Raw genomic sequence first — 43916 nt, 5'->3', positions numbered from 1 at the left:
ATAAAACTGCTGGAGGCTCTTTTAGGTCAAGGACGGGCGCAGCCCGGCGATAGCGAATCCTTGACCTAAAAGAAGCCGGAAGCAGTAAAATTTAAAGATTAGTGGTGATAATTTAACCTGATTCTAGCCAGAGGGAATTTTACACAAAAATTTGGACTTGATCTTTAATTTATAATAATAAAGAAAGAAACCCTATATGAAAACTAAACTACTTCATTTTTTGTCTTCTTTGATGATTTTGGCTTCAACTTCTCAAATAATATATTAAAATTCACAAACTAAATTTACCAACTTTATCTTTACACCTATTTTCCATCAACGATAACCAGATTAAGGTTAGATGGCTCAATCCAGTTAATAAACTGAAATCCCAATCTTGACTTCACAAGGAGAAATCGTCTTATTGGCTTTAACTCACCCCATAACATCATACCTATTACATAGAGTTTCTTCTATTAGTGACATACTTGCATACCAGCTATTTGTCAAAACATCAAATTGTTTAATTTTTGATAGAATATAAAATTGATTAAACTGTGCTTCATTCATTCCATAATTTACATCTTGCAAAAAGCAACTAATTTGTTATTATGATTTACAATGGTGGTTTGTATAGTTACTACCCCCTGTGATGAATTTATGATAAATCAATTTATCACAGCTTTAGTAACTGTGCTATATTTATGGTAACCTTACCAATTTTACTTGTTTTTTGCAGAATAAGAGTTAAATAATTGTTCTCTACATTATTTTTAACATTATTCCAAATATAGGAATACAATCTAGACACTTCATAGATTCTATAACTAATTTTATTCAATTACGCCAAAATTAGAACTCTTTAAACTAAACAAAACTGAAAATTATTTTGCACATTAATGCTGCCAAATATATAATACTATTAATGGCTATAATCATTCTTTCCCTGCTACTTAATTTTAACAGTCCAATCATTATTGACCATTGCACAAACCTGACAGCTATCTCTCCTCTCCATAAAAACTCACTTAAAACCAATGTTGTCCAACTCTTTGTCCAACTTTCCTGGTTTGTATGCTATGTTGGAAATGCCGCATAATGTGGTTTATACTATACGAGATGATGTGCTGCCTACTTATCCACAACCACCTAGTTTCATCTCTCCTACAGCCCAGGCTTCTCATATAAATTTTAAAAAGCTTCACCGACTTCAGCCAAAATTTCCATGTTCAATTACTGCCACTGTTGTTTAACCAATTGGCTAATCATATTTTACTATACCAAACGGTTAATGTCAATAATATTTTTATAATTTAGGTAAGTTTTTTTATGTTCTAAAGCAAAGCGGATTATAATATTTGGTTAAGAAAGGGGTAAAGCGGATGGACATATTCATAAAAAGGCTTCAGGAACTGCTGGATGAAAAGGATATGACGCAAAGGGAATTAGCAGAACGAATAGGGGTAACTGAGGTTACTATATCCAGGTATATAAATGGTGAACGGAAACCCAGAATCGATATAATAGGAAAAATTGCCGAGGTTTTTGGCGTATCCATAGATTATCTTCTTGGGTACTCCAATATTCGTAATCCCTACAACAACGTTAAATCAAATGACCAACAAAATAAAAACAACGAAGATGATGAACTTATGAGCGAAGAAGACCTGTATGTAATAGAACAGTTTAAGGAATTTTTAAAGCAACAGAGAAGGATGAAGAGGAAAAAAGATTAATGAAGTAACTGCCAAGGTGGTGGCTTTGTGAGAAATTTGGTGGGTGGCTCACACACCCACTACTGACCCTTTGCCAAATGGTAGACTCGCCAGCTACTTTGAGGCATCTACACTTGCCTTCACCCGCAATTAATCGCCATGTTGCAGAATATGAGGTCTTCTTGCCTATTTTTGATAAAACCGTTTGAAAGTTGACATATCAAACAAGGCGCTTATATTCCTCATAATCATAAAAAATGCGGAGCCTTACTCTTACATGGCTCCTCTCAGCTATCAGCCATCATCAATTCAACAAGCATCCATCCCTACTCCTTTATCAACTCAGGATTTCGCACAAAGGGATCAGCCAGCGACATATGCCCAAATTCATTGGTTACCTTGCCGTCCACCAAAAATTGAATCTGCCTGACGTTGTCGGTATTAACAGGGTCAGTGAGAGAGTTTACGATGGCGTAAAGGGCCATAATCTCACCTGTGCTTCCCAGTCCAGATGGATTGAACTTTGAGGGCAAATTTACAAAGGCTGTTTGCCCGCTTACATACGCCTTAATATCCCCTACTGAAATATTGGAGGGGATGACCGCCATATGTCCTTCTTGAGAAGGGCCCTCAATTAGCTCATTCAATATCTCATTTACTATATCTTTGGAATCTCTGTTTATAATCCTATACTCTGGGACCAAGTTCATAGCATCTTTATCGCTGAAATATACCTTGATCCTTTTACCCAGCTGAAATGGCAAGCTATCCTTGTCAAACCTCCTGTTTAAACCCATGGACACCACTGGGGTATTCACGTATTCGCCATTTTCATTCTGGTAATATATCCTTATCCAGTCTACACCAGGTAAATCTGTTAAACTATAAACCAGTGAGCCCACCATCAAGGTTTCGGAATTAGCCTCCTTGTTAAAGGACAATTTAAACTCTTTTGAAAAGTACAGTTCAACTCCCTTTGATGAATCTGCATCCTCGACAAACTTAACATCCATAAGCTGCGTCCCACTGGGTATAGTAGGATACAATCCTTCGTTTTCGCTGACCGGCCCTTTTATCAATTCGCCCACAATCGCTTCAACGTATTTCCCTTGGCTGACGGGAACATCCCTTATTTCTGGAACCAAAAACCTCCTCTCATGATCCTGAAAATATATCTCCCTCTTGATATACTTGACATCCCCCTGTGAAGTGAGCTCCAGCTCTCGTGATCTAATTTGTTCCACCTCATTTGGATATTTTGTCAAAAGCCCTAAAATCTGTCCATCGTCCTTCCCATTATGGGTCAGTTCCCGCCCTTCCACATATATCTTCACATACTTCGCTTCCTGAGACTCCAATATTGTGTTTACCAGTGCAGCCCTAGCAATAGCGATGTCCTCGCTTTCTAAAAATTCCTTTGACAGATACACGCCCACCACATTTCCGTAGCGTTCCACTTTCTGTAGCTTTACCTTAGGAGATATGACATGTTTCAGCCCTTTAACCTTTGGCCCCTGTAAAAATTGGCTTATGACCACATTCAAAATCTGGTCTGTTTTCTGAAGGTTAATAGTTCGCTTCTCGGGTTCCAACTTGTTGGTATCGGGGTTATAAAAGTACAACACGACATCAACAGAATAGACATCACTATCTTTCAATATAGAATATAGATTTTCATCCTGCTCAATATCCCCTAAACTTCTAAAAAAATCGTTCTTAGTCGTCTTTCCTCTACTTTGCTGTGTTTCCATCTTTTCATCCACCTGACTTTTTGGCATTGCACTACAGGAGGCAAATACCACGGCTAGAACTGCAAACACAACTGCTACAGCAACTGCCCGAATAAACCTATACATCATACGATCCCTCCTTTGTCGTCAGCCTGTTGACCATCCTCCATTGACCACCAAATGCATCACCATCCTCACCTGCTGTTTATTTACAACAAACACCTGCCAGACCTTTTGCTTTAATCCTTACCTCCTGTTAAAGATCAAATTAAAATTATTGCTAACTTGATGTTAACCTCACTTTCAGCACCCCACAAATCCAAAAGCACAGTTACTCAACATTGGTAAAAAAGCCCGGCAGCCTCAACTTCCAAATCCCTTGTTCATTTACCACCCTCAACACATCGCTGTCGCGGCTTTCCTTTTTTCCGTTGGCATACTTGATTGCATATGTTACCGTAACAAAAGCCTCCCCATCAGGTTTAATCTCCTCGCTCATTATAAAATTGTTGCTATCAAACTCCAAACCTGCAACATAAGCTGAATATACCTTTTGTATCTCATCTATAGGCGGGCGCTCTCTCCCATCGGCATTCTTTCGCGCCAGGAAAGCATCAATTCTTTCCCAATCCGGCTCTCCTACAAGAGAATTAAACACCTGCCTTACCGCTTCAGAGGGGCTTAAGATAAAATTCTTGTTACGCGTAAGCGCCATAACGGGAGTGTCCTTATCAACACTTGCCGTCTGCGAGGCTATGAGCTCAGCCCCCATCTCCTCATACGTGAGTGCCCGGTTGTTGACCAGTATCTTCACCCTGTTGACGCCATCCAATTCGGTAAGCGAGTTTACAATCGAATAGATGCAAAGCATCTTCATCTGAGCCAATACATTTTCCTTTTGGTTCTCCGGTACGTTATCCTTGCGCACCGCAGCAAGGTCAATATCGCCCCTGAACTCTTCGCTTAAGTTTACAAAGACGGTATCGCCGTTGCGTGTAACATCCAACACCTTGACATTGGGGGGCATTACAGCAACCCGTTCAAACGTAGGCCCTTTGAGCAGCTCGGATACTACAACGTACTCAATCGACTGGCTCCCTTTTTGCACCGCCCTTTTTTCAGGCACCAGATAGTCGGCCAAGTAATGTTTAAAGTATAAAGTCACATTGACCTCGCTGATCTGAGGCTCAGGGTTTATATACTTCTGCTGCTGTTTGTCCCCTAAATCGTTTCTCCTGTTAAAAAATATTATTCTGTCAAAAATGGTATTACACCCTGCTAAGATAATAGTTATAGCTAAAATAAATGCCAATATTGATAAACGCTTTAAACTGCGCATTCCCATATCCCTTCTTCACCTTCACTGCTTTTTTATTATAACAAACTATTTTTACAAAAAATTTAAATAACTCTAACAAAACAACAATTATCATTGTTTGTTTTCTTTAATTGGCAGTTCCACATAAAAAGTGCTGCCCTTCCCCTCCTCGCTCACCACACGTATGTTTCCTCCATGCTGCAACACGATCTTCTGTGCTATAGATAAGCCCAAGCCTGTGCCGCCCGTAGTCCTTGACCTTGCCTTATCCACCCTGAAAAATCTATCAAAAATATGCGGCAGGTCCTTGGCTGGTATTCCTATGCCGGTATCGCTTACCTTTACCACCGCATTTTCAACGCCTTTGTAAACCTCGACAGTCACTCTGCCCCCTTCTGGGGTGTATTTAATAGCATTATCGACTATGTTGCTTACCACCTGCCGCAACTTCACCGCATCACCAGATACTATCAATCGGTCGTCATAAAAAGTCTCCAGCCTTATATTTTTCTTCTGTGCCAAAATTTGTAAACCTTTCAAGGTGCTATGCACCAGCTCTACCAGATCCACCGGCTCTTGTTTTAACTCTTCAGCTTCAGTATCTATTTTCACCAGCGTCAACAGATCGTTTATAATTGCATTCAGTCTATCGATTTCAGAATTTATATCTTCCAGAAATTCTCGATAAATAGACGGGTCATCGACATCCATATGAATGAGCGACTCGGTTAATACCTTAATGGCGCTTAAAGGCGTCTTAAGCTCATGAGAGGCATTTGAAACGAATTCATTACGAGCTCTATCCAGGTTTTCAAGCTTTTCGCTCATGATATTGAATGCCTCGCCCAGTTGCCTGAGTTCTTTGCTTCCCCGTACCTTTACGCGTTGATCCAAATGCCCCTGGCTCATCTTCCTGATGACATCTGTCAATTCTTTGATGGGTTGTGTGATAAATCCGGATATCATATAGCTGGCCATTATGATAACAGCGCTGGTAATAAGCAAATATGTGCTCACCCTGGTTTTTACTTGGGCCAACATCTGCTCAATCCTGGACAGCGAAGTGGATATGATGACCATCCCAATGATGCCGTGTTTCTCATGCTGAATGGGAGCATAGGTATACAGCACCAGCTTGGCATCACGCGAACCCTCGGGCCTTATATACAATTCCTTTGGCTCTACCCTCTCTCCTGCAAGCACGGCCTTAACTTCGGGGAAAACTTGGCTTAAATCCTGCTTTAAAAGGCTGTCAGGCCCATGCACTATGTTATAGGAATCGTAGTCCACCACCCCGTTTTTATTCAATATAAGTATTCGAGTGGCTTCAAGCTCTTTGTTGAAAATCTCCTCTCCCAGGGCCTGAAGGTCATATACTATGCTGGCAAGAATATCGGGATCGCCGCTGGCATAGTCATAAGAAACAGCCTGAGCAACCCAGTTAGCGTACAACCGAAAGGCATTCTTCTTGCTGTCAATCATGTATTTTCCTATAATATCCAAAACCGATATGCCGATAAAGGTGAACCCGACCAGAATTATAATCAAGTACGTGAGCACGATTTGCCATCGAAGGCTTAAAAAAAAAGTCCTATTTGTCAGCAAAATAGTATCCCACTCCCCATTTTGTGAATATAAACTCGGGCTGGCTGGGATTCTTCTCGATCTTTTCTCGCAGCCTGCGTATGTGAACGTCTACCGTCCTTACATCACCAAGGTATTCATACTTCCAAATGAGCTCCAGCAGGTTTTCACGGGTGTATACCTTACCCGGATTGGTGGCAAAGAGCTTAAGCAGGTCAAATTCCTTTGCAGTCAAGTTGACCTCCTTACCGTCTATGGTCACGCTGCGGTTTGCCAAATTGATGGTCATGTTTTTCACTTTGATAATCTGTTGTTCATTTTTAGTGTCGTTTGTTCTCCTGAAAATGGCTTTAATCCTGGCCTTCAATTCTAGGATATTAAACGGCTTGGTTATATAATCATCGGCACCGTACTCCAGGCCCAGGATCTTATCCATATCCTCACCCTTGGCTGTCAGCATTATGACGGGCACCGACGATTTCTCCCTTATCCTCTGCAACACCGTCAACCCATCGAGCTTAGGCAGCATTACATCTAGGATAACAAGGTCGTATTGATTTTCATTGAACATCTTCATGGCTTCCTCGCCGTCATATGCGGCGTCAATCTGATAGCCATCCCGTTCCAAACTGAACTTAAGCCCTTTTACGATAGCAGGCTCATCATCCACCACCAACAGCTTCTTCGGCATAGGTTCTGTCCCTTCCTTTCAAAACCTAGATACACAGATTTTATTGTATCACATGCCAAATGTAAAATCAATTTTGCTAAGCGCAAGAAGCCTGGTACAGGCGGTAAAGGCTCAATAGCGAAAACCAAGTATTAGTTGACTGTAATTAAATCCTTGAGCTGTTCGAAAGTTTTATCACCGATCCCTGATACGTTTTTGATCTCTTCTACGGATTTAAATGGTCCATTCTGCTCCCGATATTCTATAATCCTCTTTGCCTTGCTGGGGCCAATACCCGGCAGGGTATCCAACGTAGCCTCGTCTGCGGTATTGATGTTTACCTTTTGCTGCCCCTGCTCCGATGTAGTGCCTGAAACGGCAGGATTTTGTTCCAACAACTCTTCTCCTATTTTAGGAATTTTATACATGCCTTCGTCCTGCACCCTGAGGGCCAGGTTTACCTTTTCTAGGTCAGCCTCTTCTGTAGCCCCGCCTGCCAGCTCAAGCACATCTATCAGCCGGCTGCCCTCCTCCACTTCTATAACCCCTGGATACCTTACCGCACCCACGATGTACACTTTTATCTTTTTGAGGGATCGCTTGTCCTCACCAGAATCATACTGAGCGGGTACACCTTCCCTAGAAACAGCTTCATCTGAAACATCTTCGCTTGCGCTTCGAGAACTGGTCTGCAGCACCAGCTCTTGCCCCTTACGCACAGCTGTAGTTTCACTATCGCTGGCAAATGCATTCCTAAAAATGTATCCCGCGGCCAGCAAAACCAGAACAGTAACCACCACAAGCAAAATCTTCTTTTGATTGACATCGAGGTTAAGCATGGCATCCACCCCCCGTTAATCAACTCCAAACCTATATAGGCCTGTACGCTCTACTTTGAGAATATTTTACCACATTTTTGCAACCAATTCACTATTCTTCAACTTTTTCTGTACAAACATGCTGATAATCTGTTATACTAAAAAGGCAAAACACTACTGCTAGGTAAGGGGTTTTGATGATGAAACGGTTTTTGGCTTTGATAGTGGTATTATTTGTGCTATCATTCCATATTCAATCATCAGCCGCCATGCTCAATCCCGAGAACTCCCAAAACCAAGATGAAAGCGCTGATTTCATAGAAAAGGTAGAGCCTTCATCCACCCCAACATTAGAACTCGAAGCCGAAGGCGCTGTACTCATCGAACAGGAAACCGGAAAGGTGCTTTATGAGAAAGAACAAGGATGAAAAGCTGTATCCCGCAAGCACAACGAAGATTTTAACAGCTTTGCTGGCAATAGAAAATGGAAACTTGGATGAAATAGTCACAGTAGGCAACGAGGCCAACCTGGCTCCAAGAGACAGCAGCCTGGCTTGCATTGACGTAGGTGAAAAGATAACCCTGAAAGACCTGCTGGTAGGGCTGCTGGTGTCTTCTGGCAACGATGCCGCACTCACCATAGGCGCCCATATAGGGCGTATTGTATCCGGCGACCCTGACATGCCATACAACCAAGCCTTGGATAAATTTTACGAACTCATGAACAGCAGAGCTGCAGAGCTGGGGGCAACAAACTCCCACTTTGTCAATCCTCACGGCTATCATAACAAAGACCACTACACCACCGCATACGACCTAGCTTTAATCGCCAGAGAGGCCATGAAACACGAAGTCTTCAGGGAAATCGTACAAATTACCTATAGAGAATACCCCGACTGGAACGAAGTCGATAAGAATGACCCTACCAAAAAGGCCATTCGTTATTGGGTCAATAAAAATAAATTGCTGGATAAAGACAGCAAAGAATATTACTACCCATACGCCACCGGCATTAAAACTGGGTATACTTCCCATTCAGGCCACTGTTTGGTATCCTCTGCCACAAAAGATGGCATGAATCTCATCGCTGTTGTGCTGAAAAGCACCAGAAACGGTCAATGGATCGACTCAAAAAAGCTGCTTGAATACGGATTTGAGCACTACACCATGTATGAACCCCTCAAGCAGGGCCAGGTTGTCGCCACCACCCAGATAAGCAACCACGCCCCTGAGGATTCGGGGATGCTAAACATCGTGGCAGCTCAGGGATTCCGCGATGTCGTAGCAAAAGAAGATGTGGCCAAGATACAGCAAAACATTGAATGGTACTATACCGATGAAAACAACCAACTACACCTGGAAGCTCCGGTTTACAAAGGGCAGGTGGTGGGCAAGCTCACTTACAGCCTTAATGGTAAAGTAATAGCGCAAAGCGAACTGATTGCCGAACGGGGTATCGAAAGGAAAAAGGCTATAATCGATATGATAACCCCCGATTCCGAAGGCAGGAGAGTCGACAACACCAACAAAGGGCGTCACTATTCATGGATAGCAACAGTTCTTCTCCTCTTTGCATTCATCAATGTGTTATTTTACATCTTAAGACGCAAAAGGCGGAGAAGATATATTTTGCGGCGATATCGGTGAAATTTCCTTAAAATTCAGGAAAAATATTAACAGGCGTTTCATAAAAACAGGGGATATTCTCTCAGAATATCCCCGTTTTTTATCTTACATCTATTCCAGCCCACCTTTAGCTATTTAAGTACTTTTTATTGTTCAAGGTACGGATTTCCTCCTTCAATGCATCCGTCCTTTCGACCGGGAATGCACATATACATCCACAGATATGCATTTGCACTTTCCCGCAGGCGTTAGTCAAAAATATCTTGTCCCTATCCTTATTGGGCCATCCTCCAAAACCTTCACTACCGCTCCATCTGTCACTTTACCACAATATTGACCAGCTTCTTTGGCACCACAATGACCTTTACAACGCTCTTGCCCTTGATAAGGTTCCGTATCTTGCTGAGGTTAAGTGCCATATCCTGAACCTCCTGTTGGGAAGCCTCCGCCGGCACCATCATGCGATCTCTGACCTTTCCATTGACCTGGACCACCATTTCAACCTCTTCCTGTACCAGAGCCTGCAGGTCATAAACAGGCCACGGCTGCGCGTGTATGCTCCCCTCATGGCCGGTGACCTCCCACAGCTCTTCGGCAATATGTGGTGCAAAGGGTGCCAGCAACAGCAGCAGATGGGTGATGGCTTCGCCTAGCACAGCCATGTTCTGCTCAGCTTCATCCACCTTTTCCTTGTACTGGTGTATGGCATTCACCATCTCCATGATGGCGCTTATGGCCGTATTGAAATTGAACCTTTCTTCTATATCAACCGTTACACGTTTTATGGTGTTGTGGACAACATATCGAAGCTTCTTATCCTGCTCAGAGAGATTAGCGGGTTTCTCACCTCTGACATAGTGCTTGCAGGCATCTTTGCACTCATTCACCAATCTCCATACCCTGTTGAGGAATCTGTAGCAGCCCTCAACCCCCTGATCGCTCCATTCAAGGTCCTTCTCGGGCGGTGCAGCAAACAGTATAAACAGCCTTGCGGTATCAGCTCCGTACTTGGCGACGATATCCTCGGGGCTTACCACATTGCCCTTGGATTTTGACATCTTGGAGCCGTCCTTGAGCACCATCCCCTGCGTGAGCAGATTTGTAAAAGGCTCATCCACGGGACACAACCCCATATCGTACAGCACCTTGGTGAAGAACCTGGCATACAGCAGGTGAAGTATGGCATGCTCCACTCCACCTACGTACTGGTCCACTGGCATCCAGTACTCCGCATTTTCGCGGCTGAAAGGAGCTTCGGTATTCTTGGGGTCAGTGAACCTCAAGAAATAGAACGAAGAGCATACAAATGTATCCATGGTATCAGTCTCGCGCCTGGCCGGGCCACCGCACTGTGGACAAGTGGTATTGACAAACGATTTGCTCTCGGCCAGCACCGATTGCCCCTTCCCAGTAAAGGTTACATCGGTGGGCAGTATCACTGGTAGCTGTTCCTCGGGCACCGGTACAATACCGCACTTATCGCAGTATACAATCGGAATAGGTGCTCCCCAGTAACGCTGACGCGAGATGAGCCAATCCCTCAACCTGTAACTTACACGCCTCTTGCCTATCCCCTTCTCTTCCATGTATTCGATGATCCTTTGCATCGCTTCCTGGTTGGACAGTCCATTAAATGGCCCAGAATTTATCATTATACCCTGCCCTTCAAAGGCCTCTTTTAAATTGTGCACATCTACGCTATCGTCTTCAGGCTTGATAACAGGAACTATGGGCAGCCCGTATTTGGTCGCAAAATCGAAGTCTCGTTGGTCATGAGCTGGAACGCCCATCACGGCACCCGTCCCATAATCCAGCAATACGTAGTTTGCTATATACAGCGGCACTCTCTGGCCGTTCACTGGGTTGATGGCATATCGTCCAATAAATACGCCTTCCTTTTCGGTTTCCTCCGACGTGCGCGTGATTTCATTCATGTACTGCATCTTATCTATAAAAGCCCGCACATCGCCCTCATGCTCAGTGCCCTCGACCAGCTTGAGTACCAGCGGGTGCTCCGGCGCCAACACCATATAGGTCACGCCATAGATGGTATCAGGCCGCGTGGTAAACACGGTGATGGTCTCGTCGCTGCCTTCCACCTTGAAATTCACCATGGCGCCCTCGCTGCGGCCAATCCAGTTCTGCTGCATCACCTTAACCTTCTCCGGCCAACCGGTCAACCGATCAATGTCCCTGAGCAAACGTTCAGCATAGTCGGTGATCTTGAAAAACCACTGTTCCAGGTCCTTTTTACCCACCAGCGTGCCACAGCGCTCGCAGTGTCCGTTGACCACCTGTTCATTGGCCAGCACGGTGCTGCAAGAGGGACACCAGTTCACAAAAGCTCGCTTTTTATAGGCCAACCCTCGTTTGAAGAATTGCAAGAACATCCACTGGGTCCATCTATAGTAGCTGGGATGGCAGGTAGCCACCTCCCGTTCCCAGTCATAGCTTATTCCCAGCCCTTTAAGCTGCTCCCGCATGTTGTTTATGTTGTCCCACGTCCATGTGCTGGGATGAATTTGGTGAGCGATGGCTGCGTTTTCAGCCGGCAGACCAAAAGCATCCCACCCCATCGGGTGCAGCACGTTATATCCCTGCATGGTCTTGTACCGCGCTATAACGTCACCAATGGAATAATTCCGCACATGCCCCATGTGCAGCTTGCCTGATGGATACGGGAACATCTCCAGCATATAAAACTTCTTTTTGTTAGGGTCCTCTACTCTACGGAAAGCCTTGTCCTTTTCCCATCTCTCCTGCCACTTTTTCTCGATCTCACTGAATCTGTATTCCATAACGGTTTTCCCTCCATATTAAAGTGACCTCCTCCCACCTCTGAAGGAAGTAGGCTTCCTCTTTCACCGAGGGAGGCTTACACGAATGCATGAATACTTCCCTGCATCCATGTAACAATCTCCTTATCCAGAGGCTTAACTTCAAACCGGTCCAGCCCTATAACATTAAGAACCGCCTTTCATCCCATCCTTGAAAGGGTGGGCTTTCCCGGCGGTTGATCGTAAAAACTCCCATCCCCTAGGGGCGAGAGCTTTAGTTTTGACCATGAACCGATAGGGACAAGCTGTCAGCCCATAACCTTTCTAGATTATAAAAAGCCCTGTCTTCACGGTGGAAAAGATGCACGATTACATCACCATAATCTAAAACAACCCATCTGCCATGCCTATATCCTTCCTGGCGGCGTACGTCAACGCCCTGCTGTCGCAAGCTCTTCAGCAGCTCATCACACAGAGCCCTAACCTGTATCTCGGTGTTGCCGCTGGCTATCACAAAATAATCAGCAATAATGGTCAAATGGCTGATATCGAGTACCACTACGTCTATTGCCTTCTTTGCATCTAAAATCCTTGCAATCTGCAAAGCCAGTTCCTTCGAGTTGTTTTGCAAATCCTTCCCTCCATCTGCATTTTCTTTACTTTATTATATCCATTATACACAATTTGTCAACATAAGGAGGATCAGCCCTCAATTTTTTGTTCCTTAAACCTTTTCAGCATATCATTCCACGCCTCAACCGTCCTGGGATGGAGAAAGCGGTCAGTGTCCAGTACATACTTGATGGTTCGGCGCAAAGCCATAAGCACAGCTTTGTCAAGGTCCTCCATGGCCGCACGCCGCAGCTCTTCCACCTCTGGGAAATCCCTGTTGGGTTCTATGTAATCGGCCAGGTATATTATCTTATCAAGCAAGGCCATATCGCTTTTTCCTGTGGTGTGGCATTCAATTGCACTCAATATCTCGGTGTCATCGATCCCGAATGTCTGCCTGGCCACCACTGCCCCGACAGGGCCATGCAACAAAGCCTCGGTCTGGAACTCTTTCGGGCCAAGCTCTATTCCAGCCTCAACCGCCCTGTTTATCATCTCCTCCCTTGGCAGGCCTTTGGCGCAATCATGAAGCAACCCTGCAACTCTCGCCTTCTCCACGTCGGCCCCATACCTTTGAGCCAGCATAACCGCGCAATCCCTCACACCCAGAGAATGGACATACCTCTCCTCATCCATCAAAGTCCTGAGCTTCTCACACATCTCGCTTTCCTGCATCATTTCGGCCATCATATTGCAAACCTCCTGCTGCTAAAATTGCATATACAAATGATTTTTATAGATATACTCTTCCACCACTGGTGGGACGAGATAGCGTATGGACTTCCCCTGTTTTATTCTATCCCTGATATCGGTGGATGATATATCCAGCAACGGCCCCTGCACAGTATATATGGATGCTCCGATGCTCTCTCGCAAAAGCCGTGCTTCCCTTTCAACCACATCATACCCGGGCCTGCTGTACACCACAAAATGACAATACTTCACTACCAGTGATGCCTCCCGCCAGCCCTTGATTTCGGGCAGAGTGTCGCTGCCTATTATAAAGAAAAACTCCACGTTTTCGGGATATATACTCCTAAGTTGCCTTAAGGTGTCTACAGTATACGTAAACCCTTCTCTTTTCACCTCTATATCGCTTATTTCAAAATAAGGGTTATCCATTATGGCCATCCTAACCATCTCATATCTATAGACAGCCGGAGTAACAGCATAATCCCTCTTGTGCGGTGGAATCCCCGTGGGTATAAAGAGCACCTTATCCAGGTTGCACTCCTGCCTGGCCACCTCTGCGATTATGAGGTGGCCTATATGTATCGGATCAAAAGTGCCCCCTGCTATCCCCAGCCTTACAGGCCGTATGCCCTCATCATTGATTGTCATGCCCTCACTGCCCATCATATCCGGCACACCAATCCCGTCCTTCTCAAAATTTTTAAAATAAAGATATCGAACACTTTTTTAACCCGAAAAAAGCCACCACGGCCAATTTACCAAAATAAAGAGCACCGCTCTTCAGCAGCCGATAAACCGATATTTATTATAGCACAAATCGCTTAAAATGACGAATAAACCGACACCGTTCAGGGAAAAATTTCCTAATAGGGAGGTTTTGTGCTATGGACTTTTTGAAAAGGCTTTATGCCAAAATCGGCGAATGGAACTATTACCTTGAAGAAGAAGGTAAACCTACATCCATCATAAGCTGGCTGGTCGATGGTATAATGCTGGCTACAGCTGCACTAGTCATATCATATCTGTGGTTTGTCTATAAGACCAAAATCCCCTGGCTATCCGTCATCTTTGCCCTTGTGGTGGCAGTGATCATCAGCATCGGGCACTTCAAGTTGAGGGCAAAGCAGCTTGAAAGAAAGCGACAAGCAAAGCTAAACAGCGCAGCGGCTACATACAGAAAGAAGGAACTGTTGAATCTTACGCCCGAACAGTTCAAATGGCGCCTTGCAAAGGCCCTGCTCCACAGCGGAAAATTTGAAGACATCAAAATAGGCAAAAGGTTTTTGAAAGCCACATACAAGGGTAGGCAGGCACTCATAGGTTTTTATCACACACCTTACAGCCAGCAGGTACCTCCATTTGAGGTGTACAAATTCTTGAAAGTCCTGAAACACTGCGGATACACAACCGGCTTTTATTTCACCTCGTCCAGCTTCAGCGATACGTGCCGCACCATCTTGCAAGACCATGAAGACGTTGAGGTACACCTGATTGACGGCGATGGACTGCTTAAAATAATGGAAAAGGAAGGCACCTTCAATGACCAGGATGCCATAAACCTCTATGTTAAAAGCGAGATTGAAAAGTCAAGGCTGAGGAGGAAGCAGGCCAGGAAAAATCTCCTCACCCCCGCAAAGGCCAGAACCTACATCCTTTATGGTCTGCTATTCCTTGTGTCATCCTTCATCTTTCACACCTATTTCATATATTACCTTATATTATCGGTATCCTTCGTACTGCTGGGTATTTTAGTGTATACCGCTAATCCAAAAGCCAAAGAGGCCAAACCCCGCGACGAAGTTTTAAATGACTAGTTTACATGGGCTGACAACGCACATGGATCGATAGCGTACAAGTTCCAACAGTGCCACATGGCCTGATGGTTTACGGGTCTCAACAGCGCACATAGCTTAACAGAAAATTGCAACGCTAACAAGAGCATAACGATCAAAAACAAAAGGGCAAGCCTCATAAGGCATTGCCCTTTTTAGCTTTCAATTTATAACCCTTACACTTCCAGCTCTTTGCGGTTTTTTCTTCTGTGCAGCTCGTATTTCGGGTCGCCTTTTTTCCAACCGCTCCGGGTTTTTTCAATGACCGTGGTTTTGGAAGTGTCAATGACAAATTCCCCTTTGGCAGCACAATAGTACATAGGCTGACCCATCTTGCAGTTCTGGCACTGAATGCACTCCATAGCTGCTTTCCTTGACCCCCTACTCAATGATTTAATGATGATGCATCACTCAATGAACTCAAACTCCACATCATTGATACGCACCGTATCGCCATTTTGAATACCTTTCTCCTTTAAGGCATCAATGATCCCTCTCCTTCTAAGCGCCCTTTGAAAATACTGCAGGGAGTCGTAATTATCCAGGTTTACGCTAGCCATCAGCCGATCCACAGCCGGGCCTGATACCACGTATACATCTCCATCACGAGTAATCTCAAAGGGCTCCTGCTCTAGTGTATTATCATAAGTTTCTGCTACTTCCTCCTCAAAGGACTCAACAGGGGGAAGCTTCTCCAGCATCCTGAGAATCTCCCAAACCAGTTCTTTGAACCCCTGGTTTTGAGTAGCAGAAACCGGAAACACCTTAATCCCTTTAGGCTCCAATTCCTCTTTCAAGCGCTTTACGTTGTGCTCTGCCCCCGGCAGGTCGCACTTGTTGGCTGCTACTATTTGAGGGCGCTGCGCCAGCTCAGCGCTATAAGCATGTAACTCCTGGTTGATGATATAGAAATCCTGTACAGGGTCTCGGCCCTCTATCCCCGATGCGTCCACCACGTGAACCAGCATCCGGGTACGCTCTATATGGCGTAGAAAATCATGTCCCAGGCCTAAACCCTTATGTGCTCCTTCTATCAAACCAGGAATATCGGCCAATATAAAGGAATGCTCTCTATCAACCTCCACCACCCCCAGGTTGGGAGTCAGAGTGGTAAAAGGATAATTGGCTATCTTGGGACGAGCAGACGTGAGCACAGAGAGTATGGTGGACTTGCCTACATTGGGGAAACCGATCAACCCAACATCGGCAATTGACTTCAACTCCAATACGACCCACCGTTCTTCTCCCTTTTCGCCCGGCTGAGCAAATCTGGGGGTCTGACGCGTAGAAGTGGCAAAACGTGCATTCCCTTTGCCACCACGGCCTCCCCGTGCCAGAACCTTTCGCTGGCCAGGGTGCGTCAAATCTGCCAAAACCTTACCCGTCTCGAAGTCCCTTATAACAGTACCGGGCGGCACCCTAATGATGAGGTCCTCACCGTCTCTGCCTTTCATATTACTAGGTCCGCCGTTATGCCCTGACTCAGCCCTGTAATGCTTCTTGTATCTAAAATCCATCAAGGTGCGCATACCTGGATCCACAACAAAGATGATATCACCACCGTCTCCCCCGTCGCCCCCGTCAGGGCCGCCACGGGGAACGTACTTTTCGCGCCTAAAAGAGACAGCTCCGTTGCCTCCGTCGCCACCTTTTATGAATATCTTTGCTACATCTACAAACATCGCATCACCTGTACTTTGATTATGTGTCAATATTATATAATAAAAAATCGATGGTTTTCAACAGAATCCTTTGCCAAATTCAGCGTCATGGCTCATAAGGCACCCAGCGATGGTGCAGCATCGATATAACGCTCAAATCCACAACTTGTGATACATTTAAAATCTCCTTGCACCTTATTATTCCGAAAAATCTCAAAAAAATTAAAAGAAGAATGCATGAGCACCTCAGCAGGGACGAATGACTCCACAGGCCAAGCGCCTGCCCGCGTTGCCTGCTGGTTGAGAACGATAGTCATCAGGATTCTCGTGAATGATAACTGAGTGCCCCACCACATCCCAAACCTTGAATTTATCCGTAAAAAAGGTCATTCGGGCATAGCCGTTATTTGAAAACAATACCGGGAAATCCCCTACATGGTTGCCGTGAGGCTGCTGCGTGGGATTCCAGTGCCCTCCCGCCTGCTGGAACGGGTCCTGAGGATCGCCCACATCGCAGTTGCCAAACTCGTGTATATGAAAACCATGTGGCCCAATGGGTTGTCCTCCAGGAGGCGCCGGCTGATACGGCGGAAGCCCCATTACCTCAACATAAACCTCTGTGCCACCCGGCACATCGGTAAACACCACTATGCCTCTGAGCTGAGGGGCCAGTGGCCCTCCTTTTATCTCGGCAATGGCCATAAAAGGCCGATGCACTGAATACATTCCAGATTCCTCCCGTCCATCCGTTTTATCTGAATACGATGCATATTCATCTAAGCCTTGAAAGAGTATTCTAGGTTAACTTTTTGTCTTATCCAAAATTTTGCTACAATTTGATGCCTTAACACCGGCTATTGAACACCTCATCTGAATACTTTCATCTTGTGCCCTGTATTATTAATATATTCACAAACAGCACATCCGGCTATTTCCTGGCCAAAAAAATAAAAGGCCTGTTTTGCAACAGGCCTTCTATCGTGCCATCCCCTTTACTGTCGTACAGCAGCTATTTCAGCCACCTGTTCCACAGGATATACGCTCACCCTCTTCTTGTCCTTGCCAAGCCTTTCAAACTTTACAATACCGTCAATCTTGGCAAAAAGGGTATCATCCTTTCCCAATCCTACATTCAAGCCTGGATGTATCTTGGTACCTCTCTGACGCACCAGGATGTTACCCGCCAGCACGAACTGGCCGTCAGCTCTTTTTACACCCAGGCGCTTTGACTCGCTGTCACGTCCGTTACGGGAGCTACCTACTCCCTTTTTGTGTGCAAAAAGCTGAAGATTCATCCTGAACATCTACCTCAACCTCCTTTCTTCAACTTTAATGTATGTTCCGTATCCCTCCTGTATGCTTCTCAAACCGCACAGCATAGTTTCTAAAACTATATTCGCTTTTTCCCGAAGGTCAAATGGAAGCCCTTCAGGAACGCTGCACCGGGCTTCTCCCGGCCTTTGGTCATATACTACCTCAATCCCCACCACATCCGTCAAGCCCAGAATGGCCGTCTGGACAATCGCAGACACCGCGGCGCACACTATATCCTTTCCCGCCTCGGCATATCCCGAATGACCGGACACCTCAAAACCTATTATATCGCCCGATGGAGCTCTGTTTACCACCGCATGAATCATAGGCCAACCTGCTATTACCAGCGGGTTTATCCAATAATCTTGGTAATGCGGATCTGGGTGTAGGGTTGACGATGACCGTATTTCCTGCGGTAATTCTTCTTGGGCTTGTACTTGTACACGATAATCTTTTTGCCTTTCCCGTGCTTCAAAACCTCGGCCTCAACCCTTGCCCCTTCCAACAGAGGAGTTCCCACTTTCAGGTTATTGCCATCGTCGCTTATGGCCAGCACCTCGCTGATTTCAATAGTGGATCCTTCCTGCGCATCCAGCTTTTCAACGTTCAAAATATCCCCTTCATGCACCCTGTACTGCTTTCCGCCTGTTCTAATAATAGCGTACATTCTGTACACCTCCTCCAACCAGACTCGCCGAATGGTGGTATCCCCCATGGGAATTTTAAAACCACATTCGAGCGGCTTATGCACTCGCTAATTGTAACATATAACACGTCCTGTTGTCAATTTGGTATTAAAAATTCGCACAATTACAGGATTTTTCCGGCCATCAAACTTATGCGTGCAGTTCATTGTAGGTTTTATCCTCCACCGGATAAAGCCACACCACTTCTTTTTCTAGCTGCTTGTAAAAGCCCCTCTGTTCCACCTGCAATTTAACAAATTCTTTGCTAGTATAGACCAACAAATCCACCGGCACCGGTATATTCAGAACATCCCATTCGCTTGGCCTCTCGTAAAACGGCTTATCCGACTCCTTTACTATGACAATCAAATCAAGGTCACTTCCAACACCCCAATCTCCCCGTGCATAAGACCCAAAATATCCTATCCTCACTATATCTGACCTTATCTTTAATACTTTTTTTACCCACTTATCCAGTGAACTAACTACTTCGCTTAAATCAGGCCATTTTAGAACGGACGAATTCAACGATCTCACAGGCATACTTTATAGCCTCCTCGCTCTGTAAAGGGCCATAATGCTCAAAAGGTGCCCCTTCAGGATGACTGTCAGGATATCTGGCAGGTATGTAAAAATTATCAAGCACCTTTGCCATATTAATGAGCCTATCTTCAACTCTAACCACTTCCGGCAAGTCATATATGAGCCTGGCAACAACATGCCCCCAGGCCTCCTGCCCCAGATAAAGATGAAGAGCTTTCACGGCTTTCTCCGCCGCTTGCTGGGATACAAAACAGGCCCATTCATGATGCCCACTATCTCTGCACTTTTTTGCAAGTTCCAGGTCCTTTACAGCCTGGTTTAACCAGTCAAAGGCGCGGTTTGACATAGACAAGCTACTTCCTTTCTTAAAACATATCTAAAATCTAGAATAATAATATCAAATTTCAGATGCTCTGTAAACTTGCAAAAAAGCATTGCCTAAACTGTATTCTGTTTAAAAATTATTTCCCATTAAAAATTATTTCCCAAAATGCGCATGCACCAGATTCAAAATTGGGGCTTGCATTTTTGGAGAATTTGTAGTATTATTTATAGTGCTCGAAACGGTTATCTGGGTGTGGCGCAGCTTGGTAGCGCGCTTGAATGGGGTTCAAGAGGTCGGAGGTTCAAATCCTCTCACCCAGACCAAGCGAAAACCGCTCAGCCGTAAGGGTTGAGCGGTTTTTTCATGGTCGAAAAGACACCCCAAAAAGTCGCTAAAAATGGCATAAATTTTCCAATGCAACAAGCACAACACTAACACATCACTTCATGTTCACGACGCAACATTCGGGTAAGTGTACACCTTATCCAGATAGTTTTTCAGCACCACCTTTTCATCATCCATCGAGATGACGTACTCAGGATTTATGGGGATTTTGCCTCCACCGCCGGGAGCGTCTATGACGTAAGTTGGAACAGCATAGCCGGATATATATCCCCTGAGGTTTTTGATTATATTGATTCCGGTCTCAACCGGCGTTCTGAAATGGCCTATTCCCAGCGCCACGTCGCACTGGTACAGATAATAAGGCCGTACCCTGGCCTTGACCAGTTTCAACAACAGCTCCCTCATGGTTTCAACGTCATCGTTTATACCTTTTAATAGAACCGTTTGATTGCCCAGGGGTATTCCAGCATCCACTATCCTCTCACAGGCAACTATAGACTGATGGGTGAGCTCAATCGGATGGTTGAAGTGCGTATTTATCCAGATGGGATGGTATTTCTTCAGCATGTTCAAAAGCTCACTTGTAATCCTCATGGGCAACACCACAGGGGTTCGCGTGCCTATCCGGATGATTTCGACATGCGGAATATCCCTCAGCATGGAGATTATGCGCTCCAAAAACTCATCGGGCAGTATAAAGGGATCTCCTCCAGACAGCAACACATCCCGTATATTCCGGTTATCCTTTATATATTCTATCGCCCGACTGACGGCCTCGTTGTCTATGGAGAAATCCTCCTCGCCAACAAAGCGCCGTCTCGTGCAGTGCCTACAATACATGGAACACTTATGGGTCAATATAAACAGCACCCTGTCGGGATACCGGTGCACGATGTTGGGAACCGGAGAATCCGCATCCTCCCCGAGAGGATCGGCCAGCTCATCGGGCCGAAACATCAACTCGTTGGCAGATGGAACTGCCTGGGCCCGGATAGGGCACCTTGGATTCTCTGGGTCCATCAATGTGGCATAATAAGGAGTGATTGCCATCCTGTATTTATTGAGGCACATCTCTATCTCCTTTTGTTCCTCATCCGACAGGGGTATAACCTTCGCCAACTGCTCTACCGTAGTAATCCTGTTTTTGACCTGCCACCTCCAGTCGTACCACTGGTCAGGCTCCACGTCCTCCCATAATTCTATCGAATGATAATCTCTCACAACACCATCTTCTTTCCTTGTAAATTTTTAAAATCAAAAACGCCCTAAAAGCGCTCGTTCACAAAATGATTTTCACATGACAGGAGCCATACCATACCGCTTCAGGGCGCTATTTAATATCATCTTTATCACTGTATTATATTCCACACCGCAAAATTCCGCTATCATGGGATAATCGCTATATCCGGGGGCTAAACCGGGAAGAGGATTAATCTCGATAAAATAAAACCTGTTGTCCTTTGACATGCGAAAATCCATGCGAGCAAAATCCCTGCACTGCAATACCCGGTAAATCTTACCGGCAATATCCATTAGCTTCTTTTGCAGCTCAGGGCTCAAATCAGGCGGGCATACATATTCAACATATTTTTTATAATCCTTTTTCACCTCAAAGCTGTATATATTTTTACCATCTCGATCCTCTTTGTATACTATTTCCATTGGACTGAAAACCCTGGTCTCATGACCATTGCCTATAACGCCCACCGTAAATTCTCTGCCAGGGATAAACTCTTCAATCAGCATGGGCTGACCGTACAGTCGGAAGTTTCTCTCAAGCAAAGATTTGAGCTGTTCCATATTGTCCACTACGGCCATACTGGATATTCCCTTACTGGAACCCTCGGCATTGGGCTTGACGATGAGCGGGAACCTCAAATCACGCCTTATCCTTTCGCCTTCATGGGATATGAGCTGATGCTTGGGTGTTAAAATTCTAAAAGAAGTGAGCAGCCTTTTGGTGAGTGCCTTATCAAGCGCTATGCACAGTGTGGTTTCGTCAGATCCAGTAAAGGGTATTCCCAGGAAACTGAGAATGGCAGGAATGTGTGCCTCCCTTCCCCGTCCTCCCAATCCTTCGGCAATGTTAAACACGATGTCCACATGGACCTGCCTGAGCTTATCCAAAAAACTGTGGTCGGCCTCCATAAGTTCCACCCGGCAGCCAATCGACTCCAGGGCATTTTTGATGGCCATTACCGTATCTATGCTATCGTATTCGGCTTCAATATCCTCCACGATGCCCTTAATTCCTTTTTTCAGATTAAAGGCCAGGCCAACCCTGTATGATGAGGCTTCGCTTTCCAATTCAATCACTTCCCCCTTACCCTACACATTTATATAGCGCCCTCTGGAGCGCAAACAAATTTATTTTATCTAATTATAAGCATACTGAAACCTAAATAAAATCCTCAAAAAAGATTGTCTATTACTATTTGGGGAAGTGTTGAAGGCTTTCATCTTTTTATCTCACTGTGTTATTGCATATTGAATTATTTTAAATGTTTACTCATTTCCACACATTTGCCATTTAAAACCATTTCAATGCAAAAAATTTGCTCCTCTCAAGAACCTTCTTTCAGCACATTTCATACAATGTTAATGTTAAAAGATAAAACCAACAATTTCTGGAGGTGAACAAGGTGTACAGCTATAACGGCGCAAATCATCATGAAGACTACAACTACTACAATGATTACTATAACGACTACTATAATGACTACTACCCCAGTTACGGCAACCACGGCAGATATGACTACATGGATAATGAACACTGTGGCTGCTGGGATCCCTATAGTCCGGAAATGGACCCTTACTGCTACCCTGTCTCGCCGGGCCTTATAAGAAGCCTGGAAGAATACATCAAAGACGAGCTTACAGACAGCAGGTATTATGAACTGCTGGCACAAAAAGCGCCCACCCAGAGAGCAAAGGATCTACTTATGGAATTCAGCAAAGACGAAAAGATGCATGCCCAAGACTTCATGAACGCCTATTTTATGCTGACCGGAAGAAGGTATCAACCTCCAAAGATTGAAGACCCTAAAGTCCCTGACGATTTCATGGAGGCATTGCAGCAGAGGATACTGGCCGAAACCAACGATTACAAAAAATACGGAGAACAGTACCTCAAAGCCCATACTGCCTATCTCCGCGACCTGTTCTTCATGACCAGGACATCAGAGGCACGGCACGCCATGAGAATCCCCTACCTGATGCACGAACACCACAGGCAGACCATGAGATAAAAAGTTTTATTAATTACAAAGTACAAAGGCAATTCAATCTCTATCTTAACACGGATAGAGATGAATTGCCTTTGCGTATACAAAAATATTTTCGGGCATTAAGCCGTCATTTCCAACCACTCAATATGAGTCAAATGTAATTTCACGTTCGACTTCCCAGTAAAACAGCTAAATTACAGGGCTTCCAGTACCTCCTGCTCGGTAACCGTGAGCACTTTTGAGAGGTCAAGGAGTATGACCAGGCCGCTGTCCAATCTAGCCACGCCAGTTATATAATCCTTGTTTATCCTGGTCATCTCAGGGGGGGCGCTTATCCTGGAAGAGTCAACCCTTAAAACCTCTGTGACCTCATCCACTATAAAGGCCACCTTCTTTTTGCCCACCTCTGCCACGATAAACCGTGCCTCACGGCCGTAATCGGATTGCCCCAGCCTGAACCTCTTCTTAAGGTCCAGCACAGGCACAACCTCCTGGCGGTAGTCGATTACGCCCTCAATGAAGTCGGGATTGTTTGGGACTTTCGTTGGCTTCACCGGCAAAATGATCTCCTGTATGTTGTGTATTTGTGCGCCATACATCTCATTTCCCAACCTGAACACCACAAACTGCATCTCATCCATACAGCATCCCCCTTTTCCTTTTCTGTCAACCCTTCTTACCAAAATCGCTTTCTTCGTGATATTTTCTACACTTTCGACACATTTTCCTGCTTTTTAATGCTAAAAATTGTTCATCTTTTTATGCTCCTTTCCCCACACAGTTCAGTCGTACGTCATTTGCCGTGCGTTATTGGCTATTTAATAAGTTATTAGCTCCTTCCCGTATTCGTTAGCCCATTTTAGCTCCAACGTAAATATAAAAAACATCTCGATGAACACTGTACATCGAGTACATTACACATTTGAGCGACCACTATATAGATTCGAGCACTATACATTAATGATCGAAACAAGTACTATACATTATAATGACACCATATATCACAACCAATACTATCTAAGCAGGTAAAAAAATAAACAGGGGATGGTCAGCAGCTTCAAGAGGCATTGGCTAGCAAATAGGCGTTTATAAACTGGTCAAGCTCTCCGTCCATGACCGCCTGAATGTTGCCGGTCTCGACCCCTGTACGGTGGTCCTTTACCAGGTTATACGGGTGAAATACATACGACCTTATCTGGCTCCCCCACTCTATCTTCTTCACCTCACCCTTAAGCTGCCTGAGCTTTTCCTCGTGTTCCCTTTCCTTAAGCTCGAGCAGCCGGGCTTTCAGCATCTTCATGGCTGTCTCGCGGTTTTGAATCTGCGAACGCTCGTTCTGGCACTGCACCACGATCCCCGTTGGAAGATGGGTTATGCGCACCGCCGACTCGGTCTTATTGACGTGCTGGCCACCTGCACCGCTGGCCCTGTAAGTGTCTATGCGCAGGTCCTCGGGACGAATCTCTATCTCAGTGTCATCTTCAAGTTCCGGCATTACATCCACCGATGCAAAGGAGGTATGCCGTCGTCCCGAAGCGTCAAAGGGCGAAATCCTCACCAGGCGGTGCACTCCCCTCTCGCACCTTAAATAGCCGTACGCATTGGGGCCAATAACGTGGAAAGTGACGCTCTTTATACCGGCCTCTTCTCCCGGCAGCATATCCAGAACCTTGACCTCGTATCCCTTGTCCTCGCACCACCGGGTGTACATGCGGAACAGCATAGCCACCCAGTCCATGGCCTCAGTGCCGCCCGCTCCGGCGTGAAGGGATACGATGGCGTTGTTTCGGTCATAAGGCCCGTTAAGCAGCGTCTCCATGTTAAAAGCGTTGACTTCTTTGTCTAACTGGCGGAGACTGCTGCTCACCTCATCGGTCACCGAATAGTCCTGTTCCTCCAGCGCCAGCTCTATGAGGACCTCCAGGTCCTCGATTTTGGACCAGAGCTTTTTGTACCTTTCAACCTTATTCTTTAAAGCCTTTATCTCGCGATTTACTTTTTGAGAGCGCTCCAGATCGTTCCAAAACTCAGGGTCATTCATGGACTGCTCCAGCTCTTTTATCCTGTGCTCGCAGCCCGATATGTCAAAGTGAATCACCTATTCTAGCGAGTGTATCCTTTATCGATTTCAGCTCAAATCGTGCGTTTTCAAGTTCAACCACTCTATCATCCCCTTTCTCAAAGATTTTTTACTTGGCTGTGATGCGCTTAAACGGCCCGGCCACAGCACTTTTTGTATTTCTTCCCGCTTCCGCAGGGACAAGGATCGTTCCGCCCTATCTTCTCGCCTCTCACCACCGGCTTTCTTACAACCTCACCGTGAGTGGCAGTGACCGGTTCGGCCACCTTCTCCCGTTTGGGCACGTTATCCTTGATTCTGAGGCGATACAGCAGCGATATCGTCTCCTCCTGGATGCTGCGTATCATCTCCTCAAACATCTCATACCCTTCTATCTGGTATTCAATCACGGGGTCTCTATGGCCATAAGCGCGAAGCCCTATGCCCTGCCGGAGCTGTTCCATGTTGTCTATGTGGTCCATCCACTTCTTATCCACCACGCGCAGCAGTATTACCCTCTCGGCCTCGCGCATGTTCTCAGGGCCGTTTTCCTCTTCCAGCTTGCGATAGGTGGCCTCTGCCACCTCCATAATTTTGGCCTTCAGCGATTCGCGGGTCAACCCGGGAATCTCGCTGTCCTGGATGACTATCGAACCCTTGGGCAGGAACAGCTCCTCAAGATACTCGATAAGGCCGCGGATGTTCCATTCCTCTGGGTGATCAACCCCTCCGGTATACATAGATATGGCGTTTTCCACCACAGTTGCAACCATCTCCATGATGGCATCCCTGAGGTTTTCGCCCTCCAGGACCCTGCGCCTCTGGCTGTAGATGACCTCGCGCTGGACGTTCATGACGTTGTCATACTGCAGAACGTGCTTACGGATATCGAAGTTCCGCGCTTCCACCCTCTTCTGCGCCTGCTCGATCTGTTTGGACAAAAGGCCATATTCTATGGGCTGGTCTTCATCGATCTTGAGGGCCTGCACTATGGACTTTATCTTGTCGGAGCCGAACAGGCGCATCAGGTCATCTTCTAGGGATATATAAAACCGCGAGGACCCGGGATCACCTTGCCGCCCAGCGCGGCCCCGGAGCTGGTTGTCAATGCGCCGGCTCTCGTGGCGTTCGGTACCGATTACGTGAAGGCCACCTAAGGCAACCACCTTTTCCCTCTCTTTATCGGTTTCAACTTTAAATTTGTCATACAGTTCCCTGTAAACCTTTCGGGCCTCCAGCACCTCAGGATCGTCCACCTCTTCAAAGCCGGTTGCGCAGCTTATAAGCTCCTCGGAATACCCCATCTTGCGCATTTCCTTTTTGGCCATGAATTCGGGGTTGCCGCCCAGCAGTATGTCGGTACCCCGGCCGGCCATGTTTGTGGCAATGGTAACAGCTTTGTACTTGCCAGCCTGGGCTATTATCTCGGCCTCTTTCTCGTGATATTTGGCGTTCAGCACCTGGTGAGGAATACCGCGCCGCTTGAGCATCTCGCTGAGCATCTCGGAAGTTTCGATGGATACCGTACCCACAAGCACCGGCTGGCCAACGGCATAGCGCTGGGCTATCTCCTCCACCACTGCCCGGAACTTGGCCTCCTTCGTCAGATAAATCACGTCGTTGTAGTCCTTTCGAATCATGGGCTTATTGGTGGGGATGACCACCACGTCCAGGCCGTAGATGGTCTTGAATTCCTCTTCCTCGGTCTTGGCCGTACCTGTCATGCCGGCCAGCTTTTTGTACATGCGGAAATAGTTCTGGAATGTGATGGTGGCCAGCGTCTTGCTCTCCCGCTCCACCTTCACCCCTTCTTTGACTTCTATAGCCTGGTGCAGCCCATCGCTGTACCGCCTGCCCATCATGAGCCTGCCGGTAAACTCATCCACTATTATGACCTGGCCGTCCTTGACCACATAGTCCCTGTCCCGCTTCATGAGCGCATGGGCTTTAAGCGCCTGCTTTATGTGATGGGACAACGTGATGTTCTCGGGATCCGCCAGGTTTTCCACCCCAAAAAACTTTTCAGCCTTTGCAACGCCCTCTTCCGTCAGGTGCACCGTGTGGGCCTTTTCGTCCACCTCATAGTCCACATCCTTTTTAAGCTGCAGCACAAAGCGGTTGGCGTGATAATAGAGGTCGGTGGATTTTTCGGCCGGTCCCGAAATGATAAGGGGAGTCCGCGCCTCGTCTATCAGTATCGAGTCCACCTCGTCGATTATAGCATAGTTGAGCTCCCGCTGGACCATGTCCTCCTTGTATATGACCATGTTATCCCGCAGGTAGTCAAACCCGAACTCGTTGTTTGTGCCGTAAGTAATATCGGCCGCATAGCTCTTCCGGCGCTGCTCAGGCGATAAGCCGTGCACTATAAGCCCCACCGACAGCCCTAGGAAACGATATATTTTGCCCATCCACTCGCTGTCGCGCCGGGCCAGATAATCGTTGACTGTGACGATGTGCACCCCCTTGCCGGTCAGGGCGTTTAAATATGCCGGCAGAGTAGCCACCAGGGTTTTGCCCTCGCCGGTCTTCATCTCGGCGATCCTGCCCTGATGGAGCACTATGCCGCCCAGCAGCTGAACCCTGAAATGCCTCATGCCCAGCACCCGCCTGGCTGCCTCGCGCACCACCGCAAAGGCCTCAGGCAGCAGGTCATCCAGGGTCTGGCCATCGGCCAGCCTTCTTTTAAACTCCTGCGTCTTCTCCCTCAGCTGGCTGTCGGATAGCGCCTGCACAGCAGGTTCAAGAGCCTCTATCCTGTCAACTATCTTCTCAAGCCTTTTTATCTCCCTCTCGTTGCTATCCCCCAGCAATTTCTTCAAAAACGAAACCATATGCCATCAACACCTCGATACGCGCTACATTCAAGGAGCGCAATCATTTACATGAGTTTATAACCATTTAATTTTAACATTTATTTAAACAATATTCAAGGATTTCACGGAATGCGCTAGAAAAGTTTGCAAACCGCCCCATTTGTGATGTCTTCTTGAAGACAGTAACAATAAATAAAATCCGGCTTTAAGGCTAAAACTGTATAACATTAAAAGGGAGCTTATCGCTCCCTTTTTTCTACATGTATTCGGGTTCAATTAACCCGTAGTTGCCATCCTTGCGCTTGTAAAGCACGTTGACCTGTTCGGTGTAGGCATTGGTAAATACAAAGAAGCTATGCCCCAAAAGCTCCATCTGCAGAATAGCCTCATCCACCGTCATGGGCTTTAGCGGGAATCTCTTGGTCTTCACCACTCTGGGCTGTTCTTCCTCGGGCTCTATCTGCTGGCCAAAAGCAGAAGCATCGTATTTGAACGCCCCGTTTTTCAGCTTCCTCTCCAGCTTGGTCCTGTGCTTGTGGATCTGCCTTTCAAGCTTATCCAGCACCTTGTCAATGGATGCGTACATGTCATCGGTGGCTTCCTCAGCTCGGATGACCAGACCGTTGAACGGTATGGTGACTTCAACGATGTGGCGATAGTTTTGAACCGACATGGTCACCTGCGCCTCGGTATCAGCCGGAAAATACTTCTCCAGCTTCCCCACCTTTTTATTGACCTGCTCCCTTAAAGCGTCGGTGATGGCCACATTCTTACCGGTTAACTTAATTACCATAAAAGGCCAGCTCCTTTCCCAATTACTTTTTCTAATTATCTTATTCGAGGAAAGATGAAGAATTCCTCTTTTGCCCTTCTACTAAATTTTTACCCCTTGTCCAACCACGCCAAACACCTTTTAAAGGCATGTCGCATTTTGTTGAATAATGTTATAATTTATACTATTTCGTACTGTTTTGTCACTTTTTTCACCAGCAGTAGAGAACGTGTCACAATATAGGGAAAGGAGGTGCAAAAATGGATGAACAATGGCTAATCAGGCAAATTGAAGAGAAGCGGGAGGCCTTGAAGAAGCTGCTCCACTCCAAAGATTTTAATTTAAATGACCACGAGGTAATAAAGCTCAGCCAGGAGCTGGACGAGCTGATACTCCAATACACTCAGTATAAGACCCGGGAATGACATCGTAACATCACGATTTTATTTCAAGAAACCTTATGCCGGACATCTTCTCAACTTCCTCTTGAGAAACAACCCAGTGTTCTAGCGCCTTCCACTTATTATCGTAAAACTTAAACCTTACAGCCGTGTAAATGGTTCGTCCTCCCCCTTCATGGCGTGCATACATAATGGCCGTATCGCCATCGTTGTCATACGCCTGCTCGCTTATGGCAACCGAATATTTTTCGCCTTTTACGAAACCTGCCTCCTTCAAATCCTCATCCGGTATGGGTCTAAATCCCACATCCACCAAGCCTGCATCAAGCAGCATCTGCCGGTAGGTAGCCATATCTATGTCGCCCTCTATGCGCTGGGTGAATATGTCAATGGTGCGCTCCATCACCAGCGGCAGCTGATACCCCAGGGTGAACCGGTATAGCGATAACAAGAACACCGCGATGATCACGCACGCAATTATAGTCAAAGCCAGTCGAACATATGCGCTCTTTACCTGTTTATCCTTCCATCTGCGCCATATGGCTTTGGCATTCAACACCACAATGGGTGCAAAGATCAGCATGCTGATTAACCAAAAAACTATTCTGGCAGACCTCAATTCACTTCCTCCTTTATAAAACTTTGCTCAAGAAGGCACGGGTTCTCTCCTTTTTGGGATTGCCAAACAGCTCTTCCGGCGTGCCCTCTTCCAAAATGACTCCCTCATCCATAAATAGGATCCTGTCCCCTACTTCTCTCGCAAAGCCCATCTCATGGGTTACCACCACCATGGTCATGCCTTCCATGGCCAGTTGCTTCATCACAGCCAGCACCTCGCCCACCATCTCGGGGTCCAACGCCGATGTGGGCTCATCAAACAGCATAACCTCGGGGTCCATGGCCAAAGCCCGCGCGATGGCCACCCTCTGCTTTTGACCTCCCGAAAGCTGGCTGGGATAGACGTTGTCCTTGTCGGACAGACCCACCTTTCTGAGCAGCTCAATGGCCTTGCGCCTTGCCTCCTCCTCGGGCATCTTCTTTACCTTCACAGGCGCCAGCATGATGTTCTCCAGCACCGTCATATGAGGAAACAAGTTGAACTGCTGGAACACCATGCCCACCTTCTGGCGCAGCTTGTTGATATCCTTCTTGTGCTCCATGAGCGAAATGCCATCGATGTATATCTCACCTTTGGTTGGCTCCTCCAGCAGGTTCAGGCAGCGCAGAAAGGTGCTCTTGCCCGAACCGCTGGCCCCTATAACGCAAACCACTTCTCCCTTTCGAATTTCGGTGTTTATGCCCTTCAGCACCTCCAGGTCGCCAAAGGACTTGTGCAGGTCAACCACTTTAATCACTTTGCCTGAGCCTCCTCTCCAGCCTGCCCATAAAGGCCGTCAGCATCGAAGTAATGTAAAGGTATATGAGCGCCACCAGTATAAAGGGGGTATACGGGTCAAAGGTCCGCCCGCGTACGATGGTCCCGGCCCGTGTCAAGTCATCCAGGGCGATATACCCTGCAACTGCCGTCTCCTTAAGCAGCACAATAAATTCACTAACCAGAGCGGGTAAAATATTCTTTATAGCCTGGGGCACTATGACGTAGCGCATGGCCTGAGAATACGACAGTCCCAGGGACCTGGCGGCTTCCATCTGCCCCTTGTCAACGGCCTGTATCCCGGCACGTATGAGCTCGGTCACGTATGCCCCGCTGTTTATGCCGAAGGCCAGCGACGCCACCAGCAATTTGGGAAGCTGACTGCTCCCTAGTATAGCATAGTATATCACAATTAGCTGGACTACTGAAGGGGTGCCCCGGATAACATCGGTATAGACCGTGGCAATTCTGTTCAATATTTTATTGTTTGTCAGCTTGGCTATAGCCATCAAAAGACCTATTATAACGCCTATTATTGCAGCAAAGACAGTAAGCTGTATGGACACCTTAAGCCCGTTTACAAATAACATGTATCGGTCTTCCCTGATCAGATTAAAGTATATTGCATCAGATAAAACCCTGTATACGCCCTCCAACACAATATTCTCTCCCTCTCCTTAAAAAATTTTATTTATAAACCAAAAAACAAGCTAGCACCGGCCTCATTCCAATGCTAGCTTATGCCTAAAACCTTAACTTTCATTGTTCTCCAAGGGAATACTTCTTCACAAGCTCCTCTATCTCCCCGTTTTTCTTCATCTCGGCAAGCACCTCGTTGATTACCTTCTGAAGCTCGGTATCTCCTTTGCGCACAGCCAAAGCATACTCCTCTTCCTCCGAAGGTTTCTCCTCAAGTATCTTTACCTCCGGATTCTTCTCCGCCAGCATCCGAGCCGGCAGGTCATCAATGATTACAGCATCGATGTTGCCGTTCTCAAGGTCCATCACGGCTTCCATTCCGTTATTGTAGCGCTTGACCTCGGCTCCCTCAATTTTAGAGGCAACCAAATCGCCGGTAGTTGCATTTTGCACGCCAATCTTCTTGCCCTTCAAATCTTCAGGCCCTTTGATCTCTTGATTATCCTTCATCACGATTATGACCTGTACGGCCGTGAAATAGGTATCGGTAAACAGTACCTGTTCTGCCCTATCGGGATCGACCGTATAACCAGCGGCTATGAAGTCTATCTTCCCCGATACCAAAGCCGGCAGTAAAGCGTCAAACTCCATGTCTTCGACTACCAGCTCTACGCCCAGCTTATCAGCAATCCTCTTTGCGATTTCAGCATCGATGCCGATAACCTCATCTCCCTGCCTCATCTCAAAAGGCGGAAAAGCAGCATTGGTGCCCCATATAATCTTCTTGGTCTCCTTTATGCGCTTCATGGTATCGATTTTTGTACTGCAACCCATGAATGAAAGCACCACTACCAGGGCAAGTATATAAATAAGTACGCGCTTCATTATAACATCTCCTCCAATCTCTTTCTCTACTGCAATATATATTGCCTCGTTAATTATAAACGAATATTTAATAAAGATCAATGCATATTTATGTGCCAAAAAATACCTCAAATTTTGACATATTATGCCATGTGTATGTTATGCATTTTCACACTTCCTGTGGATATGTGAATAAAACGCCTGTGGATAATGTGGATAACCCTGTGCATAACTGCGTTTTTAGCACTTTTTTCTGTGGATAAAGGCTGGATATCCATTTATTTACATGTATTCGAAACGCAATTTTCGACAAGCGCAAGGCAAACAAAAAAGCTCTGGATTGGCATCACCAGAGCTCTCGTTGACCAGCTAATTTTTATCTGTGATTTCGATAGCAATTACTGCAGTAAACCGGTCTATCATTTCTCGGAACGAATGGAACCTTGGTGGGCGCACCACAATCGGCACACACTGCATCGTACAGCTCTCTCCTCCCGTTCCCTCCGTTCCTCCTGCTGGCCTTTCTGGCATCACGGCAGGCCTTGCAGCGAACAGGCTCATTCTGAAATCCCTTTTCAGCGTAAAACTCCTGCTCTCCTGCGGTGAAAACAAACTCCGCACCACAATCTTTGCACACTAAAACTTTGTCCTGATACATGGAAATAATCCCTCACTTTGATAATATTTTTATGCTCGCCATCTGAGCCCCGGCCTTCCACCCTCATCCACCCAAGATGCCACTCCTTTAACTATGATCAAAGCAGGGGGTAGAGGGACAAGTGACCCAGGCTCCTTTGTGCACCGATATGAATTTCCGTAGGGATTATTTCCACCGGGAAATCTATGGACCACACAAAACAAAAAGACGCCTTTTTCACTGTCAGGCTCTACAGCCTGCCATGTCATAGCCTGCATCCTATCCATCGGCGCCACTTCAAACCGCAGGAGGCAACCTATGGATAACCGCAGCTGTCACGGACTCGGGTCAAATCCAGGGACCAAATATTGAGCATTTATGTATATTATATACCTTATCGGCAAAAAAAGCAACTACAAATTTTTATTTGTTCGCCTGCCTCACTAACTCAATAACCCCTGCCCTGTATAGCACTCTCAACAAAATCGTTATGACCACGGAATACAGCGGAATGTTAAGCATTTGCCTGCTTGCGGCCTTGGTCATGGTCAGCCACAGAGGATGCCCAAACAGTATATTCCTGAAATAGGGGACCATTATAACCGAGGTTATCGTTTGCCCCAAGAATATAGACACCAGTATCTTCCAAAAAGAGGGCCTTTCAAAGTCAACCTTCAGCAGCCTGACCATGATGCCGGGGATGACGCCGGTTAAAGCCGAGGTCAATGTAAAATGCGGCATAAACGGCCCGCTGCTGCTGGGCCGGGCTATAAAACTGAGCACATCGCCTATGGCGCCTATCACGCCCCCTGCAACGGGGCCCAGCACTATACCGCCAAAAATGATCGGAAACCCGCCAAAGCTTATCACTCCCGGAATGGTAAGGACACTTGACAAAACTACGTTTAGCGCTATCAATAAACCCGATATAGTGATCGTCCTTATGCTGAAATCACTCAACCTACTCATGATAAGTCTCCTTTCCCTAACACTTGCTACATCAGAAATAAGAAGTTAAAGCAAGAATTTTAAAAAGTTACCACAAGAAGCAACACAATACACGGCAATACACTATCGCAATATGTTGCAACAATACACCCTGGATGACTGTGTGCAGATTGAAGAGCCACCATGCTTTTATGCTTCAACCTCTACCACACCGCCCATTTTACCATTCCATTTTCCATAAATTATACTCTCTTCTATACCTTTTGACTACCCTGAGTTTAAAATTTATTGATCCGGCATGTATATATCCTAAATATCACTTCTTAAACACTCCATATAAAATTTATGGAGTGCATGGAATTTACTATGGACAAAATCAAAAAGCGGCGCTCTTTCCACGCCGCTTACCAACCAAAAACTGTAAAAACCTCATCTTTATCAAACTTTTCTCACTATTATTTGCCAATTATACCTTTGATTAGAAAATGCTGGACGAAAGACAAAAACCTACACCCACCCAGGCCCCTAAACATACATATCTAATCCTGCTCACCGCACAGGACAATTTATCTTCTCTACTGCGGAAATATGGAAACCATCGCACTGCACTATCAGTCAGCGGTGGTACAAGCTACTTTCTTTGGTCAATGAACACACCATCTGCCTGCGGCACTCGCTGCTTGTATGCGTTGTAGCCTCTCTTACCCCTGTTTATACTGCTTATGCTGGCCTTGACATTCCGCATGACCTCACGGAGCCTGTTCTGGTTCTCGGTCTCAAGATTGTAAATGGCCTCCACCGTATCCTTTATTTCGCTCACGCTTGCACGCAGTCCGGCATACAGGTCATACCCTTCAGGATTATCGTTCTTGAAACCGTCAGAGCGCACCTCTTCCTTTATCTCCTCAAAGATGCTGCTGAACTCCTCATCCAAAGCCTTTATGGCGTCAATATGCTCCTGCTTGTCTTCTATGTATTCCAGCAGCTGATCCACCTGCTCGGCCGATAAAACCTCTGACTGCTTTTGGGTGAGCTCCAAAATCCGCTGCATATGATGCTTTTTGGCCTCAGCAATCTCAAGCAGCTTCTCTAGCTTTTCATTGACCTTTTGGTTGATTTCAAGCTTATTGCCTTCCATCATATTCAACTTATCGCCTACTCCTTCTTGTATATCTGCTTTCGCGTAATCTTTACGGCCTCGGCCCAGGTATCACGAAGCTCGGTCACAAACCCCAGTACCTCTTCCAGTGCGGCCACATCCTTCCTGGTGTTAGCCTCCACAAGGCGCCTGTGCAGGTAATCATAAAGAGCCATCAAATTGTGCGACACCTCGTACTTCATATCCAGGGTGGTCATAAACTCAAGGATGATATCCTGCGCCCTTATTATAGCCTTGTGCGCCCCCTCCAGGTCCTTGCCGTTTATGCACTCTATCGCCTGCTTGATGAACCGTATGCAGCCGTTGTAAAGCATGACCAGAAGCTCTCCCGGGCTTGCCGTCATGACGCTCTGCTGCTGGTACTGCTGATACGGGTTGTTAAGTGCCATACAGTGTTCCCCCTTTAAAACCTATAATCAGGCCCTAAATATTCGGTTTCCATTTTACTCAAGCGCCACTTTCTGCCCTGCTTCTTTTGTGAATTTTTGAAATACCCCCATAAATCTCAAACCAGCATCCGATAATATCTGTTTTGCTACTCTTTCCCCAAACATGCACTAAAATTTAAAACCATCACTTTCAAGTAAACCACTAACTTCAAACCGTTTTTTCCGGCTTTTCCCTATAACACAAACTCTTCAGCTTTACCGCTCTCAGCCTGCACTTCATTAAATGCCGCCTGAATTGACCATACCAATTGTCACCACTTCAGGATCCAAGATAACATTGAACACTATCAACATTGGAGTACAACACTAATACTGATTCATCCCCATCTGCTGCATGAGCCACATGCTCTGCATGTTCATCCTCTGAATGGCCTTCTCAAGGGCGGTAAACTGCGCCCAGTACCTGTTCTCTTGCCTTATCATGGCCTCCACAGCGGCGTCAATCCTCTTATCCAGCCTCCTTAATTCCGCATCCATCATATTTTGAAACTCGGTTATATCCCCAACGATACCGGCTTTTTCAAGCAATATTCCCTTCCTGCCGTATTTATCCCTGGTGGTACGGATGTTATCCATGAGTACATCCGAAATTCTATACATAAGCCCCGACTCGTTGTACCTCTGTATCCGCGAATCTGAATCCAGATTGGGCGAATAATCGATGCTGGATTTCTTTATGAAAAGCTGCATCACCTGTTCGGGGTTATTCCTCAAGGCCTCTTTCAGCTTGTTCTCGTCAATATGGAGCTTGCCCCTCTCGAAATACGAGCCGGTGGTGATGCCAATTGACGAGAGGTTTATACCCACACCTTCAACGGCATCGACCAAAGCCCTGCGCATGTTGTACACTATGTTCTGAAGTATTGAGTCGCCTCTTAACAGGCCGCTCTTTGCTTTCTGCTCCCAAAGCTCTATCTCCTTCTCGCTCATCTCCTTCTTCTGCGCATCGGTCAGCGGCGGATAATCGCGGAATCGCTCTTCATTGAGTTTACCGTTTATCTTGTCTATCAGCTCGTTGTACTTGTCAACGAAATTTTTTATGGCGTTGTACGCCCTGTCTACATCCTGCGTAACAGTGATGGTGATGGGTGCCATACCATCAGGTGTGGTATTTTTCAGCGTATAGGTAACGCCGTCGATGGTGAAGGTGTTGGTAGCGCTTACCCAGTCTATAGTACCGGTACCGCCCACTTTTTGGAAAGTTACTACGGCATCGGTGCCGTCTATCTTTTCCTTTTCTGCACCATCGGCCAGCAAACCTATATCACGCAGGAAAGTGCCTGTGACATCGGTCATGTTTTGGTAAAGACTGATAGTAGCTGCCCCAGTAGCCTTGGTTTGAAGTATAAACCTCTTCTCTATGCTGGAGTAAAACAGGTTAACCCCAGCTTTGCTGTTTGTATTTATGATGTTCATGAGCTGGCGCATGGAGGTCTTGGTAGGGTCTATAACTACGGTATCGCCAGATAGCTCTTCCCCCTCGGATGGAGTTCCTATCAAAAATGTGACTCCATTGATGGAAAACTCTGCTCGACCATCTGCCGCAACCAGGCCAAGCTGCTCCAGCGTGCTGTCCAAAGTTTTGCCATCGGGAAATGCCCATGTTGTCCCCTTTATGATGGTAGGGGTAGCCAGTCTCTGGATTTTGGTAATGGCATAGCTACCCTCCATAGCGCTGGCATTTGCAGTTGCCGTCACATAGGCTTCAGCGCTGGAAGTTACATTGAATGTCTTGTATGTATTGGATGAGAGCATGTATGTATCAGTTTTCAGCATATTGAAAAACTCGTCCTGGAAAGCCCGAAGAAGGTTGGTTATCTCCCTGTAGGCCTCCTTGCGCCACTCAACCAGCTGTCTCTCCTGCTTTAGCCTGTCCACTTTCATCTGCTCAATCCGCATCAAGTCCTGGATGATGGAATCAACATCAAGACCGCTAGCCAATCCTCCTATGCGAAGCATACCGGGACTGTATGTGCTGTAGGTAGAATCCACAGGCATCCTTTCACCCCCAAATCTTCCATGTATCCCTTCTACACCTTTTTACTATCTTCTCGTTGGCAATGACGTCATTACCTTTTATATCCTCTCGTCCACTATTACGCCCGTAACTTTTACACTCTTTCGTCCACTATAATCCCGGCCAGCTCCCACAGCTTGGCGATAAGATCGAGTATCTTCTCGGGAGGAATCTCACGTATCACCTCATTGGTCTCGGTATCTATAACCTTTATCATTATGGTGTTGGTTTGCTCATGGATGGAATATTCAAAGCGCCGGTTTGTACCCTCAAGGGCCTTGTTGGCCCGTTTGACAGCTTGCATGATATCGTCCTGTAATATATTTCCATTCAATGAAGAGTCAACCTTCTGTCTATTCAAATCGCCGGATTCTTTAAAGCCTATACTCTTAGACTCGGGTTGAACCTTCGGTGCCGGTTTTACAGTTGTAATCGTAGATACGCCTTCCACGCGCATTTGTATTCCCCTTTCCCTTCAATATCTTCTGTAGATATTATCGGATAAGAAAGGAGAAAACTTTAGAAATATACTTTTTTTCTTAAATTTATTTCATCAGACCCAAATTACGTTTTATCTGGGTGGTTGAAATTTCCGGAGTTCTAGGTAAGTAAATTACTTTACAATATTTCTTTAAATAATCAAATTTACCTTTCCAGTCATCTCCCATTACCAAAATATCTATTTTAAGTTCCTTTATGTCCTTTACCTTTTGTTCCCAACTTTCTTCAGGTATTACCAAATCGACATATCTAATTGCTTCAATCAATTTTTCCTTTCTTCATAAGTGAAATAACATTCTTTACCTTTAATTCTATTAAACTCGTCAGTAGACAATCCTACAATTAAATAATCCCCATCTCTTTAGCTCGTTTCAACAAATTAATATGCCCGTAATGCAATAAATCAAACGTGCCGTATGTTATTACTCTTATCATTAGCCCTACCTCCCAGCTTGCTTGTACATTTACACGTTTTCATAAAAATTAAACATAATTTGGTTGATTTTTACACCAATATCAGGATATTTGTGACATTACTTCATCAATAACTTTCCATGTGCGATGTATAGAATTAGTATCGATATATTTAAAAAATACCGGCCGCAGCCTCTCTCTATGTTCTCTAAAATAATTACGGTCAGATAAGCATTTAAGTATTTCCTCTTGCAGTTCTCGCTGTGACTTTACTTTAGGGCCAGCAGTCCAAAAATCGTATGGTTCCAATGCCAATCCTCTATTCTTTCTATACTCTTCAATATCCGTAACTACAAAAATAGTTGGCTTATTCATAAATAAAAAATCATTATAAACCGTCGAATAATCTGTTATCAATAGATCCCCAGCTCCTAAAATCTCATACAAGTCTAAATCATGCTTTTCCAAATCATAATTAGTGATAAAAAACATACTATCGTAATTTCTATTTTTTGTTTTAGTATAGACGGTCATCTCTTCGCCGTGATGTACTTTAGATACACAAATCAAATTATGCTGTTTTAAGAAATTGTTAAACTCATTATAGTCAAAATTATTGATTTTAAAACTATCATCTAAGCCAGCACCGCCTTCAATTCTGCCTGCTTGTTCAAAGACACGAAAGGTGGGCATATTGAAAATAACCCTTTTCCCCTCCAGGCTAACGCCCAGCAATTTCTCCAGATTCGCTTTACTATCCGCAAAAAATAATACATCAGTTCGTGGTAAACCTGTTATCCTATATTTATTCTCAGGTATAGCATAAAAAGCACTATTTATAATCATATGAAGTTCAGAAGCAACACACACAACATCTACTTTTTCATAAACTTGTGGATTCCCCCCTGAATTTTTATCTTTTTTATCCATCATACCGCTAGCTTTAATCGGTACGCCGTAATGGCCAACTTCAATATTATATGTAAACTTAGGATAATGGTAAAGGAAAGTTGCAAAACCCGAAACTGTAACCGAAGAAATCAAAGGAACTTTTACAATATTTTCTATGCTCCAAACATCTTTTCCGTATATAACATTCAATTTATATTTTTTCTTATATTCCTCCGGAATATATTTTATCAGAGCATGTACATTTGAATCTGCTGCATTAAACTTGTTAAAAGTAATTGTTTTGTTATAATCTTTTCTTCTTATATGTTCCATTAATTCTTTATCTATTTTTACAAAAATAACTTTTTGTCCCAGTATTACTGCAACCTCGCATTCCTCAATACCTTTTTCTGCTAAAGTTCTTACCAGTTTTATATAATCAGCTCCATAACAGACTATTACCTTTACTTTCGCATGTCTTTGCATTTCAACTACTTCTTCTAAAGCAACTGCCTTAATCCCATATTTTGGTCTCCCATCATTATTACAAAATCCATCAACTGCTACATTGTTTAAAGACAGCAATCTAACAAAATTCAAAGAAACGCTATCATATAAATCGGCGATAAAAACACGATTATTTTTTGTTTCCTGATTCACAATTATATCGTTCAAATACCTATACAGCGGGTGTTTTTGACTACTTGCCGATATCGATTTTAGCTCTTCAATCTCTAATTTTTCTCCAATGATATAGTTGATATAGTTCTTATATATCAGCTTTACTTCATCATTACCAATCTTATCTATCCATCGTAAAGCCTCTTTTAAATTTCCTATAGCAATACTAGCAAGACATATTATCAAATCTGAATCACCCAATTCTTTACAAAACAACACTTCCTCTTTGATTGCATTATTAAAGAAAACTGAATTAAATACAGCTTCAACAATTGCATCAACATTCATATTTTTTATTAGTGCTGTAATATACTTTGAAACGATATACTTATTATATTTCAGCTGCTGATAAGCCTCTCGTGCAATTTTTTCAAATTCAACGTTATCTTCTAAACTTAAATATAGGCCCCATAAAATCTTAAAAACAGGTGAATCATATTGGAACACCAGACGGTACAATTCTTCTCCTAAAGATTTTACTGCCCTCTTCTGCTCTGTTACCATCTCCCCATCTGCTATTTTGCACAGCAAAGCCGCTCTTGCATTCCAGGAATTCCGCAGTAAAAAATCACTAACAGCGTCTTTATCAATTTTAAGATTAAGGCATTTTTCAATTGCCTCATTAAAGGCATCCTTGGTATTGGCAAGAAAAGTATATATTTTATCGATAGCCGATTCTGGCATATATGTGGTTATAACCGGCAAACCGCAAGCAATATATTCATACTGCTTTATTGAATCACATGCAATATCTATATCAGCAGTATCGATATAAGGCACTATGCCAATTTGCATAAATTTCAAATAATTCTTTAACTCTGAGTGTTTCTTAGGCCCAAGTATATACAGATTATTTCTTTTTTCTTTCAACATGCCGTTGTATACAGGACCAATTATAACAAATGACTTATCAGGATTTGAATTAACAATCTCATAGAATAATTTTTCATCAAATCTATTATATACAACCCCAGTATAGACTATCCTAGGCTCTGGTATATTTATCAAATCACTTGGCATTTGCAAATCATCTATAATGAAATCTCCCTCATTAACAGCATTTCTCAAAAGAAAAACATTTTTCCTACCTTCAACAGCAACCCTTTGCAAATATAAAGAAGTAGCCGTTGTAGTTATGGCATCGGCTCTATCCATCAATTCCTGTTCCCATAGAACATCTTTTTTCTGCCCCCAAAACGCATACTCAATATCGGTATGGTCATCAACACATTCATAAATATGAAAATAGTCCCCTTTCAGCTGTTTAATTACTTCTACCTGGTACGGCATATACGTGATAACAACAGTTTTATACGCGTCTGTTGGAATACTCAGTATATTCTGAACCAAATCTAAATAATTGTTGCATATCAACCGGCCGTCATATTCAACAATCAAAGGGAAGTATATCTTAACCCCATCAACAACTCTATAATTATTCAAACAGTAATTCGTTATATCCGCCGCAGAAACTTCTCCACTATTAACAACGGCCTTCTGTGCAGGACATATGAAGATAACCTCATTTCCAAATTTGGCAAGGGAACGAGCTATATGGTGAGGTCTCTGGTAAACATCTCCCCATCCGCAGGAAGATAAAATAATAAACCTTTTTTTGAGATTATTTGCTGCTACATAGAAAATATTTTTAGAGGCATCATTCTCTGAATTTAATTTTTCTAATTCCTTTTTCAATTCATCATCTTTACAGTATCTGTATGCAATACCGTAATAAAGCGAAGCATCGCTCCAATTGCCTTTTGACTTCATTTCGTTTGCCAAACTGTAATATCTTTGAAAATTAGCTTCTTCAATTATCTCTGCCTTGGTTTTATTTATACCTAATAATCTATATAAATCCACCAAAGACTGCTGGCTTTCCCTGTCATCAGTCTTCAATATTGCTTGATCGCAAAGATTTTTAGCTAAATCGTACTTGCCCTGCAATATATAGAGATAAGCAAGATTATACATTATATCAAAATCTTCCTGTATCGATAACCCTTCTTTTAATATTTCCTCTGCCTCTTGATATCTCTGCTGGCTAATGTAAATAACTCCTTTAATTGAATATATCTCAATGTCATCGCTTGCTATTTCTTTATATTCATTAATAAGCTCTTCTGCCTCTTTTAGCATTCCCTTTTCAATTAAAATTTTTATATTATCTTTAAATTGCTTTTTATAGATTTCCATTTTTTTGCTAGTACTATTCTGCGTTTCAAACATAAACAAACTCCCCTTATTTAAATTACATTTTTCGTAAATATAGATTAGTCCACAGCATAAAATCTTTTAAATCATTATCTCTGTATCCTTTATCCTTTGCCAAACTAAACATTTCCTTTGCTTCAGAATATTTTTCCATCTTAAAGTAGCACAAACCCATATAAAACGTCAATTCGCTTTCTTCCATCTGTACATCTGTACCCTGGCTTTTGATATTGTACAAATAATCACACAAAGCCAGTCCGGAAGCAAACATTCTATTGTCAATCATTATACTAAGAATATCCTTCCATACAGCTTTTTCAAAAAATTGAGCAAGAACCAAATATTTATTCAACAATTCATCGTCAGCAACATTAATTATGTGTCTAAGAACATTCAAGTAAATGCTGTTAAATTTTTCTGGTATTTTATCATCATTAAAGTTAAATATTAGCTCTAAAAATTCCCTATCTTGAACATTAAAGCCATCAAGATTATCCCTAAAAGAATAGGCATCACTGCATAATATACATGCTGCCAGAGTAATACTTCTCAATTCATCGTCAGGTGAACAAGCTTTATATACCTCCATAAATTTCATAAAAGCTCTTTGATAAAGTCCATTTGAAAAAAGGGTGTAAGCGATCGTCAAATCTTTTTGATTGTATTTCTTAATCCAAATCCCCTCATAATATGTCAACAATTCCTTATCTTTCAATATAGACAAGGCTTTAGTCAAAAAACTGATATCTTCTTCGTTTTGAATATCGTATATCGAATTAAAAAGCGCTACTTTTTCATGTACGGCATTATATTTAACCAACATATACAAATGCATAAAAGCTGGAAAAAAGTGCTTTTTATTTTTCAAACTCTCAACAAAATAGGAAAAAGCATTTTCGTAGTCATTGGCTAAATAATATATATAACCCATTTTATAATAAATATTATATACATTGGTAGCAGCTAAGTTTATTTCAAAACCCCGATAGCTTGCATTAAGCTCAACAGCTTTTTTATAAAACTCAAAAGCCTCAGTGTATCTTTTAAGGCTAAAGAGTGCATCTGCCATATACATATAAAATGTGGGATTATCCGGAAATTTTTTTATGAATTCTTTTATTTTGTCTATTACAACTTCAAGGTCATCTCCCCTGTTTAGCATAGCCTCAATAATGTTCATATACGGTTTTATATTATAGCCAAACATCGAAACTCCACTGTCGATATGTTTTTGAGCATAAACAATTGCTTTATCCCAATCCTTCATCATAAAATATGAGTCGCTCATATATACATTAAAGTATGGTGGAAAATCGCCCTTCTCTTCACATTCCAGCAGCAACTTCAAATTCCTTTCGGCCTTGGCCATTCCTATACTAGACGAATATCCGGTATGATAAATTAAGATATCGTCCTTTTCCACAAAAAAAACATTAAGCCTGCTTGTTTCTTTATATATACACTCATGAATGCTGTTTTTGTACCTTATATCGGGATGATTCCTAAAAATCCTTATTTGAACAATATAATTTACTCAAACTTCGCAGTTAAATATTGACTGCTAGACCTTGAAAAATCAATAATTCAGCCAATTTATATACCTATTAAGATGCTTTTTTATACT

Annotated in this window: 42 protein-coding genes, 1 tRNA gene, 1 pseudogene and 1 other annotated feature; of the genes and pseudogenes, 7 read left to right on the top strand and 37 right to left on the bottom strand. The window is 44.4% G+C overall.

Annotation, left to right across the window (positions count from 1 at the left end; all coding sequences use genetic code 11):
- Positions 1 to 1361 precede the first annotated feature (1361 nt).
- Positions 1362 to 1715 (top strand): helix-turn-helix domain-containing protein, encoded by a 354-nt coding sequence (locus BM241_RS07860; protein WP_051456368.1) that lies wholly within the window; start codon positions 1362 to 1364, stop codon positions 1713 to 1715.
- Positions 1716 to 2020: 305 nt separating this feature from the next.
- Here BM241_RS07860 and BM241_RS07855 read toward each other — a convergent pair whose 3' ends face one another.
- The 5 genes from BM241_RS07855 to BM241_RS07835 all read right to left on the bottom strand — a co-directional run bounded on the left by BM241_RS07855 (position 2021) and on the right by BM241_RS07835 (position 7835).
- Entirely contained in the window at positions 2021 to 3553 is a 1533-nt protein-coding gene (locus BM241_RS07855) for a GerMN domain-containing protein (protein ID WP_084054685.1), read from the bottom strand.
- A gap of 202 nt (positions 3554 to 3755) precedes the next feature.
- Positions 3756 to 4763 (bottom strand): GerMN domain-containing protein, encoded by a 1008-nt coding sequence (locus BM241_RS07850; RefSeq protein ID WP_025747882.1) that lies wholly within the window; start codon positions 4761 to 4763, stop codon positions 3756 to 3758.
- 90 nt (positions 4764 to 4853) lie between these two features.
- Entirely contained in the window at positions 4854 to 6302 is a 1449-nt protein-coding gene (locus BM241_RS07845; protein WP_143094075.1) for a sensor histidine kinase, read from the bottom strand.
- A gap of 31 nt (positions 6303 to 6333) precedes the next feature.
- The gene (locus BM241_RS07840) at positions 6334 to 7017 is read right to left on the bottom strand and encodes a response regulator transcription factor (RefSeq protein ID WP_025747884.1); all 684 of its coding nucleotides are present in this window, start codon (positions 7015 to 7017) and stop codon (positions 6334 to 6336) included.
- A gap of 131 nt (positions 7018 to 7148) precedes the next feature.
- Positions 7149 to 7835 carry a helix-hairpin-helix domain-containing protein gene (locus BM241_RS07835; RefSeq protein ID WP_025747885.1) on the bottom strand — a complete coding sequence of 229 codons (687 nt, stop codon included), beginning with the start codon at positions 7833 to 7835 and terminating at the stop codon, positions 7149 to 7151.
- Positions 7836 to 8011: 176 nt separating this feature from the next.
- Here BM241_RS07835 and BM241_RS07830 point away from each other — a divergent pair, with 176 nt between their 5' ends.
- Together BM241_RS07830 and BM241_RS07825 are read left to right on the top strand one after the other, a co-directional pair.
- Complete coding sequence (locus BM241_RS07830) at positions 8012 to 8242, top strand: hypothetical protein (RefSeq protein ID WP_143094074.1); 231 nt, start codon at positions 8012 to 8014, stop codon at positions 8240 to 8242.
- Positions 8223 to 9461, top strand: coding sequence for a D-alanyl-D-alanine carboxypeptidase family protein (locus BM241_RS07825; protein WP_092282440.1), 1239 nt, complete (start codon positions 8223 to 8225; stop codon positions 9459 to 9461). The genes BM241_RS07830 and BM241_RS07825 overlap by 20 nt, the downstream gene beginning before the upstream one ends.
- A gap of 296 nt (positions 9462 to 9757) precedes the next feature.
- Here the strand turns inward: BM241_RS07825 and leuS are convergent, their stop codons facing one another.
- The 4 genes from leuS to nadD all read right to left on the bottom strand — a co-directional run bounded on the left by leuS (position 9758) and on the right by nadD (position 14188).
- Positions 9758 to 12238: a leucine--tRNA ligase gene (gene leuS / locus BM241_RS07820; RefSeq protein ID WP_092282439.1), complete on the bottom strand. Its 2481-nt coding sequence runs from the start codon at positions 12236 to 12238 to the stop codon at positions 9758 to 9760.
- 253 nt (positions 12239 to 12491) lie between these two features.
- Positions 12492 to 12848, bottom strand: a complete 357-nt coding sequence (rsfS, locus tag BM241_RS07815; protein WP_025747888.1) for a ribosome silencing factor — start codon at positions 12846 to 12848, stop codon at positions 12492 to 12494.
- A gap of 71 nt (positions 12849 to 12919) precedes the next feature.
- Positions 12920 to 13519 carry a bis(5'-nucleosyl)-tetraphosphatase (symmetrical) YqeK gene (gene yqeK, locus BM241_RS07810; protein WP_242948325.1) on the bottom strand — a complete coding sequence of 200 codons (600 nt, stop codon included), beginning with the start codon at positions 13517 to 13519 and terminating at the stop codon, positions 12920 to 12922.
- 18 nt (positions 13520 to 13537) lie between these two features.
- A complete protein-coding gene (gene nadD / locus BM241_RS07805) occupies positions 13538 to 14188 on the bottom strand; it encodes a nicotinate-nucleotide adenylyltransferase (protein ID WP_242948328.1) in 651 nt (216 codons plus the stop codon).
- A gap of 218 nt (positions 14189 to 14406) precedes the next feature.
- Here nadD and BM241_RS07800 point away from each other — a divergent pair, with 218 nt between their 5' ends.
- Positions 14407 to 15336, top strand: coding sequence for a restriction endonuclease (locus BM241_RS07800; RefSeq protein ID WP_025747891.1), 930 nt, complete (start codon positions 14407 to 14409; stop codon positions 15334 to 15336).
- 194 nt (positions 15337 to 15530) lie between these two features.
- On the opposite strand, the gene BM241_RS07795 is transcribed toward BM241_RS07800, so the two are convergent.
- The 8 genes from BM241_RS07795 to BM241_RS07760 all read right to left on the bottom strand — a co-directional run bounded on the left by BM241_RS07795 (position 15531) and on the right by BM241_RS07760 (position 19904).
- On the bottom strand, positions 15531 to 15716 hold the full coding sequence (locus tag BM241_RS07795) for a hypothetical protein (protein WP_025747892.1): 186 nt from the start codon (positions 15714 to 15716) through the stop codon (positions 15531 to 15533).
- Positions 15717 to 15761: 45 nt separating this feature from the next.
- Positions 15762 to 17036 (bottom strand): GTPase ObgE, encoded by a 1275-nt coding sequence (gene obgE, locus BM241_RS07790; protein WP_025747893.1) that lies wholly within the window; start codon positions 17034 to 17036, stop codon positions 15762 to 15764.
- A 225-nt stretch (positions 17037 to 17261) separates the two neighbouring features.
- Complete coding sequence (locus BM241_RS07785) at positions 17262 to 17741, bottom strand: superoxide dismutase family protein (protein WP_051456369.1); 480 nt, start codon at positions 17739 to 17741, stop codon at positions 17262 to 17264.
- A 266-nt stretch (positions 17742 to 18007) separates the two neighbouring features.
- Positions 18008 to 18319 (bottom strand): 50S ribosomal protein L27, encoded by a 312-nt coding sequence (gene rpmA, locus BM241_RS07780; protein ID WP_092282438.1) that lies wholly within the window; start codon positions 18317 to 18319, stop codon positions 18008 to 18010.
- Complete coding sequence (locus tag BM241_RS07775; RefSeq protein WP_025747896.1) at positions 18320 to 18655, bottom strand: ribosomal-processing cysteine protease Prp; 336 nt, start codon at positions 18653 to 18655, stop codon at positions 18320 to 18322.
- Positions 18656 to 18681: 26 nt separating this feature from the next.
- Positions 18682 to 18996: a 50S ribosomal protein L21 gene (gene rplU, locus BM241_RS07770; RefSeq protein WP_092282437.1), complete on the bottom strand. Its 315-nt coding sequence runs from the start codon at positions 18994 to 18996 to the stop codon at positions 18682 to 18684.
- A 10-nt stretch (positions 18997 to 19006) separates the two neighbouring features.
- Positions 19007 to 19086: a sequence feature (ribosomal protein L21 leader region), on the bottom strand.
- 79 nt (positions 19087 to 19165) lie between these two features.
- Positions 19166 to 19558, bottom strand: coding sequence for a nucleotidyltransferase domain-containing protein (locus tag BM241_RS07765; protein WP_092282436.1), 393 nt, complete (start codon positions 19556 to 19558; stop codon positions 19166 to 19168).
- Positions 19515 to 19904, bottom strand: a complete 390-nt coding sequence (locus BM241_RS07760; protein WP_092282435.1) for a HEPN domain-containing protein — start codon at positions 19902 to 19904, stop codon at positions 19515 to 19517. Before BM241_RS07760 ends, BM241_RS07765 begins: the two co-directional genes overlap by 44 nt.
- 225 nt (positions 19905 to 20129) lie before the next feature.
- On the opposite strand from BM241_RS07760, the gene BM241_RS07755 reads away from it, so the two are divergent.
- Positions 20130 to 20206: transfer RNA gene (locus BM241_RS07755), tRNA-Pro, on the top strand.
- Between the two features lie 127 nt (positions 20207 to 20333).
- Here BM241_RS07755 and kamA read toward each other — a convergent pair.
- Together kamA and BM241_RS07745 are read right to left on the bottom strand one after the other, a co-directional pair.
- Positions 20334 to 21449, bottom strand: a complete 1116-nt coding sequence (kamA, locus tag BM241_RS07750) for a lysine 2,3-aminomutase (protein WP_092282434.1) — start codon at positions 21447 to 21449, stop codon at positions 20334 to 20336.
- A 72-nt stretch (positions 21450 to 21521) separates the two neighbouring features.
- Positions 21522 to 22535 carry a D-alanine--D-alanine ligase family protein gene (locus BM241_RS07745; protein WP_242948323.1) on the bottom strand — a complete coding sequence of 338 codons (1014 nt, stop codon included), beginning with the start codon at positions 22533 to 22535 and terminating at the stop codon, positions 21522 to 21524.
- Positions 22536 to 22870: 335 nt separating this feature from the next.
- On the opposite strand from BM241_RS07745, the gene BM241_RS07740 reads away from it, so the two are divergent.
- Entirely contained in the window at positions 22871 to 23476 is a 606-nt protein-coding gene (locus BM241_RS07740; protein ID WP_092282433.1) for a ferritin-like domain-containing protein, read from the top strand.
- 173 nt (positions 23477 to 23649) lie between these two features.
- On the opposite strand, the gene BM241_RS07735 is transcribed toward BM241_RS07740, so the two are convergent.
- The 4 genes from BM241_RS07735 to hpf form a co-directional block, all read right to left on the bottom strand.
- Positions 23650 to 24096: a chemotaxis protein CheW gene (locus tag BM241_RS07735; protein ID WP_092282432.1), complete on the bottom strand. Its 447-nt coding sequence runs from the start codon at positions 24094 to 24096 to the stop codon at positions 23650 to 23652.
- A gap of 416 nt (positions 24097 to 24512) precedes the next feature.
- Positions 24513 to 25617 (bottom strand): peptide chain release factor 2 gene (prfB, locus tag BM241_RS07730; protein WP_242948321.1). Its coding sequence is split into 2 segments (ribosomal slippage): positions 24513 to 25541 and positions 25543 to 25617, totalling 1104 coding nucleotides; the frame shifts between segments, so codons are not numbered across the junction.
- 46 nt (positions 25618 to 25663) lie between these two features.
- Complete coding sequence (gene secA, locus BM241_RS07725) at positions 25664 to 28348, bottom strand: preprotein translocase subunit SecA (RefSeq protein ID WP_092282431.1); 2685 nt, start codon at positions 28346 to 28348, stop codon at positions 25664 to 25666.
- 238 nt (positions 28349 to 28586) lie between these two features.
- Positions 28587 to 29123 (bottom strand): ribosome hibernation-promoting factor, HPF/YfiA family, encoded by a 537-nt coding sequence (hpf, locus tag BM241_RS07720; protein WP_025747906.1) that lies wholly within the window; start codon positions 29121 to 29123, stop codon positions 28587 to 28589.
- Between the two features lie 239 nt (positions 29124 to 29362).
- Between hpf and BM241_RS07715 the strand changes: the two genes are divergently transcribed.
- Positions 29363 to 29527 (top strand): aspartyl-phosphate phosphatase Spo0E family protein, encoded by a 165-nt coding sequence (locus tag BM241_RS07715; RefSeq protein ID WP_084054688.1) that lies wholly within the window; start codon positions 29363 to 29365, stop codon positions 29525 to 29527.
- 10 nt (positions 29528 to 29537) lie between these two features.
- On the opposite strand, the gene BM241_RS07710 is transcribed toward BM241_RS07715, so the two are convergent.
- From BM241_RS07710 to BM241_RS07645, 14 genes and pseudogenes are all read right to left on the bottom strand, one after another.
- Entirely contained in the window at positions 29538 to 30122 is a 585-nt protein-coding gene (locus BM241_RS07710; protein WP_092282430.1) for a hypothetical protein, read from the bottom strand.
- 13 nt (positions 30123 to 30135) lie between these two features.
- Positions 30136 to 30858, bottom strand: a complete 723-nt coding sequence (locus BM241_RS07705) for an amino acid ABC transporter ATP-binding protein (protein WP_025747908.1) — start codon at positions 30856 to 30858, stop codon at positions 30136 to 30138.
- On the bottom strand, positions 30851 to 31537 hold the full coding sequence (locus BM241_RS07700) for an amino acid ABC transporter permease (protein ID WP_340147910.1): 687 nt from the start codon (positions 31535 to 31537) through the stop codon (positions 30851 to 30853). Before BM241_RS07700 ends, BM241_RS07705 begins: the two co-directional genes overlap by 8 nt.
- 100 nt (positions 31538 to 31637) lie before the next feature.
- Entirely contained in the window at positions 31638 to 32402 is a 765-nt protein-coding gene (locus tag BM241_RS07695; RefSeq protein WP_092282442.1) for a basic amino acid ABC transporter substrate-binding protein, read from the bottom strand.
- Positions 32403 to 32757: 355 nt separating this feature from the next.
- Positions 32758 to 33039 carry a zinc-ribbon domain containing protein gene (locus BM241_RS07690; RefSeq protein WP_025747911.1) on the bottom strand — a complete coding sequence of 94 codons (282 nt, stop codon included), beginning with the start codon at positions 33037 to 33039 and terminating at the stop codon, positions 32758 to 32760.
- Positions 33040 to 33068: 29 nt separating this feature from the next.
- A complete protein-coding gene (locus tag BM241_RS07685; protein ID WP_025747912.1) occupies positions 33069 to 33305 on the bottom strand; it encodes a hypothetical protein in 237 nt (78 codons plus the stop codon).
- Between the two features lie 136 nt (positions 33306 to 33441).
- Positions 33442 to 33987 (bottom strand): folate family ECF transporter S component, encoded by a 546-nt coding sequence (locus tag BM241_RS07680; protein WP_035146678.1) that lies wholly within the window; start codon positions 33985 to 33987, stop codon positions 33442 to 33444.
- 610 nt (positions 33988 to 34597) lie between these two features.
- Positions 34598 to 35107 (bottom strand): flagellar protein FlgN, encoded by a 510-nt coding sequence (locus tag BM241_RS07675; protein WP_242948327.1) that lies wholly within the window; start codon positions 35105 to 35107, stop codon positions 34598 to 34600.
- A gap of 14 nt (positions 35108 to 35121) precedes the next feature.
- Positions 35122 to 35514 carry a flagellar export chaperone FliS gene (fliS, locus tag BM241_RS07670; protein WP_025747915.1) on the bottom strand — a complete coding sequence of 131 codons (393 nt, stop codon included), beginning with the start codon at positions 35512 to 35514 and terminating at the stop codon, positions 35122 to 35124.
- A gap of 366 nt (positions 35515 to 35880) precedes the next feature.
- On the bottom strand, positions 35881 to 37572 hold the full coding sequence (fliD, locus tag BM241_RS07665; RefSeq protein WP_025747916.1) for a flagellar filament capping protein FliD: 1692 nt from the start codon (positions 37570 to 37572) through the stop codon (positions 35881 to 35883).
- Positions 37573 to 37685: 113 nt separating this feature from the next.
- Positions 37686 to 38048: a flagellar protein FlaG gene (locus BM241_RS07660; protein ID WP_092282428.1), complete on the bottom strand. Its 363-nt coding sequence runs from the start codon at positions 38046 to 38048 to the stop codon at positions 37686 to 37688.
- 88 nt (positions 38049 to 38136) lie between these two features.
- Positions 38137 to 38527: pseudogene (gene tagD / locus BM241_RS07655) on the bottom strand (glycerol-3-phosphate cytidylyltransferase).
- An 81-nt stretch (positions 38528 to 38608) separates the two neighbouring features.
- Complete coding sequence (locus BM241_RS07650) at positions 38609 to 42307, bottom strand: CDP-glycerol glycerophosphotransferase family protein (RefSeq protein ID WP_092282427.1); 3699 nt, start codon at positions 42305 to 42307, stop codon at positions 38609 to 38611.
- Positions 42308 to 42329: 22 nt separating this feature from the next.
- Positions 42330 to 43640, bottom strand: a complete 1311-nt coding sequence (locus BM241_RS07645; protein ID WP_177206125.1) for a tetratricopeptide repeat protein — start codon at positions 43638 to 43640, stop codon at positions 42330 to 42332.
- Positions 43641 to 43916: the final 276 nt, after the last annotated feature.

It is taken from the genome of Caldicoprobacter faecalis (assembly GCF_900115765.1).
Lineage (GTDB): Bacteria > Bacillota > Clostridia > Caldicoprobacterales > Caldicoprobacteraceae > Caldicoprobacter > Caldicoprobacter oshimai.
This window is presented reverse-complemented; position numbering and strand designations above follow the sequence as displayed.

Bases quoted from the DNA above. Each gene is read 5' to 3' on its own strand.
- BM241_RS07685 (WP_025747912.1), bottom strand. From the start codon at position 33,305: ATGGATAGGATGCAGGCTATGACATGGCAGGCTGTAGAGCCTGACAGT.
- nadD (WP_242948328.1), bottom strand. From the start codon at position 14,188: ATGATGGGCAGTGAGGGCATGACAATCAATGATGAGGGCATACGGCCT.
- BM241_RS07760 (WP_092282435.1), bottom strand. From the start codon at position 19,904: ATGTCAAACCGCGCCTTTGACTGGTTAAACCAGGCTGTAAAGGACCTG.
- BM241_RS07650 (WP_092282427.1), bottom strand. From the start codon at position 42,307: ATGTTTGAAACGCAGAATAGTACTAGCAAAAAAATGGAAATCTATAAA.
- BM241_RS07835 (WP_025747885.1), bottom strand. From the start codon at position 7,835: ATGCTTAACCTCGATGTCAATCAAAAGAAGATTTTGCTTGTGGTGGTT.
- BM241_RS07795 (WP_025747892.1), bottom strand. From the start codon at position 15,716: ATGGAGTGCATTCAGTGCCAGAACTGCAAGATGGGTCAGCCTATGTAC.
- rpmA (WP_092282438.1), bottom strand. From the start codon at position 18,319: ATGTTCAGGATGAATCTTCAGCTTTTTGCACACAAAAAGGGAGTAGGT.
- BM241_RS07675 (WP_242948327.1), bottom strand. From the start codon at position 35,107: ATGATGGAAGGCAATAAGCTTGAAATCAACCAAAAGGTCAATGAAAAG.
- BM241_RS07690 (WP_025747911.1), bottom strand. From the start codon at position 33,039: ATGTATCAGGACAAAGTTTTAGTGTGCAAAGATTGTGGTGCGGAGTTT.
- BM241_RS07830 (WP_143094074.1), top strand. From the start codon at position 8,012: ATGATGAAACGGTTTTTGGCTTTGATAGTGGTATTATTTGTGCTATCA.
- BM241_RS07825 (WP_092282440.1), top strand. From the start codon at position 8,223: ATGAGAAAGAACAAGGATGAAAAGCTGTATCCCGCAAGCACAACGAAG.
- BM241_RS07735 (WP_092282432.1), bottom strand. From the start codon at position 24,096: ATGGATGAGATGCAGTTTGTGGTGTTCAGGTTGGGAAATGAGATGTAT.
- hpf (WP_025747906.1), bottom strand. From the start codon at position 29,123: ATGGTAATTAAGTTAACCGGTAAGAATGTGGCCATCACCGACGCTTTA.
- BM241_RS07860 (WP_051456368.1), top strand. From the start codon at position 1,362: ATGGACATATTCATAAAAAGGCTTCAGGAACTGCTGGATGAAAAGGAT.
- obgE (WP_025747893.1), bottom strand. From the start codon at position 17,036: ATGTTTGTAGATGTAGCAAAGATATTCATAAAAGGTGGCGACGGAGGC.
- BM241_RS07680 (WP_035146678.1), bottom strand. From the start codon at position 33,987: ATGAGTAGGTTGAGTGATTTCAGCATAAGGACGATCACTATATCGGGT.
- yqeK (WP_242948325.1), bottom strand. From the start codon at position 13,519: ATGATGGCCGAAATGATGCAGGAAAGCGAGATGTGTGAGAAGCTCAGG.
- BM241_RS07660 (WP_092282428.1), bottom strand. From the start codon at position 38,048: ATGCGCGTGGAAGGCGTATCTACGATTACAACTGTAAAACCGGCACCG.
- secA (WP_092282431.1), bottom strand. From the start codon at position 28,348: ATGGTTTCGTTTTTGAAGAAATTGCTGGGGGATAGCAACGAGAGGGAG.
- BM241_RS07850 (WP_025747882.1), bottom strand. From the start codon at position 4,763: ATGCGCAGTTTAAAGCGTTTATCAATATTGGCATTTATTTTAGCTATA.
- BM241_RS07785 (WP_051456369.1), bottom strand. From the start codon at position 17,741: ATGTATTCAGTGCATCGGCCTTTTATGGCCATTGCCGAGATAAAAGGA.
- BM241_RS07800 (WP_025747891.1), top strand. From the start codon at position 14,407: ATGGACTTTTTGAAAAGGCTTTATGCCAAAATCGGCGAATGGAACTAT.
- leuS (WP_092282439.1), bottom strand. From the start codon at position 12,238: ATGGAATACAGATTCAGTGAGATCGAGAAAAAGTGGCAGGAGAGATGG.
- BM241_RS07855 (WP_084054685.1), bottom strand. From the start codon at position 3,553: ATGATGTATAGGTTTATTCGGGCAGTTGCTGTAGCAGTTGTGTTTGCA.
- BM241_RS07765 (WP_092282436.1), bottom strand. From the start codon at position 19,558: ATGCCTGTGAGATCGTTGAATTCGTCCGTTCTAAAATGGCCTGATTTA.
- BM241_RS07695 (WP_092282442.1), bottom strand. From the start codon at position 32,402: ATGAAGCGCGTACTTATTTATATACTTGCCCTGGTAGTGGTGCTTTCA.
- BM241_RS07840 (WP_025747884.1), bottom strand. From the start codon at position 7,017: ATGCCGAAGAAGCTGTTGGTGGTGGATGATGAGCCTGCTATCGTAAAA.
- BM241_RS07775 (WP_025747896.1), bottom strand. From the start codon at position 18,655: ATGATTCATGCGGTGGTAAACAGAGCTCCATCGGGCGATATAATAGGT.
- rplU (WP_092282437.1), bottom strand. From the start codon at position 18,996: ATGTACGCTATTATTAGAACAGGCGGAAAGCAGTACAGGGTGCATGAA.
- fliS (WP_025747915.1), bottom strand. From the start codon at position 35,514: ATGGCACTTAACAACCCGTATCAGCAGTACCAGCAGCAGAGCGTCATG.
- fliD (WP_025747916.1), bottom strand. From the start codon at position 37,572: ATGCCTGTGGATTCTACCTACAGCACATACAGTCCCGGTATGCTTCGC.
- BM241_RS07715 (WP_084054688.1), top strand. From the start codon at position 29,363: ATGGATGAACAATGGCTAATCAGGCAAATTGAAGAGAAGCGGGAGGCC.